Raw genomic sequence first — 57671 nt, 5'->3', positions numbered from 1 at the left:
GACGACCCAATCTGCATTATCGTTTTTACGGAGTCTTGGATAGACCTTCTTTTCGTAACTCTCTTTTAACCATCCATTTTTGTTTTGGTTAAAAGGTATCGAAGCATATTTCATTTATTAGTCCCTTTAAATATTCATTAAATAGCCCTCTATAGACCACGCCTAATCGGGCGTGATCTATAGAGGAAGATAACTGAATTTATCACAGTATCCTTTTAAAGGGCATTGTTGTTAAAAGTTAAAAAGGGTTCAATGTTCAATTAAGTATTAAAATGACTTTAATTTAATTACCGTAAAATAACTGATTTTATATTATAAGATCCCCTCCCTCCCCTACTTCCTCTGGTAAGAATGGTCTGCTCCTCAGCTAACGGAGCGAGGTTTAAGCATCCTCTACTGGAATACAAGATTTAACACCATATTAGGTAAGATAGACGTCTCGTAATTTTTGGCGAACAAGGGGGTTGTTTTATTACGTAAAAATGGAAATTAAATTATAATGCATTGTTTATATTGATTTAATTTTATTGGTTTTCTTGGCGAAATACGGTTGGTTTTGAGATATTATTTTTCAGTATATTGGTCCAATAATATGGGAAGCCTCGCCATTTACGGCGAGGAGTAGCTACATTAATTTGTTTATTCTTTACTTTTTTCTTGAACCATTTTAGACAATTTTAGCTTTATCAAGCGTTCGAGCTCTTCAATAACAGTTTGATTAAGTCTATTAAATTCAAAACGTACTTTTCTGCCGTTTCCGTTGTAGCTAATACGGGCATACTGATCCTTGTTATTGAATTCGACAATATCAGAGGTTTTCCATGCTGAAGCGGGCTTAGTTTTGTCTGTCATCAACTCTAAAATAGTTGATAAATCGTCTAATATACTTTTTTGTGTTTCTTGGATATTTTCAATTACTAAGCCTTTACGATTATCTCTGACCTCTTTACAGAGTACTGCTAAATCTATGCCCTCTTTGTTCGCATTACTTTGGAGTTTAGAAAGACGGGCATAGAATGTGTTAGGTATTCCTTCACAGTCAGGAAACAAATTGACTAGGCGCACATCAATTAATGCTGCTTGAATACGTTTACGAACTGACTCAGTGCTTATACCAATATGTTGGGCTAATTGTTCATTAGTTGTGAAATTATTATCTTCCATTAGTTTCTGATACTGTATGCCTACCTCGCGGTAAGATAGTTTTCGAGAACTTTGCGCAGCACTAATGATAGAGAAAATATCTTCATTGGATATGTCGTTTGGTAAAACCCATAATGGTAGGTCAGTAGATAATCTTATGCAGCAATAGCGACGTCGACTACCTTCAATTAAATGATAAATACCATCCATTCTGACAGCAATACCTTCAGTATCCACTCCCCGTTGTTTAATTTGTTCCAGAATATCGCCCATGGAGTTTTCATCCAATGCTTCCTGGTTACGTGGATTGAGAAAATGAACAACAGTTTGCTCAGAGACTTTATCCCCTGGGACTATGACGTGTTCAGCATCAACTTTGCGCCCGTCTTTCAGTGTAAAGACTCTTTTGGTGATATTTCCCCCTTTTAAAGAGGGGAGTCCATTTCTCTGCTCAAAACGTGTTTTCTTCGGATTTTCTAAATACATATCTTTGTTTGTGCCTCTTTCTACATCAGTCATGCGGATTACTCACTTTTTGCAGAGAAACTTTTGATTTCATTTATAAATTGTTGATATACCGAATTTACTGACATTTCAGCTATATCAAACTGTTTTGCAGGACATAAATCCTCTGATTTTTTGATATCCAAGACTGTCCTGCCCCTTTCTGCCGCCGCAACAAAAGCTTCTGAATGTTTTATATTAGTTGTCATGAATTTATCTTGTACGGTGCGTACAAGCTTGTTTAATGTTCGAACCTCATGTTGACTTTTGTCATCGACATTAACAGCGAGTACCTTCATCCATTGGATATTTTCACCCCTAGATGGCAGTTGCTGTAAACGCGTACCAATCGTTAACATATAATTTGTTGTGGAGGCAAAGTCATACTCGCGCGGAGTTATTGGCACGAGTAGTGCGTCAGCAGCTTCATTTGTTGACCATATGATTGGAGAGTCTTGTGGAGGGGTATCGATAAAAATAAGGTCATAATGCTCTTTTAGAACAGGGACGACAACATCTCTAAAACGAGTGAGAAGCTTATTTCGTTCATCCTTACTTAAGCGCCAGTACAGGTCAGTGAATCTATCATCTGTGGGAAAGGCTGTAATGACATCCATATTCGGAAGATGTGTACTGAATGGGATATTGGAGATAATATCCGCTTCAGAGTAACCTGCAGATATATACTGAGAATAATCTCCATCAGGTTCGTATTCAGCCAGCAAAACATCGGTAATTGTCAGATAAATATCATCATCATTAGTGGCTCGGATAAGATTATTTCCGATTGAGCCTTGAGGGTCTAAGTCTACGATGCAACAGCGAGCGTTTAGGTTTAGATCTAATGCAGCTGCTGTTGCAATTGTTGCTGTCGTTGTACTTTTTCCTGTTCCACCTTTGTGGTTTTCTATGACGATGACTCCTGGCTTATACATATCTGAATAACGATGAGCACCTAGTTCTTCCATGATCACTTGAACGTCGAACCGAGTATAAAGATGGTTTTTATTTTGAAAAATAGGCTCTCCAATGATTTTCTTAGCCTGCATTTCAGTTACAATCTTTGAGAATGTATTACGAGATTTTCCAAAAAAATCAGCCAGAGCTGTTTTGTTTAAACAGTGGTTATATATAAGCCTGTCCAGACCATCTACTTGTTCATCAGTTACTTTTATTGTATTTACTTCAGCGATAGATTCTTTTAGTGAAATTTGTTCAGCTTTCATTCGCTGACCAATTATTAGTATTTGATCTAAAATTGACATTGGCTACCCCTTATTTGTTTTTTTATATTATCAGTGTGAATTGAGCATATAACAAGTCAATATTGCACTTTAATGCACAAAAAAGAATTTCACGCTTGATTTTTGACAGGGATATCTTGGCGAACCAGGGGGTTGTTTTTTTATAAAGGATAGAATTTTTTTAAAAAAAAAGCCTGTAATAGCAAGGGATAGCGATATGTCTAGTTATAAAGAAACGATGGCGAATTACTTATATTTATCACTTTGATACCGCCTCCATTTTTTGACTTTATTTTTCAAAAAATTTAAATGTTGAATACAACGGGGGTATAACTGTGATACTTGAGGGTGATATACCCCACAAGATTTACTATCGAATCCGATACGCCATAACCGCTTACGCGGGTCTCGGCAACCCTAACTAAAAGCAAATATCTGTGTTTCCATTCATTACAACTTTTGGGACTCCGTCCTGTTTCACAAAGTGTGAAAGTAAGGGAGGATGTTGCTCTATATAGCAAAAACTAAGTTCATGGTTAGGATATTGGATGAATGGTTTAATGAGTCTATAACAATATATTTCGGTATCAGAGTCTGCTAAATGGTCTCTATGGTATTTAAATCTAACCATGATAACGTGTAATTGCGCCATTTTTAGTCAAAAAATGAGATAATAGGTATACTGCTCCTAGGCCGCGGTTTGCAACCATCGTTTTTTTGCCATTTTATTCCGCCTTTCTGATAGTAAAGTGACTGCGTGTAGCCCTTTTTCCGCACTCATAAAATCCAGTCGGTTTCCACATAAAATACATTGATACGGGGCAGTGTTTAAAAACCCTTTGATAAGGGCCGCAAACCCCGGTTTTTCAGGCACGATAGGATGTATCATATCTAACGCGTCATACACTTTGGGTAATAAGCTGCCTCGTTTGCGATTAGCTAAAAAACCGTAATAGCGGGTCATCTTAAAATGCCGCGCTGGGATATGACTGACATAACGTCGTATCATTTCTTCTTGGGTTAAGGTCTGTCGGCGGTATTGTTGGCTATGGTGAGCATAATAATGATGGATCACTGTGCCATCGCTGTAGTGTTTCAATTGAGAAGCGAGATAGGGGACGTTTTAGGTATCGGCTCAGGTATTTCACATTGTGCCACGCACCGCGTGTCTTTTTAGCAAAATGCACTTTCCAATACCGTTGAAACTGGGTATTAAGGTAACGGCACCAGGTCGGATAATCCCGAATATGTCCGAAGTCAGGCAATGTGCTGGGCTGAAGTTGAAAATAACTGTTTCGAAGGAGTCGAACGACGGCACTGCGCCAGACTTTTTCGACGTCTTTCTTTTTAAAGAAAACGGGTTTTCAGGTGTCATATTGCGTGAGCCCGACTCGGGTTACCGATAAATGGATGTGCGGATGTTGATTGAGTTGGCGACCATAAGTATGTAAGGCACAGAAAATGCCAATTTCGAGCCCAAGACGCTTGGCATGTTTGAGCATGGCATGCGTGGCGCAGCGAAAGAGTCGGTTGAGCAAGGGCCAGTTATTGTTGAAGAAAGGCCAAAGTTGGTGGGGCATCGTGAGGGTGATATGTTGCCATTCTCAGTCTGGCAAAATATGGCGCTGCTGTGCGACCCATTGTTCGGTGCCTTTGAGACCACATGCACTGTAGGCTTTGGATTTACAGGTTTGACAAAAGAAGCGTGAATGCGTGCATTCAGGTGAAGAGCAGCAATACCGACGAACGCCCATAGCACAAGACTGCATGCGAGCATCTTTTCGACACAGAGGAGTTGCCATTCATCGATGGTGTTGTTATCGATAAAGCGATTCCATCCGTCATCGTATTAGAATAGCAATTTAGCGGGTCTGGGAATATACATTGAGCAGAGTATAAAAGACGAGAAGGGAGTTGCCTAGAAATAGAGTAGCTCTGTCGTGATACTCACGCCATAGGCGTGCTTATGTTCAAAACTGAACCTGTGGAGTGCTTGCGCTCTATCACAATAGAATGGTCGGGATATGAGCAGCGCTTGATAACAACGGCATCGCATTTAGCGCTAGTGACGGAGTCAAAAACATAAACTTTCGTTCTCGGCTTCAGGGATGACAATGTACCCTGACTAAAAAGCCGCTGAAATCGGTCTTCTTCGCATTGTATTTCAGCGACATCACTTTCGCTAAGGAAAGTCATGGCGCTTACCTTTGCGCCGAGTTTTGGTACTGCGGGTGTTATACGCCAACCCGTATATGTGTTTTTTATACGCCTAAGCGTATATTTTATTTTTATACGCCATGGCGTATATATTGACATTATACGCCATGGCGTATATGTTAATTTTATTCGCTATGGCGTATATACTTGACAGGGCGATTATCACTGTGGGAGGGAGGAGTGAAGATTACAACACCAAAGATGCTTGCTGCTGCAATGCGTGAGCAACGCAAAAAAAACAAATTAACCCAAGCGCAAACCGCAGATCAAGTCGGTCTAAGGCAAGCAACAGTTTCTGAGTTTGAGAGCACACCTGAATCAACGAAACTCGAAACATTTTTCAAAATTCTTGCCTCCTTAGATCTGGAACTACATGTAGTAAAGCGGGGTTCTACACTAAATGAAGGTAAGGTTTGGAACAAGGAGTGGTAGTGATGAGGACTCGGGTACTTTCTGTCGCTATGAATGGTGATTTGGTTGGCAAACTCACCAAAAATACTGATGGTGGGATGTCATTTCAATACGCAGAAGAATGGTTGGCAGAACCAGGGGCGCGGGCAATCTCATTATCACTTCCTCTGCAACGTGGACGCATAATCGGTAGCGCGGTTTACAATTTCTTTAGCAACCTTTTGCCTGATTCTGAGGCGATTATTGATAGAATGCAGGTTCGTTTTAAGGTAAAAACAGACCATCCTTTTGATCTGCTCGCCGCTGTGGGTCGTGACTGTGTTGGCGCAATCCAGTTATATTCTCCTGATACTGAAATTCCATCGGTGATGGAAACTCATGCCGAACCTCTAAATGAAACCCAAATCGAAGAAATTTTAGACGGTTATCAAACCGCACCTCTTGGAATGGGCGAGGATGTGGACTTTCGGATCTCCCTCGCAGGGGCTCAAGAGAAAACAGCATTACTTTGGTATCAAGGCTGCTGGCAGCGGCCACAAGGTAGTACCCCGACAAGTCATATTTTCAAATTACCCATAGGCCTGATTGAACACCATAACATTGATCTACGCGAAAGCTGTGAAAACGAATGGCTATGCTTGTGTATAGCAAGAGAATTTGGATTTCCAGTCGCCAACGCTGAATTGGCAATGTTCGGCCAAAAAAAGGTACTGATCGTAGAGCGTTTTGACCGAAAATGGTCTTCATCTGGAGACTGGCTGTTGCGCCTTCCTCAGGAGGATTGCTGTCAGGCTTTGGGTATTGCACCTGCATTAAAATATGAATCTAATGGGGGGCCAGGTATTGAATCTATCATGACGATGCTTTTGGGGTCACAAAAAGCAATCGACGATAGAGAAATGTTCTTTAAATCACAAATCCTGTTCTGGATGCTGGCCGCGATAGATGGGCACGGGAAAAACTTTTCCATCTTCATTGAATCAGGAACATCTTTTCGTTTAACCCCTTTGTATGATGTACTGTCCGCTTTTCCTATCTTTCAGTCCAGAGGCATAGAGACCAAAAAGGCAAAAATAGCTATGGCATTACAAGGGAAAAACAAACAATACCATTTTTCTATGATCCAACCGCGTCATTTTATCAGTACCGCTACACAGGTCGGGTTTTCTCCGAAAATGGCAACGCAACTGATGCTTGATATGGCCGAAAAAACAGATGCTGTTATAACTGCCATATTACCTCAGCTGCCTGAAGATTTTCCTGAGCACATTAGCAAAGCCATATTTGCTGGGTTATCAAAACAAGCTGATAAGATTAAAAGATGGTCCTCCTCACAAACTAACTAAGACTGAATAAGAGCCCAGATCTGAAGTGACCCCCTGTAATTGGTTGTTCAACTATTTGGGGGGCACTTCACTAATCGTACTATGGATTCCCTCACAAGCATGCTGTTTCCCTGCAAACATCAAGCGTGGGCGAGCATTATTTACTTATGAATAATGTTAGCGTTTATTCGTGTCCATTATCTGTTCTAATCGTTTTAATTCTGTGCTATGCAAATCCCAATTTTTGAAAGTTTAATTGCCTGTGGGTTTCCCAGTCCCGCCCAAGACCACGTCGAGCGTCGTTTATCGCTCGATGATGAGCTTATTCGTTATCCTGAAAGTACCTATTTTTTTCGTGCTTCAGGGGATTCGATGAAAGACGTGGGGATTTTTGACAGCGACTTATTGGTCGTCGAAAGCCATCTTACCTCCCGTCATGGGGACATTTTGATCGCTGAATACGATGGCGAATTCACCTGTAAATACCTGCAAATTACACCGACTAAAGCCCTTATTCCCGCTAACAGTCAATTTCCTACTATCACTATTAATGACGATTCTGAAGTGCAAATTTTCGGTGTCTTTCGTTATGCTGTGCATACCTTTCGGTAAATAACATTTTTGCGCTCATCGATGTCAATTCCATGTATACCTCCTACGAATCCGTTTTCCGACCTGATTTAAAAGGAAAGCCAATTGTTTGTCTTTCGAATAATGACGGGTGTGTGATTGCGCGTTCTGCGGCGGCTAAACCCTATATCCGTATGGGAGCTCTTTATTTTGAAATTAAGTCGATAATTAAACAAAAAAAGTCACCTGACAGTCTGCTTTGAGCGAAGAGCGGACATCGAAGCTCTATACTGATGCTGGATTCGCATTACAGGTGCTTATGTGAATGCAGTCAGAATAGATAATATATATTTTTGCAGTAGGTTTCTTTGAGGACTAGCTCAAACATAAAGATTTAGATGAAATTACAGTGCTAAATTAATAAACTAGTGGTAATTAAGCTTTAAATGCGTTAATTGGGTTGTGTGATTATAGAAAATTAGAGCTTTTTGAATGCTTGGAGAGTGAAATGTTAGAACCACCAAAGAGTTATAATGAAATGTTGCCTATGCTCCACAAGGCAACTTTTATTACTACATTTATATTTTATCTATCATTAGTTATTTATGGCTACATTCCATTGGTTGGTATTAACGCCAAATATATTCCACCCATTAAAGACTACGATGAGTTTATTAAGTGGATATTAACATTCGGTATATTACCAATTGCATTTTCAATTTTTTGGTCCGTGATTAGTGGAGCTTTAGACCTGCATAATAACGTGGCAAAAATTTCTGGAATAAGAAAGGCATGGGATAATTACTTAATTATAAAACCATTAGCTAAAATCGCGGGCGTTACACGAAAATTAACAAATGATGAGTCTTACAAGGTGATGAATAAACTATATTACCCAGAAGTTAAAGAGTTAAAAGATAAACATTACGTTGAGCTTTTCTGGAACAAAGTTTATTACTTTTGGATTTTCTTTGAGCATACTGTGATTGCATTTATTACTGTTTTAGTTATAAGTTTAGCTAAATTAACTAATCTATTCTCTGTTACTGGTTCGTTAAATAATCTTTGGTTGTGGATTATTTTCCTTTTCGTCTTCAATTTCCTTATTTTTATAGCATCTGTTAAGCCAAGAACTGAAAGTCAAGTAAGACAGATACCTGATGATAAAATAAAGGAATTTTTTAATAATAACAGTATTTTTTAAATGGAGTTGGTTTTGAATTACAAGATAAATGGAATAACTATACGTTCAGAAAATGCAGCCAAACCGCATACTATGCCATCTAGCTATCTCTGCAACCATATTAAAAACTCTATTAAAAATGGTAAAGCTCTTGATTTTGGATGTGGAAAGCTTAGATATTCAGAACAATTAATAAACAAATTTGAAACAGTAACATTTTTAGATTCCAGAAAACAGCTAGAAAGAGTGCAAATTATCAGAGGTGTACAAACTACAATTCCAGAGTATGTAGCTAATAACTATAAAAATGCTAATGTTGTTCCTTTTGAAAGTATAGATGAAATCACGAGTCATTATGATTTCATACTTTGCGCAAACGTGCTTTCTGCAATCCCATGTAAATCCACGATCTACAAAATCATCAGTGCGATTAGAGAACTATTAAAGAGTGATGGTGAAGCAATGATCGTCAATCAATACAAAAGCTCTTATTTCAAGAAGTATGAGAGTGGGATTAAACATTTGCATGGGTATATATACCAAAACTCTCGCAATGCTTCCTATTATGGTTTGTTAGATGAAAATATTGTAAGTAAAATTTGCTTAGATAACAATTTAGCAATAATAAAGTCTTGGAACAGAGCAGGCAGTTCATATGTGGTTGTTGGTAAAAATAAACATATTTAGTATATTTAAAAAATCTTAGAAGGTGCTATTTACTTGTTGCTTATTAGCTCGCAGGGGGCAGGTCAACATGAACCACACCCTCAAGCTATTGCAGGTTTACAAAATTTTGGTCAAAGCATTGGTAGAGTTCAGTACTAAGTTTTTGTGCTCTTCCTAATCTACTAATAGCGATGCTCGCTTATGTGAGCAGCTTATTACTCATAGTAGCCCTCTCCAACAGGGCTACTATGGGTGAGGAGCGGACTTTTGTCTATGTATAAAGAGAGAAGGAGATAGCAAATCGTCTGAAAGAAGAGGAAATAAGTCCATAGCGTGGCGGAGAACTAACTCATAGAGTGGTCATGAACACGAAAAATCGCCTGAAGAAAAGAGATTACTTGGACTAATTGTCGAATATGGTTAAGCGATATCTCGGCTATCAACCGGGAATTGATTTATGCTTTCGCATCTACATGATCAACGTTCGTAGATTGTCCCGTTCGGGCGCATGTACATACCATCACTCAGATAAACGTCTTCGCCATCCTCAACACATAGATCAGAATAAATATCGGCCATGCCAGGTTCGACAATATTCGTCGAAATCCCATGAGCATCGAAGAGCTCAAAGAAGCGAGTGATCCATTCCTCGTTGACCTCATCTTGTATAGTTTTGCCGTGATCTATAGTAATGGAAAACATGGAAATACATTTATTTTGAAAGCGGTCTAATTTATTCTCTGGTTGAAAATGATTTTCTTGGGCTAACGTCTCTGCGACCCAAAAAAGGAGCTTCAGGTCTATTGGCAGCTTATATGCGGTCGTAAAATCACCCCCTATGCGAATTCTCTCTTCGGGCCTCGTTGGTGTCTGTACTTCGAAAGAATTACCATCATCATTTTGAGCTAAAAAGCGGATGAAAACCGTGTCTCCACGGACTAACATCCAATCCCTTCCATGTTTTGGTTTCATTGCTTTAACTATCCGCGGTTGTAATATTGACATGCTCATTGTGTTAGATACCTAAAAGAAAAACATGAAAGAGATTATATCCACTAGAGTATTTTTTTTATAGCTCCGCTACTCTTGGCGAGCATCACAGAAAATGACGCTTCAGTCAATCTCCGCTTATGGCACAGAGCCGCCTGTCAGATTAGGTTCAGATCTGTGTCGTAGTTGTGTCAGGTTAAATCTGAGCCGATACAATTAATTGGTTAACTATTAATCAATTCACTAATTTCTTCCTATATCATCCTCTTATTCCGACTATCCACAATTAGATTGGTTAGTTATCCACTGATTTTGTGGATACGCCCATTTTGAGTTTTGTGGCAACGGCTTTATTCTGGCGTTGAGCCAATATTAAGCCGAACGCTGGATTGACCCCATTTACACACAGTTGGCGCAGGTTTCCCGTACACTTTCGTTCACGCGCCTTTTTGGGGCGCGTTCACTGGTTCGCCAAATGTGGAAAATGGGGACAACTGGCTTGAAAGGTCAACCGCTGCGCCTTTGTACGTTTTCAACGTGGCGCAAAGGGCAGGGGGGCAGCTCCCTGCGGGACCGCCCCTGGTTCACTGCTTAGCTGCGCTAAGCGTTAATGGCGACTTGCCGTTCGCTTCTCTCGCTGCAAGTCGGGTGCTGCCATCTTCATCACCTGTGTGATTAATCTTTCATCGAGCACCACCGCTTGGCCTAAAACATAGCCTCACCTCGTCATACAGCAAGGGTTAAGTGAACTCCACCAAAATTCTTGCCGCTTCGCTTACCAACAATTTTGCCTCCGCCCTTGCTTCCTTCCTCGTCTCGGCTATGTACGGCCTTTGCAGCGGAGGAACTCGACGAAAGAAATCATTAACACGGTGGAGGATTCAAAAATGTCATCACATCAAAACCTTGCAGCTCCAGAATCTAACGAAAGAAAGGGTAAAACCCCACTGACTCATGACCAGAAAGAGGATTTATTGCATTACATCGCGCCATTAACTCGTCTGTTGGATTTGTTCGAGGGGGATATTTCACCTGAGTTATACGATGAAGAAATCACACTGCACAGTGATGCATTCGATTCTAAGAGTGTTTTTATGAAAGAGGGCTATCCGATTGGCTTTAGTGACAATTTAAACAACATGTTCTATCTGCGTCCTGAACTCATTCAGGCATCTTAGGTGCTAAGAGGGTTGTTGTGCCCCTCCTAGCGCAGACACGTCAATAACTATAGAGGTAATTAATATGTCTACATTAGAAATTATCATTAACCCAAAACAACGTAAAGCGAAAAAAGGCGCAAAATCCGCACAGGCCGACGCGATTTATCAGGCATTGGACAGTATGGAAGCACATGTATTGCCGTTATCGGCATTAGTACAAAGTGAACTCAATGTGCGTAAACGTCCGATGGATGAAAAAGCCTTGTCAGAACTGGCTGACAGTATTCAAGCGGTCGGGGTGTTACAAAACTTGGTGGTTTACCCGATGAACAATGACGTCTACGGGGTTGCTGCGGGTCAACGTCGATTAATAGCGTTACAACAATTGGTTGCAAAAGGACATTTAGCGTCGAGTTTTCCAGTGCCTGTCAAGATTGTGCCTGAATCCGATGCGCTGATTATTTCCCTGACGGAAAACAGCCAACGTGAAGCCATGCATCCAGCCGACCAACTTCATGCTTTTATCGAGCTACAAAAAACAGGCAAAAATGCGTCTGAAATCGGTGACTTATTAGGGTTTAGCACTCACCACGTTAAAAAATGTCTGCGTTTGGCAAACATGGCGCCCGAGCTATTAGCTGAGTTGGATGCGGACAATATCACCCTTGACCAACTGCAAGCGTTAGCCGGAACCCCTGACCATGACCGTCAAGTGATGGTATGGAACAATGCAATGGGTTGGAAAAAAGAGCCACGTTACTTACGTGAAGCGGTTGAAGAAACCAAAACCCCTGTCGAAAATAACCGATTGGTGAAGTTTGTTGGATTGGATACCTACGAGCAAGCAGGGGGAACCCTTGAAATTGACCTCTTTACCGAAGCAGGATTTATTGAAAACGCCCCACTATTAGAAAAATTGGCACTCGATAAACTCACTGTGTGTGCGGAATTGTTAGCGAATATTGAGGGTTGGCAGCACGGTATTGCCCGTTTAGAGCGTCCGAGTTTTTACGGTAATGACGGGGAAACCTTGTCTCTTAGTCATGCTCCCGAGGCGGTCATTCCCCCTGAATTTGCGGATTTACTGGCTGAATTGCGTGCTCGTGAAGCAGATTTACGGGAGCAAGCATTAAATGCAGAGGAATATCATGAGCAAATCGACCTTTGGCAAGCTGTGAATGATTGCGAAAATCAAATTGAGGGCATTAAAGATCGTACCAAAAATCAGGCGTGGGCAGCCGATGGAAAAGCAACAAAAGGCGTAGTGGTCTACCTTGACCGTGATGGTGAACCGTGTGTTATCCGTGGCGTGATTGACTTAACACAGCATGAGCCACAGTGCAGTGAAGAAGAAAGCGAAACTGAAAGTGTGATTGAGCAATCAACGACTCAAGTTGAGACGGTTTCTGCCTACAGCGCAGCCTTGTGCAAAAGTCTCTCTTCTGAGCGCACCTTAGCGGTTCAAGCGGCATTAACTCAGCACCCGAACGTGGCACTGGCGATTTTGGTTCATGATGCGTGCATTCAGGTGTTTGGTTCACCGTATGCCAAAACTGCATTTAACATTAAATTTTCTCTCTCTCAGGAGGAGTTACTCAAAAATGCCCCGACTGCCCAAGACAGTGAAGCATTGCAATTACTCAATACGCAATTTGAGTCATGGTCTGCCCGTCTCCCCGACGCGTGGCAAGCGGATTTCTCATGGTTGTTGTCATGGGAGCAAGCGGATTTAGTCGCATTACTGGCGTTTTGTTCCGCGCAAACTATAAATGAAGTGAACCATCATGCTCCGCACGATAACACGTTAGCTAAAGCCTTGCGTCCAATTGAACAGGCGATTGCCTTCGATTTTCGCCAGTGGTGGCAGCCAACCAAAGCAAACTTCTTTGGACGTATCAGTAAAGACCAAATCAGTGATTGTTTAGCAGAGGCAGGCGCATCAGATAAAACCCTTGAAGCCGTCAAAATGAAGAAAGGGGATGCCGCTGAGTTGGCTGAAAATACCCTTAAAGATACGCATTGGTTGCCGAGCTGTTTTCTCGATGTAAACACTGACACTCACTACACCGATAACGCTCAATAATAAGATGGGAGACACTGCCCGAAAGGGCAGTGTGAATAATCATGACAATCATTCCAAACCATTTAGCCCTTGTTCCCTTTAATGACCGTCAATATGCCGCTGCAAAAGCCATCCTTTTCGTCGAAGATAAAATGCAAAAAGGGCAATACCAAAAACGCTATCCGTATGCGTATGCGCTCATTCGCTTTTTTACGGGGAATAAAGGGGCAATAACCGCAAAAGATTTGCACTATACGTTGGTGTTATCTTTTGATGATAAACGTGAAATGCCGTCAAAAAATCGCTATCTTGCGGCTCTAGATATGTTTATTCAGTCCCGTGGAGTTATTTGCCCGTTGCCGTTATGCGATCATCATGTGCGCGATTTTTTTCCTGAGCTTGATTACCACGACCGCGAACGGCAGGGGCGAAAAATTCAGTCTCAAGTACAAGTTGTGAGCCGTGCCCGACAAAAAGCCCAAATTAAAGCGCAGCAACAGTATCAAAATCGATTAGCCCAAGCCGAAATTGAGTTAGCCTTTATTACCCCCAGTGAGTTTAAATCGTGGTACAACCGGTTTAATCATGATGGGATTGAAGAGTATGATTTGATTGAATTGCTTGTAAACTGGACGACGCGATTTAACAATTTAAACTTGAGAAAATACCTTGATTTTGCCCCGTTGTGGTCGGCGCTCTTGGATTTCAATGAGGATATCGATACCCGATCATACGGTGAACAATTACTGGATGGTTATGCCATACCGAATAAATTAACGGGTCAAAAGGGCGTTGATGATGAATGGAATGTGGTTTTGCTCGAAACTGAAGACAGTTTGGTGCTAATGATGCGAGGCGAGCAGGCCAAAGAAACCGTTATTAATTTTGCTATTGCGGCTAATGAAATCTCAGATAATGACCGAGCCACTTGGGAAGGGAAGCCTGTGAGGGCTATTATAAGGCTGTACCAAAAACCGAGTTTGCGACCTATTACTATCCGTCCAATCAGGAAATAAAAGGGACTTTTCTTGCAACCTGCTTTATCGTGTTTTGATTCTATACATTTTTTTATATTAAATTAATTCGATAATCGGTGAAATTACACTTTCATTAGAAAAAAAGGATATTTTATGCCATATAGGTCATTGAAAGATAAGGTTGCAATTATTACAGGCGCAACGAGTGGTATCGGTTTAGCAATAGCACAGCAGCTTCATGAACATGGAGTAAAAATGATACTCAATGGCAGGAATGAAGAAGTACTTACTCAAATTTCTCAAGAACTGAAAGCAATACCTGTAGCTGGAAATTTAATACACCCTAGCGTTCCTGAACGCTTAATTGATGAAGCACTAAGGCACTATCAGCGGTGTGACTTTGTCATTAGTAGTGCAGGTATGATAGAAGTTGGTGATATCCAAACTATTGATGTTGAAAAAATGGCTGATATGGTTGATATAAATGTGAATGCGGCCTATCGGTTATCGTATTTGGCAGTACGCCATTTTTTAAATCAAAATAGTGGGCACCTCATTAATATTTCAAGTGTTATGGGAACAAAAACAAGGGCTACCGCAGGGGCATATTCAGGGACTAAATTTGCTATCGAAGCGTTGTCTGAAGCATTGAGAATGGAGCTGGCAAAAACACCCATTGGCGTAACTTGTATTGAGCCAGGTTTGGTTATGACAAATCTGCATAAGAATTGGAAAACACACCCTTCTGAAAGTATGGGAATAGAGAGTCCATTAACACCGCGTGATGTAGCACAATGCGTTATTTTTGTATTAACTCAGCCAAGTCATGTGAGAATACCAAAATTAATGATTTTGCCTCAAGGTCATGAGATTTAGTATTTTATATTACTTAAACTCACTATATTTTTTTGTAATTTAAAAATTCTTAGCTGTGAATATTTTAATTAATGTAGACCTCATAATACCAGTTTAGTACTCCTTGTGTTGAATTGGTGGCGTTAAGCAATATGATGATTTTAATCAGGGGGTAAAAGAAGCAGTTCGAGGTAACCCCGAACTGCTTCTTTGTCAAACTTAGAATATGGGCAGCAAAAGAAAACCAGTTTTTCGGTGAAAGGCCAAAGATTTTTGTTAAAAAAGGGCTATATCAGTGCGTCAGAGCCAACATGCGGGGCGGGCGGCATGGTGATTGCCTGTGCTAATTCTGTTTTACAGCAAGGTTACAACCCATAAATGTAAATGATCGCGGTGTGTACCGATATTGATGAGGTTGCCGCCTGAATGTGCTACGTCCAACTGGCATTATTGGGGATTCCTGCCATTGTGAATATCGGAAACAGTTTAACGCTGGACGTTCTTCAAACGCTGTATACCTCGATGTTAATGTTAAATTCATTTCGCTTTAAATCCTTTTTAACAGCCTAATTCACGTTATTTCAAAGGGATTTATTCCCTTTTTTTGCGCATCGGCTTAACCCTGGCATCGAGTCAGGCTCAATCCGACAACGCCAACTCCTGCGCCTTTTTTACGCTGACGCGTGGCGCAAAGGACAGGGATGCAAGCTCCCTGTGGGAGCTGCACCTGATAAACCGCTTAACGTTGTTAAGCTCAAAGGACGTCTTGCGGTTCGTTTCTCTCGCCGCAAGTCGGGTTGTGTCATTTTCAGCCACTGTGTTGTTAATCTTTCGCCAAGCCCCTCCGCTCGGGCTTAAACATAGCCTCAACTCGTCATCCAGCAAGCGTAAAGTGCACTCCAGCAAAATTCTTGTCGCTGTGCTTTCCAACAATTTTGCTTCCGCCCTTGCTTCCTTCCTCGTTTCGTCTATGCACGCCCTTTGCAGCGCAGGAACTCGACGAAAGAAATCATTAACCCAAAGGAGGCACTAAAATGACTCAACAACAAAACCTTGCAGCGAGAGAATCTAACGAAAGAAATGGAAAAGACGAAACCGTCATCACGGCTATTGAGGTGAAGAATGCTCAAGCTCGTTTAACGTTTTTACCTTCAAAATTAGGGCTGTATTGCATTGCCTTTGAAAATGCAATCTATAACTGGATGACTCGGAACGCCGTAGCCTATAACGGCGGCTATTGGGATTTTTATCAATTGCCGAATGGCGGTTTTTATCTGCAACCGACAAAAGGCTATATGCTCACTTCACCGAATGGATTTATGGACGATGTAAGTGCTCAAGAAGCGGGAATTATTGTCACCTTAATGATGTTAAGTCATTTTTCATTTGAGACCTATGAAAAAGGGCAACAGGAAGATTGTGAGCGTATTTCTGCTTATTTTCACCAATTACGCGAGTTTATTTTCACATTACCCCCTGAATCACAAACCAAGATATTGAATGCGATTGATTAATTAAATCCTGCGCAAGTCCAAGACTTGCGCTTAATCAAACTTTATCAATAAAAGAGAGAAAAATTATGGAACAGCAAACATTATTATCAGTCGGGCAAGTCGTTTATACGAACTTATATAATCATGGCTTGGGTGTGATTACCCAAATTCATGGAGAACAAAAACCAGATACAGTGACGAATCTATGTAATGTCATGGTGAGTGGGGGCAATGCAGAATTTGATATTGTATTTTACAATGGTGATAAATCGAATCGCTTACCAGAATCTATTTTAAGAGGGGGAATTCAGTGGGAAGTTAAAAATGAATTTGTTGATAATGAAACAATTGAATCATTAATTAAACAGTCAGAAGAATTTGAACAAACGGAAAAAGCCGAGAAAGAAAAAAAGCAAACTGAATTAAATCAAAGTGTCGAATTTCAAAAAAACAATAGTCAATATTCATACTTAACTCAGATAACCGATAATTTAGACAATAAAGTAAAAATAGTCGGTAAAAATATCCGTGCTGAATTAAAAAAAATTTTCCAAAAACTAAATTTTCAGTTCGTAAACAATATTACAGTTCTTATTATGTATCATGGACAGATGGCCCGACAGTGGATGAAGTCGACTCGATTGTTAAAAAATATAAAACGTCACGGTTCGATTACTATACTGATTATTCTTACAATGAAAGTTCACCATTTAATGTAGTTTATGGTAGTGCCGATTATGTTTTTACGAATCGTCATTACAGTGATGAAATAATCGCACTAGCAATCAAATCATTGATTGATAAATATGGCGAGTCTTATGAGTTTGATACTGCATTAATGACCGTTGAAAATTATCATCAAGGTAAGCTATACCAAATTGGACGCGAAAAAATTATTGGAAATGATGGCATCGGCGGAGAAATTAATCGCGTTCTAAGGAAAACGAGTTATTAAAGAAAACGCGCCAAAAGGCGCGTTTCTCGTTTAATACTAAGCCACATGCATTACTTAATATTGAAATTGATTATAATGTTAAAAAGAGAAAATGAAAGGGTTAAATTTAGTTATTTTGTTTAATATTGAGATAAATGTGATAGACCTCAAGTGCGTATTGATTTCTTTTTTTCTCTTGAACCTCGGGTTTTTTTTAACCCTGCATTATATGCGCCAACCCCTTTCCAGATATCCCCTTGTATTCGAATAAACTTTGCCAAATAAAATGCCCCCGTATAAATATTCATGCATGGGTCTTGCCTTAAATGATTTTCGGTAATGCCATACTGCGCTAATTCATTAAAGTTTTGCGAATGAATTTGCATTAACCCGATAGCGTATCGCGTCGGTGAAGCTTGGTTAATAGCATTCGGTTTGAATGAAATTTCACGAAAGGCAACCGCCAGTAATAAATCAGGGTCAATTTGATAATCATTTCCTGCTTTATCATAGCAATCAATTGAAAATTAAATCGGAGAAAAAAATAACGCAATGAGAATACAGATAATTCGCATATAAATCCCCATTTAATAATAAATTCTCTTAACTCAGAATCACCCATTTTAATTAAAAAATAAAGCACTATTTAAATACAAGCCAAAAGAAAGGCGGAGCAATAAATACGCTCCTCTGAAAGATAGACATCACACCCCACGCAAAATTTCATTTTGCAAGAATTTATTTTTAAATCATGGTGTTAATTAAAATAAAATAGGTGATAATTATAAATATAATAACTCTAAGTGCTAAAAGAGTGTTGGAATAGTGCTAGATTAGTGCTGTTTTGTGGCTTTATTGTGGCTAATTATTATAAATCAATACGTTATATTTAAAAGTGATTGGCTGCTAGCACTATTACAGTGTTCAAAAAATTATATTTAGCACTTTGAAAGCACTGAGCTTATGGTACCATTAATTTTATTAAGGCACTCAATTAGCACTCGATATTTAGGATTAATAAATGGCAAGACAAAACGTATATATGTCACAAAAAGTTTATGATGCAATTAGAACTATTGTTGATGAACGGCGAGCAGATGGTGCAAACCACGCTGATGCAAATATGTCGAGCGTCTGTTCTGAAATGCTTGATATAGGAGTTCGCGTCACTATGAATTTAAAAAAGAAGTTAGATGAAACAGATGATAATGGAATGACATGGGAAGAGATTTATAAAAAGCAGATGCTTGAAGATTCAGCAAAAACTCGTCAGTGTATTCAAATGATTTTTCAAATGTTATTTAATCTAACTGAGATAAAAGAAGATACCCGTTATGATTTTAGGGAGGGAATAACTGAAATGAAAAAGGAAACAGAGAGACTGATTAATCAGTTTTTCCCTAAAAATTAGAAGAACCAATCCATATTTGGACTTTAGCTATCTGTACATTTTTACTTATTATTTGAGTTTTTAGTGGGTGCTAATATTTACATATAAAAACACATCACATTCTGTAAAATTAATGATTGATTTGACTTTAAATGATATGTATATTTATTTTAAGCCAAATATTTGGTCAGTTTAAAATTGAAGAATCGCCCAATAAAGGAGCTGGAACTCCCTTATTGAGCTAAACACATAACCCCAACTTAAGGAGATGGTTACATGCCTACTCATGATCCTATTGATCTCGATGCGATAAAACAAGCAGTTTTTCGAGAAAACCTACCTGATTTTTTAAATAATGTATACTTTTGGATGATTCTTGACCATGATAGTCAAGTTTTATCGTGTAGCGCTCCTGAAAAAGTTCATTCAATTCTTAACTCTTTAAAAGTAATTAAGAAAGATAAGTGTTTTAGTATTTCATCTATCGAGTTAGTTAAACATCAGTTATATCCGATTGCAATTGCAATGGAGGTTACTGAGTTTAAATTTTCTAACAATAAAAACATTGTAAAATTAAAAATATATAATGTTATGGAAAATACTAATATTAAGTTTAGAGTTTTTAATTCTGAATTATCTATAAGAAAAGACAGTTTTTATAACGAATTAGATTTAGCTTCCTCAATAAATAGATTAAAAGACATAAATCCATTAGAGATATTAACTAGTACTGAATGGACTGTTGCATGGCTTGTTATTCATGGATTAACTAATCCAGAAGTAGCTAAAATAATGGAAAGAAGCCATGATACTATAAAAGCACATGTTAGTAGGATACTCGGTGCGAGTAGATTGAGTATTTTTAATCGTTATTTATTATCAGATATTGCCTTCCAACTTAATTGGGACTGTTTTGTTCCATTGTCTATTTTAGAAAAATATCACTAGGATACCCCCCGAGTCGGGTAATTTACAGATGAATTTTTTTATATATGATAGTTTCATGATTACAAAGAATGAGGTTCCTATGAAAGAAAAAAAATATAAATCTGTCACAATAAGTGTACCGATAAGTGCTGAAACTAATCGTTTATTAACAGAGTCTGCTAAGCGTGCAAGACGTTCTAAAAAAATCGAAGCTGTATTACGATTGTCTGACCATTTAAGATTAATTGAAATTCTAGAAGGGAATTATCAAGAGCTATTAAATAAATACTGACTTACTCTTTTATTTAGTTTTTTTGTTTTTGTTGATTACACACAGCAACGGGTTCGCTTTGTCTAAAAATGGGCAATGTGCACTCGGTGCGGTAGCTTTGCTTAAAGGTTGAGAAATTATCACGCTTTATTACTTACTTATATTAAGTGTTATTGGCTCATTAATTAAGTCGGGAATAAAGCGAGCTAAAGGCTCAATTGTCATTAAATACTCTTTAAGGGTTTATTTTGAAAATAATGAAACATCTATTAATAAGGAAATAACTATGTCACAACTTACTATCGAAAATACGCCAGCCCGTAAGAAGGGATTATTTAAACGTGCTATTGATGCAGTGAACTTTAAACTTGGGAAAATCTTATTTCGTTTAATTGGTTTACCGATGATGGCATTTTTAGTCTCTAAAGGGGCGATGGCGGCAGATGACTTAATGGCTGCGGGTCGTGAAGATGCAGAAGCGAGCTTCGGGGAAGATTCAACCCTGATTTATTACTTCATGTTAGCGGAAGTGGTATTGGTCTTCTTAATGTACCTGCGTAATCACAACCCAGCGACATTCGTGTTAATCCCTGTGTTCTTTGTGATCACCGGTATTATCTTTGCCATTATCCGTGCCCGTGCACCTGGCATGACACCATAAGATACATTATTGGTATTGAAGGAACAGCGTAATGGAAGAAGAGCGCGCTAAGCGATTCATTTTTCCTCAGACGCTGACGGAGCAAAGCCGTCCAATCGGCTTACCACTCGATGAAACCTGTGCCATTGCCCTCCCGTTATGTTGGGGGGTTATGGACAAGCAATATATTGCAGGGGTTGTTGTTGGCGCTTTGCTCTGGTTTGCACTGAGGTATTTCAAAAAAGGGAGGGGAACAGATTGGCTGATTAATGCATGTTACTGGTATTTGCCTTCCTTCTGTTTTCAGGGAATGTACAAACGACTTCCCGACTCCGCGTTCAGGCTCTGGTTAAAATAACAGGAGGTCACGGTGAAACTGAGCGCAGCCAAATCTGCCCACAAATTCACATCACTCGTTTTCATCATATTAGTTTGCTTATTAGGAGGGAGTATTACGGGGAATATTCTGGCTTGGTCGAATATTGCCACTTTAATTGATAGCCGTGAAATGACCTATATCCCGCAGTTCTTTGAAACCCCGTTTACCCTTAGTCGTTCGCATGCGGATGCCAACTACCTCGAACAAACCGCACAGTCGTTGATTTTCTTACGTTACAACGTATCACCAGAATCGGTTAAAGCTAATCACAAAGCCTTATTACGATTTTTTGATAATGGCCAGCGCCCACAGATGCAAGAGATTTTGGCTGAAGAAGCGAAGCAAATTATTGAGAACAATGTTACCAGTGCTTTTTATTTGTCTGGAATGGATGTGTATCCCAATTCAGGCATTGTCGATATTCACGGTGATATTCAAACGTGGATTGGCAACCGTAAATCGCTACCTGAACGGGTGACATTACGATTAACCCTGAAGTATGCAAATGGGCTCACGACAATAGGGGGCTTTGAGGTACAAGTCGATGAAAAGAAGAAAAAGTAAATTAAGTCAACTGGCGTTATTGGCCCTGAGTTTGGGCCTCTTTTCTGCCTTGAGTTTAGCCGAGCCCACTGCATCTTTACCTGTGCAAATTCCTGTCTCGCCCGATTCACAAGTGCGTGTTGCCTTTAGTAACAGTGAACCGAATATGTTGGTGGTGCCAGGCGACCGAATTGTCGCGATTGATAGTGCGCAAGGCATGTTTATCAATGGAAACCAAAAAGGGGCAACGGGGCACCTCAGTGGTGGGGTGGTGTTGATGACCACACAAACCAAACCGTTTACCTTTTATGTCCGTACCGCAGGCGGTTTGACCGTCTCCGTGGTGGCGGTTCCGCAAAAACGGGATGGGCGCGTATTGCAGTTGGTGTCGTCAGTCCCTGCGAAGCGACCAGCCGCCAAGCAATGGGAGCGTTCTCTGCCTTATCCCCAAATGCTGATTGGACTGCATAAAGCATTATTGAACGGTGAGATACCGCAAGGTTTTGCTAAAGCACCTGTCACCGTTACGCCAACCTTGTCATTACCGTCGGGGTATGTGGTGTCTGCGGATGAAATGTGGAATGGCGGCGAAGTTCGGGTATACAAACTGGCGGTGCGTAATACCACGGCCAACGCTAAACCGATCACTGAGCGATTGTTTAATGCGCAGGGGGTAAGGGCAGTATTGATTTCGCCGTATAGTGAACAGGTGTTACCCGGTGCGACCGCAACCGTGTGGTTAACGGTGAGTAATGAGGTGACGCATGGCTAATTTAAATGTGAAAACGCGCCGTAAACAACTCGTGGTTTTTTTGATGGTGGCGTTAGGAGCCAGTGCCATTGGTGGGGGTGCATGGTGGTTCAGCAAACCATCAAAACCCAAAACCAAAAAAACGGTGCAAAAGCCTGTCCCGAACATGACGGGAGTTGTCTCTTCCACCTTTGACCGTAAAGTCGGGCAAGCGGCGATGGCGGATTTGCAATCCACCGCATCACAAGTGGACAAGCAGATGAAAAGTGTGAACGCCCGAATCGAACGTTTAGAGCAGGAAAACAAAGCCTACCGAGACAAAATTGAGCAACAAGATAAAGACTTAACGACGTTGCAAGACCAGCTGAATGAGGTGAGTAATGGGTTGATCCATGGCGACAATACCTTACCTCAACCTCAAACGCTGCCAGTTGGCACGATACCGACACCGAATGGTCAAGCCAGTCAGCCGATTATCCCGCCGCCAACGGCATTTTATCAAGGCGGGCAATATCCCGTTGGGCAACCTCAAATCAATGTAAATCCGGCATTAAAGCAAGGCTTACATTCGATGACTATCGAGTATGATGAGGATAAGGTGGATAACAGCTTACCCGCTTTACCTTATATCCCGTCAGGGAGTTTTGCCAAAGCGATGGTGATTGAGGGTGCGGATGCCAATGCCTCTGTCACGGGGAACAGTAATCCCTCACCGATGCAGTTTCGCTTAACGGGTAAACTGATTATGCCGAACAATGAGGAGTATGACTTAAGTGGGTGTGCGGTGACGGCGGGGGTGTATGGCGATATTTCCAGTGAACGCGGACTTGTGCGTACTGACCGTCTGTCTTGTAAGCTGTTTGGCCATACGATTGATATGCCGTTTAAGGGCCATGTTTCCTTCATGGGGAAAAATGGGATTAAGGGAGAACCGGTCATACGAAATGGTGAGTTAGTCGGTTATGCCTTTGGCGGTGGGTTTATCGAAGCGGTCGGGTCGGGCTTTTCCAAAGTGGGGAGCGAAACCGTCGGTATTGGCGCCAGCAGTACCACTTCAATGGCGGATGTGATGCGCGGTGGGGTCGGTGGCGGTGTTCAGCAATCGGGCAAAATGTTGTCGGAATACTTCATTAAACGTGCGGAACAATACCACCCAGTGATCCCAATTGGCGCTGGAATTGAGATTACTGTCGTTTTCCAAGAAGGTTTCCAATTGGAATTTATTGAACAGATGCGCAAAAAGAAAAGTAAGGATGCCGTTGCCGAGCCTGTGCAGCAAACTCTTAATCAAGGCATTACGGTGACGAAACAAGCGTTGCAAGAAATTTCACTCGGGGATGCGGTTCCATCCACAAATTACCTGCAATACCCAACACAACAATAACGTATTTTACACCTCCTTATCGCCAACACCAGGGCAATCCTAAGGAGCATTTATGTTAACTCTACCCACTAAAACTAATACAAAAACGCGATTAAAAGCGATCCTTCTTATGGGGCTCATCAGTTCACCTGCGGTGATATTGGTGTGTACCGACATCAGCTGGGATGGATTGCTTTTTCTCGCTATCTATACCAGTTTGAGTGCATGGGTGACTCAAATCTTAAATAACGACTCTCAACAAAAGTGAATAAACAGATGGAAAAATGGTATTTATTGTATTGCAAAACAGGGCAAGATTTACGGGCGATTGAACATCTTGAACGCCAAGGTGCGAACTGTTTTTCCCCGCGTTATGAGGCGGAGAAAATGGTGCGAAATCGTAAACGTAAAGTGATGGAGTCATTATTTCCCAATTATTTATTTGTGAAGTTCGATTATGAAGTTATTCACTTCTCGACCATTAAATCAACACGGGGTGTGAGCTACTTTGTGCGCTTTGGCAAACTGCCTGTGGTGGTGCCCGATGAAATTATTGCGTCATTGATGGTGCCGAACTTTATGAAAGAGGTGAGTGAACAACTGCCGCAAAAAGGGGATGAAGTGGTCATTTATGACGGTATCTTCCAAGGTGTGCGGGCGATTTACAGTGAACCTAACGGGGAGGCTCGTTCGGTGTTACTCCTTAACATCCTCAACAAAGAAGTGCCTCGGGTTGTCGATAATCGTAACTTTGAAGCCATAAAATAACGGGATAAGGAAGCTAATGATGTTAAGTACAATATTCATTGTCTTCGTGGTTGTCATTTTATGTTTAGGGTTAATCATTGTTGCGACAAGTAAAGCGAGTGAAGCGACATTTGTATTTACGTTGATGATTTTACTTATCGCTGCAGTGATTTTCGGGGTTGCAATATTAAATGAAGAAGATAAGTCAGAAGTTGTGAGTAAAGGGGAATATTACTCAACAAAATGCCAACTCATTGAAACCAATAACGATAACGGATTATTTCAGTCGAACACCAATAAGCTCAAGTGCGGTGATGTGATTGAAAATGTCACGGTTAGTGATTACAAAGAAGCCGTTGAAGCCTACCTGCTCAGCAATGATAAGGAAAATACTCGTACTCCAGATAAGGACTCACCATTAAACACAGTTAAATAACGTGGTTTTATTCAACATTCTTCGTCGTGCCCTCTCTTTTTACCAACTCTGTATCCAAAAAGGCTAAATCATGAAAAAACTCCTAATTCTAGGCGCATTAACCCTGCTCGCCGGCTGTACAGCGGGTATGAAAGATTCCTTTGATTGTAATGCGACTGCGCAAGACAGCTGCATGACCATGGAAGAAGCCAATCAAAAGGCAGCACAGCAAAATGTGTCGTGGGCGCATCCATCTAATGGGGAGGGCTCATCCCAAAAGCGAGCAGAGCTGCCGCGGTTAGCACCGTTGGCAACCCCGACGGTTCCCGTCGTCACAACTGCCTCCACATTGCGCTCAGTGCGTACCGTGGAACCGAGTCATGGCGCGACCTCACAGACAGTGGCGGCATTAGGGGCATTTGAGTCGTCACCGACCCCCATAAAAAAGTCGATCCCCGCCAATTCACTGCCACCAATTTCACAGCCAACCCAAACGTGGTCGGGTTGGGCCGATATTGGGATGGTGCCACCGGTGCGATTACCCGCAAGTACCGCGCGGTTGTGGATAGCCCCGTGGATTGATGAAGAGCAAAACTTTTATCAACCGGCTGTCGTCTCCTTTGTCGTGAAAGAGGGCCAGTGGAAGGAGCAGTTACAATGACCCAAAAACGTGGCTTCTTGCAAAAATTGAAGCAACTTGGCAATCCCCATGCAAAAGATGCGGGTGAATCCCCGTTTATGGAGAGCCTATTCAAAGGACTACTCTCTAACTGGAAACAACCTGACGGGGCACGAAAAGCCCATGAAGCACTGGAAGAGATGGATTATCCGTCTTTTAGCAGTGTCTTACCATACCGCTATTATGACGCCGACTCGGGGCTTTTTATTAACAAGGAGACGGCAGGTTTTGTGTTGGAATGCGCCCCCTTGATTGGTGCGAACGATAAAATTGTCGATGCACTGGATTATTTTTTGCGAAATAAATTGCCGCGTAAAACCCCACTCACCTTTTTGTTGCTTGGCAGTAAATGCATCAGCGGCATGTTAGATTATGGCCTTAGGGACTTTAGCTGGGATGGTGAGTTGGCGTCAAAATTCAATGCCATTACCCGTGCTTACTATGAAAACGGGGCGATGAATGGCTTAGCCAATAAACAAGGCTTGCCATTAACACTGCGGAACTATCGCCTGTTTATCATCTATGCCGAACCCGTTAAACGGGCGGATGCGTTGACGCTGCAAAATTTGAATCAAACCTTGAGTGTGGTGCAGCAATCCCTCCTCGGCGCCAGTATCGGCTCGGAGCGATTGGATGATAAAGGCTTAATCAAGTTGGTGCGGGAAATGGTGAATTTTCGTCATCACAATATTGCGGAGCCGTCCGACGAAATCGAGCCTTATGAAGAACTTAACGCGCAGTGTGTTGACCGTTCGTTCGTCATGGAGCTGAAACCCGAAGCCATGCACCAGAGTTTAATGGATGAAAAAGGGAAAAAATCGCGTACACGGATACTCAATTATAGCCTTGCCAAAAACCCGCAGCGGTTTGCGCTATGGCAAGGAGGCGATAATCTCAGCAATTTGCTTGATCCTGCGGCTTCCGTGTCATGTCCGTTTGCCATTACCTTGACGCTGGAAGTCGAAGATTTAGTGCGAACCCAAAACGAATCGATGACCAAATCAGCCACGTTTAATAAGCGGGCAGAATCCAAGTTCTCCAGTTGGGTGCCAGGTGTGAAGCAACAGGCCAAAGAGTGGACGGATTTACGCGAACGGTTGAGTAAAGGGCAATCGGCACTGACGCGTTACAGTTATGGCATTACGTTATTTTGTGAAGATGATGACGATAAAGCCCTGAATGCTGAAATGGCACTGATGAACACGTTCAATAGCAACGGATTGACGCTTATGCCTCCCAGTTTTATGCAGCTGCGCAACTACATGGCATTGTTCCCATTTGTGATGCAAGAGGGCTTATGGGGAGACATGAAACGCTCAAGTGGCACACTGCGGGCAGAGTCTTTCAATGTGGCCAACTTGTTGCCCGTGGTCGCTGATAACCGTATTTGTCGCAGTGGGTTACCGATTCCCTCATATCGTAACCAGTTGTCTTATCTCGATATCTTTGATGATGATTCGGGGCTGGGGAACGATAACTACAACATGGGGGTGTGTGGCACCTCGGGAGGTGGTAAGTCCTTCTTAGTGCAAGCCATTATTCGCCAAATTCTTGACAGCGGTGGTTGGTCCTATGTCTTGGATATGGGGGAATCCTACAAAGGGTTATGTGAGAGTGTTGGGGGCGTCTACGTTGATGCACGCGACCTTAAATTTAACCCGTTCGCGGGGGTGGCCAATATTAAAGAAGCGGCCGAAAGTATTCGCGACTTGCTATTGGTGCTGGCCAATCCGTCAGGGGATATGGATGACACCTCTAAGTCAATCTTATTAAATGCGGTTCAAGACGTGTGGGAGGGGGCGGCACCGAGTAAACGTCAGGGTAATGCGGTTCTGATCGATGACATTTCAGAGTACTTAACTTGGCAATTAGAGCAGGGTGTTTTTGAAGATGCTGACTCTGTGCGCAATAAGATGCACGAGATTGTTGTTTCCTTACAGAAATACACCACCAAAGGATTGTATGGGGAGTATTTCAATAGCCCTAATCCTGCCCTTAATGACAATGTGCGGTTTACCGTACTGGAAATGGGGGGGCTGCAAAATAAACCTGACTTGTTAGCTGCCGTCATGTTTTCCATGATGATCTTTATTGAACAGCGCATGTATCTATCGCCACGGGACATAAAAAAGGCGGCTATCATCGATGAAGGGTGGAAGCTGCTCGACAGTGAAAACAGCTTTGTCGGTAACTTTATTGAAGGGGGCTATCGTACTGCCCGTAAGTACCGTGGTGCCTACATTACCATTTCTCAGGGAATTGAGGATTTCGATGGGGATAATGCGAGTGTGGCTGCGAAAGCTGCATGGAGTAACTCGTCGTACAAAATTATCTTGCGGCAAAATTTGGAGTCGTTCCGTAAATATAACCAGAAAAATCCCGACCAGTTCAACGTGTTGGAACGTACCGTTGTGGAAGGATTCCCGTCAGCAAAAGAGGCGCACTTCAGTGCCTTTATGTTACGGGTGGCGGGACAAGTGTCTTATCACCGCTTGTTGATTGACCCCATCAGTCGCACCTTGTTTTCCACCGATGGGAAAGACTACCAGTTCCGTGAAAATGCCGCGGCACAGGGACTTTCCCAGCAAGCCACGTTATTGGCGTTAGCCCAACAAAAATTCCCAAGAGAAATGGAGGCCTTATCCCAATGGCAGACCCAAACACGACATTAGTCGACAAAGTGCAAAAAACGCCCGCACGGGGCATGAGCCGTCGTCGCAAAGAATGCTTAAAAGCCATGAGCTTTTTTATGGTCATTGCCGTGGTGCTAAGTTTTAGCATTTCGGTGTTTGTGGTGCGTTGGCTTGCCCCCGTAACCGTCACTTTCGACATGACGGGCACGGTCAACCAATATCAGCAACAAATGGCCATGCAGTTTAATGCGGAAACTCCGCTCAGTGAGCAACAAATCGCCGATGCCACTCACCGTTTTCAAGTGGCGCTCAGTGATAGCTTATCGGAGTACCAACATGAACATCAGGCCCTGATTTTAGTCACCCCTGCGGTGGTGATGGGGGCGGAAGATATCACGGTCGATATTCAAGCCGCAATCGCCGACAAAATGGCGCAATAAAGGAGGGCAGATGAAGCGAATGCGACAGTCTACATTGGCAATGTTGTTTTGTTTACCTTGTCTTGTTACCGCCAAAGATCTCGGGGTCTGGGGGGATGTCTACCCCGTTCAAGAGCAAAGCATGTTGGACTTTATCCAGGGGCGGTTAAAGCAGATGGAGGGCACGGGGGAAATCGCGCAGATGCAGCAGGATTTTAAAGACCGCGTGATTGAAAATACCCTGCGTCCACCGCCTGTGGATTGGCTCAGTACCGATACGGAAGCACACACGCTGTGGTACGACCCGACGTTTACGGTTCAAGGCGATTATGCCGATCACAATGGCGTGGTGTTTGCTCGTCAAGGCGACAAAATTAACCCACTCAGTCATGTGGCGCTTGGGCAAACCCTGTATTTTTTAGATGCGGATGATCCGCGCCAAATCGCGTGGATGAATGCCCAGCAACCCGCCACCTTGCGCTACAAAGTCATATTAACCAACGGCAATATCAAGGAGGCCTCGCAGGCGCTGAATACCCGTGTGTTCTTTGACCAAGGAGGCAGTTTGAGTCGTCAACTCGGGCTTCAGTATATCCCCGCGGTGGTGACACAAGAGGGCGAAAAACTCAAAATCGCGTCGGCGGCAATGCAGGAGGGGCGTTAATGAAAAAATGGCTGGTCAGTGTGTGTTTACTCGGCAGTGTTTTTCTGTCAACCCCCACGAAAGCCGATGCGCTGTGTGAGGGCAATTTCGTTAACCCGATCACCGATATTTGCTGGGATTGTTTGTTCCCGATGACCATTGGTAATGTGCCTGTATTTCCAGGTGTGGCACCGGATACGGAAAACCCGTCCAGTCCTATTCAGATTTGCCCGATGGGGATTTTATACCGTATTGGCCTTGCCATTGGCTATTGGGAGCCATTTGCCCTGACGGATGTGACCCGTTCACCGTATTGCATGGTGAATTTAGGGGGCTTTAACATCAATGTGGGTAAAATGGGCGCGGGCAAAGGCACGCAAAATGACCCCGAAACCCAAGGGGCGTTCTACCATGTGCATTGGTACAAATACCCACTGACCTATTGGCTCAATATCATCACGTCGGCAGGTTGTTTAGAACGGGGGGATATGGATATTGCTTATTTGTCCGAGCTAGACCCTTTATGGAACGACAGTTCGTTGTCGTCGATTATTGCCCCTGAAGCGTTTGTATTTGCCAATCCCATCGCGCAAGGGGCATGTGCCGCCGATGCGATTGCCAGTATTGGCAGTAAGCCCTTAAATGCGCTCTTTTGGTGTGCGGGTTCTCAAGGCAGTATGTATCCGTTTACGGGGTATACCAGCAATGAATTCAGCCCCCAAGCGTCTTCGGTTCTGCTTTCTGAGCGCATGGCGTTTAAGTTACATCGGCAAGGTTTGGTGATGAACAGCGTCGGAAAAAATCAGGAAGTGTGTTACACCTATCCGTCCCCGATTATCCCGAAAGACCGCTATCGATATCAGATGGTGAACATGTACCCCGATACAGGGCAGTGTCATCCCTTTGGTCGTTCCGTGATGCGCTGGCAAACGGGGCATGCTTCACCCAACAGCCGTAAAAACTTCGGTTATCTCATCTGGCGTAAACGTAACTGCGTTTTCCTCTAACACGAGGTACTTTCATGAAATTCCTTTTATTTTTGTTCGCAAGTCTGGTGCTTGTGCCGACGGGTTATGCCTTAACGGATGACCAACAGTTTTTAGAGCAGCTGCGTGACCAAAGCGCGGCCTTGCTCGAACAGTCCTTGCCGCCAGAGGGATTTAAACCGCCTGAAATTTCCGCTAAGGATAAAGCCTGGATAGATAATTTATTGGCCAAACAGCAGCAAGCGCAGCAACAAGCCGCTGATGCGGCTAAAGCACAAACTGAGCAGGAAAGCCCCTTTGTCTACTTTGTGTCGTTTTCTATTCCCGAAGCGGGGCTCAAACAGATGGTGCCTGAAGCCACGCAGCTTGGTATCCCCACCTTGATTAACGGCTTGATTGACAATGATTTTCGCAAAACCGCCACGGCGGTATTTGAATTGACCAAAGACAGTGGTGAAGGGGGCGTACAAATCGACCCGAAAACCTTTGCCCAATACGGTATTACACAAGTGCCTGCACTGGTCGTTCGCTGTGAACAAGGCTTTGATGTGATGTACGGCAATATCCGTTTGATATCGGCCATTGAACGGATTGCCAGCAGTGGCGATTGTCATGAGGTCGCTCGGAATTGGCTGGTATCGAGGGAGCGATAATGAAACGGTTATTGATTGCATTATGTGGCGTGGGGGCTCTGTCTCTGGGGTTTGCGGCCAATGATTACAAAGCGGGGTCGGAATTTGCTAACGGTCTCAAAAACACGGGCACAAACACGATAAAAAACACCAACCCCGCCAATATCATCCCGAACTATACTGCCAATCCATCCGAAAGTGGCTATTACGGCGGTGTGACGTCGGGGGCGGCCTCGGGGCTGGAAAATGCAGGTATCAAGGCGATGAATGAGACGGATGCAGGGCAAGCTACGATGGAGGTCATGAAAAATCGCCCGCCAGATAAGCTGGATTTGGACGCCCCGTTCTTAAAAGCGGGCATTGACATGCGGGAAAAGGCGGAGTCGGAAAGCGGGCAAATTACGGTGCCTTGTCAGGATGTGACGCTCGATAAAACCGAAATCACGTCACACCAATGTGAGAGAACCCCAGCCGCCAGTTTAGCCTGTACTCGGACGGCAAAAATCACCTGGGAGGAAACGGATGGGTGGGAGATGCAAGATATCACTATCCCTAGCTCACAAATTAAATTCCGAAAAATCAAAAAGGGTGAAATCGCAGGGGACTTTAACTTAGACAAAAAAGGGAAAATTTACACCGCGACGTTTTACGGTTGGTCACGTAAGTGCGCCGATTATAATGAACCGTTGTTTCCTTATGACAATAAAACCACGTACTTAGGGGTAACGGGGACTATCGTACACCGTCGGAGCTGTAATTTTAGTGATATCGGTAACCCCAATGTGTTTACCTATGCAACCCCTGTTGACATCAAAGAAGGCAAGCAGACGTTTACCATGGGCTTAGCTGGCTTATGGGCGGTAGTGGAATCAGGGGCAGATGCATTAGTCCAAACATTCAATACAAAACCGAATGAACTGAAAATTACGCTAAAACTGCAAATGCTGACGTCGGTAAAAACAGTGAAGCCCAAAATCGAATGGGTTGAGCATTGCCCATTTGATAAATCCGAAGAAGTGAAAGTGGAAACGCAATGTACGGAAAAAGGGGGAACTAAAACGGTTTCGGTGGGCGGTAAAAAGTACGATGTTTATAGCGAGTGTTGGCAGTACACCGATTATTACGCCAAGCAGTCGGCGGATAATGGTAGTTGTGGTGACTACATGAAAAATCCCGCGTGTACTATTGTGAAAACCACCTGCATTGAATCCGTTGGCAGTACCTGTTTGCGTGAGCAAGCGGTGTTTTCCTGTGAAAAAGGGCTGACGGGAGGCGGGAAAATGTGCGGTGTTGAACTGATTTGTGCCAGTGGTGAGTGTGACCAAATCAAGAATGACAAGGCGAACAGTTTCCAAAAAGCCGTATCCGCGTTAGCAGCGGTGGCCGCCGCAGGGGAAGATGTGGCAGAGCTCAATGACGTGAATGTCAGGGCTTTTACCGGTCAGCGTTATACCTGCCGTAAAGCTGCCGCAGGGTTCAGTAATTGTTGCAAAAGTGGCGGTTGGGGAAGTGATGTGGGGTTGGCACACTGCGACAGTGAAGAAAAGGCCTTGGGCAAAGCCAAAAGTCGCAATCTCACGATTTATGTTGGCTCCTATTGTTCCAAAAAAGTGCTAGGGGTGTGCCTTCAAAAGAAAGAAGCCTACTGCCTATTTGACAGTAAGCTCGCCAAAATTGTGCAAGAGCAAGGGCGTGGCGGGCAGTTACGTATTGGGTTTGGCAGTGCCAAAAACAGTGATTGTCGCGGTATTACCGTCGATGAGTTGCAGGCCATTAACTTTGACCGACTGAACTTTGCGGATTTCTATTCCGATTTGGAGTCGGGCTCCGATATTCCAGCTGACCAAGAACTGATTGACCGCGTAAAAAATCAAATCGCCAATGGCCTACAAGGTCAGGGAGGGCAAGGATGAAACGGATTGTATTAATATCGCTTGTCAGTTTGGTGATATCAGGAAGCGTATTGGCCAACCATAGCGAACAAACTGAAACGCGAACCTATGTGGATGAACCTATCGTCGGTTGGCACTGGTATAACGAACCGCAACCGGAAGACGAGGAAGAGCCGACAGAGCCAGAGCAAATCCCACTTTCGACGTTATCACCGACCTTACAAAAAAAGGTCATGCAAAAGCTAACCGCAGAAGCGTTAGACACTGCGATTATGCAGCCAACCCCCGAGAATGCCGCGAAATTCGTGGCACTTCAGCGGTATTGGCTCAATCAATCTGGCAAGTTTGAACGCTCTGTGCAAAAAGCTCTGCTGCTACACCCTGCACTTGATTACAACTTGGAGCATTCCTTTTATAACAGTACGGTGCCTCAGCAGTTTTCTACATTACGCAATAAAGAAAAACAGGCTATTTCGCAGCTAGCGTCGCAGTATGGATTGTTTTTCTTTTATCGCGGTGGTGAGCCGCTGGATAACCAGTTAGCCAGTGTGGTGGCACAGTTTGCCGAGCAACATGGGGTCGTGCTGATCCCGATATCGGTGGATGGGCAGCGCAGTCAGCAATTGCCAAATACTAAGCCAGACAACGGGCAAGTGGCAAAAATGCAAATCACCCATTTTCCTGCCCTGTTTTTGGTTGACCCAAAAAACGAATCTTACCAGCCATTGGCCTATGGGTTTATGACGCAAGATGCGCTCGAACGTCGCTTTTTAGATATTGCGACCGATTTTACCCCGAACTATTGAGAATAAAATGATGGAAAGAACCTTAAAAGCCCGATTAATAGAGAATGCGTTATTGTATGTCGGCATTGCGCTCATGATAGCGGCCGCGGTGTTTTGGGGCTTGATTGAAGTGCTACTGAAGGTGCGTAAAGCCAGTATCACTGACGATTTACTGTTAACCCTTCAGTGGGTACAAGATATGGGCACGGTCTTTATCTTTGCCGTGGGGGCTGCGGTGGGTGTGGCTGGATTTTTGTATGCAGCTGTTCGTGCCTGGCAAGCCTTTCAGGGCGGTGGAAATAAGGAGAAACACCCATGAGAGCGTTACTCTTTTTCGTTTTGCTGCTCGGTTTCAGTGTCGCTCAGGCAAGTGTGATGGATGAAATTGCCGCGCTAGAGTCCCATAAAACGGCGGCGAACTCTCAGTCCAACATGAGCACTGAAACTTTCAAGCCTGAAACGATTGTTCCTGCAAAACCGCCAGTGAAACCGTATTCGTTACCCAATGGCAAAGTGGTGAATTTGAATGATTATACGTTAGTCCTCTTTATGCAGTCGAGTTGCCCGTATTGTCATCAATTTGACCCGCAACTTGCGTTGTTATCTGCGCAAACGGGATTAAGTGTATTCCCGTATACGCTCGATGGGAAAGGGGATATGGCTTTTCCGAATGCCATTCCCGCCCCGCCTGACGTCGTGCAGTCTTTTTTTGGTGCAGGGTTACAAGTCATCACGCCCACGGTTTTCTTGGTGGAAGTGAATACGCTACGCACTTATCCGCTCCTACAAGGGTTGACTGATATGCAAGATTTGATGAACCGCGTTAACAGTAACTTGATGTTAGCTAAATGAAAAAACGTGATTATCACATCATAGACCCGCTGATTGAGTCGTTGGTTAATACATTCAATCAATGCGGCTTTAGTACCTTGCCTCCTGTCAAGGGCATGGTTGTCCTGTTGACTATATGAAGCCCTATATCGCGTTTATGTCTACAACGGAAGAGGCTGTGCGACTTGAGCAATTATTGCGGGAGGATATGGAATCACCGTTACCCAAACTAAACTGGGGATGGATGATTGAGGGAAGATTTAATGATGCCTATCAATTGTGTTTTTCACTGAGACTTTGTGGACATCATCGATGGGTTTATCGCTATTGGCGGCCTTCTATCAATCATGACTTTGCAGTTATCGAGAAGATGCTCATCACCGAGTTTGGTTTTATTTATCCAATCCAATAAAGCGGTTTAGTTCGTTATCACTTTTTAATCTCACTTTACTCTTTAATGCCGACACGCAATGACCTTGCGGGTGATGGCGCTCAATAAGGTTTACATAAAATGAATGATTTAATTACCCTTACTCTGTCTTGGAATAAGGCGATAAACCCTGCCTGTGTGTTGTGTCGGCATGTTGATATTCAATGCGGAGGCTACAATGCGTAAAGGACTCATTGCTGTCATGTGCTCGGCGTTATTCAGTCACACAGCGGCAGTTGCCAATGTGAATGGCGACATGAATAACTTTTTCAATAAACTTGGTTTTGAAGGGAATGCGACCGAAGCCCGAGCATGGGAAGGGCAAGCCGCAGGCTATGCCACGGGCGGCAACTTGTTTATTCGCAATCAAGTCAAACAGTTACAAATTGCCTCATTTACACCCCCGAATATCAATGCAGGGTGTGGGGGGATTGATGCGTATTTGGGATCGTTCTCTTACATCAATGGTGAGCAGCTTCAGCAGTTTGTGAAACAATTAATGCAAAACTCCACGGGTTATTTCTTTGACTTGGCGTTGCAAACCACGGTGCCTGAATTGAAATCTGCCAAAGATTTCTTACAAGGTATGATTTCCGGTATTAACAGTATGAATATTTCTTCCTGCCAAGCGGCACAAGGGATTGTGGGCGGCTTATGGCCAACGAATACCGTACAGTCGCTAAAAATCTGCCAAGATATTGCAGGGCAAACCAATATGTTCGCAGACTGGGCGGCATCTCGCCAGGGTTGTACTGTCGGGGGGAAAATGAATGATGCGTTTAATCGCGCCCCTAAAAACATGAAAGACCAAATCATCCAAAATAAAAATCTCATGTGGGAAGTGCTTAACAGCAACAAAATGTTGGATGGCGATGACGAGCTCAAAGAGCTGATTATGAATCTGACGGGCACGTTAATTTTTGGCAAAGACAATGGCGACGTGACCACGACCGTTCCCAAAGTAAACCGTCAGGAGTTAATTAAAGCATTGATGTACGGTGGCACTATCAGTATCGAAGGGTGCGTTTCGGTTAATGGCTGTCTCCAGTTGAAGAAGAAAACCATCACCATCAGTAAAGACAATGGCTTGAATTCTTTGGTTAAAAAAATCATTCAGCAAATTCAAGGTAAGTTGAAAGAGGATATTGCCTTAACCCTGGGTGAGAAAGGATTTATTCAAAGTACGTCGGTGCCTATTTTGAAATATTTGGTTGACCCGATGCAGCTCAATATCAATGTGTCCATCTTGCCCGCGCTGTCCGATTACATTGCGTATGACATTTTACTTCAATACCTACTCGAGCTGATTGACCAAGCCAAAATTGCTTTAGGAAACCGTAACTTTCCTGAACAACCGTTGGATGTTTTGCGTAAAAACGTTGCCGAGGCCAGCCGTCAATTGGAAGACTTACAACGTCAGGTTGAAGTGAAAGCCAATGTGTTGATGGAAATGGAGCGGCAGATGAGTTATTTGCGTCAGCAGACGTCCAGTCAATTACAAGAGCGTTACCAGCGTAATTATCATTTCAATATGTTTACCCCAGAACAAAAATCAAATCAGGGAGGGTGATGAAGATGGCGTCTATCGATACGGTGTATGTTTTAGGCGGTGGTGAATACCTAATGCAGGTCTTCAATGGCGTAGCAGCTATTGTGGGCTCTTCATCGTGGGAATCCATGTTCCGCATTGCGTTGCTGATTTCCGCTGCCTCCTTTTTTGTGGTGTACCTGCGAGGGCATGACCCGAAGGAGGTTATTAAGTTTGCCGCTTACATTATTTTGGTTTCCAGTGTGCTCCTTGGGCCTAAGCGTTCTGTGCAAATCATTGACCGAACTGACCCTCTCGGTGTCTATTTAGTCGATAATGTCCCCCTTGGGTTAGCTGCCCCTGCGCATATGATTAGTTCGATTGGTACGAGTTTAACGGAGCTGTATGAGTCGATTTTCCATATGCCAGACTCATTGAGTTACAGTAAAACGGGCATGTTATTTGGGGCAAATTTGGTGGGGAATCTCAGTGATATCATGTCGACGGATGGCGATATTGCTGAATTAATGAGTTTGTACACCAAAAACTGTGTCATCGGGGATATTCTGATTAATCACAAATATTCCTTTCAAGAACTGATGAATAACCGAGACCCCTACCTCCTGGTTTTCCAGAAACCGAGTCCTTTACGCGGAGTCATGGTTCCCGAGGGAAATAAAAAAGCTAAACCCGCGGGGTTTTGGACATGTGAAGACTTAGCTAAACGCGTACTAATGCCCGCGATTGGTGTCGATACGGAAACAGGTGGGGAAACGTGGGTATATACCGTCAAGCGTATCTTTGGTGGTCGTCCTGATGCGAATGTGTTGTTTACCGCCATGCTTGGGGACAGTTACAGTTATTACTACTCAGGCAGTGAAACTGCCAGTCAGTTAATGCGAAGTTCCGTGGTAATGAATGCCCTTAAACAAGGGATTGCTGGATACAGTGCACAAAGTGGTGATACGGCCAGTTTAGTGAATTTAGCCTCCACATCATCGTATAACAAAATGCGGCTTTCATGGGCCACATCAACAACGGTGGCGACCAATTTTACGCCGTTGTTGTATACCATTCTGTTTTCGTTAATTGTGGCGTTATTTCCCATTTTTATCTTGCTGATGACCGTTCATGCGCTGACGACGCGCATGTTATTTAACTACATCATGTCCATTATTTATCTGCAATCCTGGGCACCGATGTTCGCCATACTCAATCATGCAACGAGTTTTTATTTGCGTGGGCAAACCAATGGATTGGATTTCAACCTAGCGAACCAGGCGCATATTCAGCAAATTCACAGTGATATTGGGCTAATTGCGGGTTGGCTAACGTTGTCTATTCCCTTTATTGCCATGGCGATAGTGAAAGGGTTAGGGCCCGCTGTTGCACAAGCGGGGAACTATCTTGGTACGGCCATTAACAGTTCGGCTTCGGCAAGTTCATCACAAGCTGCAGATGGAACGTGGGCGTTTAATAATATGCAAACGGATAATGTAGCGGGCAATAAGTGGGATACCAACTCGAGTTTCCGTGATGGACAAATGTCTCGCCAGCTCGCTAGCGGTGCAACGAACACGGTGACCAGTGGTGGCCAAGAAATCATGGATACCAGTGGTGCAATGTCACGCTTACCTGTTTCCATTAAAGGCAGTGAGGCGATGGTGAGCTCGCTACAGCAAAGTGCGCGGAATGCACAAACAACAGCTGCGCAAGCCATGAGTGCATTCCAAAGTTCGGTCAATGTGGCAACCAATCAAATGGCACAATTTAGTAAAAACTTTGGTAACAGTGCGACGGTGTCCTCTATGACAGATTCTGGGGTAAGTAGCAATCAGAGTGAAGGTTACAGGAAAATCAAGAATGCAGTGGACTCTCAGCGAAAAGCGGATAACAGTACAACGGAAGAGGCACTGACAAAACTATTTAATAATAGTATTGATCAAACAACAACACTAGGAGTTGAAGGAAAAGCAGGGCTTTCAATTGGTGGTTTTGGTGGCGGAGGCTACGCTGATAAAAACACTAGAAACACAGAAGGACGGCAAGATAGTAGCCAAGAGCGGGGGGCGCGGAACCAAGATGCAGGCAGTGAAGAAAATGCTCAACGGACACGGGAATTTAATGAAGGGCTTGAGTTACTTAATAGCAGTAAAATATCAGACGGAACTAATCGACACGATAATGAAGCCAGCTCGGAAATCAGTCAACTCAGTGCAACACTCAATACGGCCAAAAATCAATATGAACAGTACTCTCGCAGTACGACGGAGAGCCAAGAGTACAGTGATATGGCCAGCTATGTGACGAATAACAGTGCACAAATTGACAGTAATTTAGACCAAGAGTTTGCAAACTATGTACGACAAGCCGCACCAAGTCGTGCCGATACGATGTTAAGTAATACGAGTGATTTGTCGATTGCAAGAGAACGTGAAGCATTAGCAAAAGATTTTATTAATGACCGATTGCTTCCAAATGTAAAAAATGATTATGCTCAAAATCGGGCCGGTGTGGTTGCAATGGATAAAACGGCATCAGCAGGAAATATACCATCAGGAGAGAGTTTAATTGCGGAATATGATAGCCATGTGCAGGATGTTAATACGCTTAGTCAGAATGCGGGAATAAAACATGACACTGCTCATAAAGTCACCGAAAAAGAAAAGGAATATCAAGATAAAATTGGTACAGTAAAAGGAATAATAGACCAAGGATCATCGGAAATTCAACAACGTCATGATGAACTCAAATTAAATCATCAAGAAAAAATACAAGAGCATGAAGTTAAAATGGAAAAAGAAAGAGAAAAACAAATGGATGCAGGGCTAATTACGGATACTCGCCGGGTGGAAAAGACTCCTGATTCTAATGGGTTTATGACTCAAGATGATTATTATAAAAATAATAGTGATTAAAAGAGAATGTAAATGGAACAATATAAAAAAAAGATAGTATATATAAACTTATCGCTAATGATTCTTAGTTTGTATCTTTGTATAACTACAGAGTCAAAAATGTTTAGTTTATATAAAGAAGCTTATTTGTTAAATATGTTCCTGTTTGGAGTGGTGTTTTTTTGGATGTTTGTTTCATTCAAAATTGTTCCAACTTCAGAATTTTCAATGAAAATATATGCAAGATTTATATTATCATTTTTGATTTTTGTGGCTCCTATTTTAGACTTGATTTTTGATCGTGTGTTTAAGATAGGAAGTGTGATCTTATTAGTGTTAGCTATATCACAAGGGTTTTATTTCGTTTTTTCTATATTGCTTTACTTAAAGAAAAGGTTAGATACTCCAAAAGTAAAAGAACTTTTGAGTGAAATTTTTAGTAATCAAAAATCTAATTAAACCCTAACGCACTTAGTTTGTTAACAGGTTGTTCCCTGAATAATGTGAATTTTTAGGGAAATGAGTCTGTTTCATTTCAAGATGTTTTCATAAGCAATGAAATTTATCCCTAAAAAATATGTGTTGGAGTGAAATTACAAATTAAATGGGTTTTTATCTTATTTAGTAAGGTTAGGTTTAAAGTTAAATTTTTAATTGATTCACAAAATCAAATAAAAAATCGTTATCTAGGTGATGTAATTTAGGTCGATTGGGTATACTACAATAAACCTACTCTGAAACACATTAAATGAATAAGGCTTACTATATGATAAAAAAAATAAGTGCATTTTTAGTTCTGTTTGTTTCATTTTTCTCTTTTGCTGAGGTGAGCGTTATTGGGATAACGATTAATAAAGCGATGAAGGAGGATGTTGAACGTAATTATCATATTGAGAGTAAGAATGGTGATCTTTGGGAGTTATCCCGTAACGAAATACAAATTGAAGGAGTTAAAAAGGTTGAGGTTATATTTGAATCTGATTATGTTAAGGCTGTTTGGTTAACTGTCGATAAAGGTAGATTTGACTATTTCTTCGAGGCATTAAAGGGGAAATATAGCTTGATTAAAAAAGACATACCATTTGTTGGTAATAAATATGCTACTTTTGAGAAGAATGGAATTGCTATGTGGATAAATGCTCCTCATATGTCATTTGAAATGGATGTCGTTTATATGGATAAGAAATATAAGAACAAACGTGAGGAAATAATTAAGGAATCTAAAGAGAATAAGAAGAATAAGGAGTTGGAACAGTTATAGACTCTAAATTAGTTTATTTATTAATAGTCTGTTCCCAGTAGTTAACATCCAAGAGGAACAGATTTTTTCAACTAGTGATACTAATATTTCTGTATATCTCTATTTAATATCTGATTTTTTAATTCTGATTGAACGTACTGATTTTGAGTATGGAATAATCATTTGATTATATTTAATTTTAAATTCATGATGTTTTTTAACTGAAACCATCATATTTCACACCGAATCTGAATTCTAGGTTTTTATTAAAAAATCTGAATTTACTTCTTTTTTTAATTTTACTATAGAGTAAATTTATTATGAGTTCAACCAAGCATATTACGCAGGGTGGACAAGTCTTTAGCTATATGCTCGGCATGTTCATGCAGGTAAATAAACGGATTTCTTTTTGGCTCGTGAATTTTTATTTAATTTTATTACCCTTAATTTTTTATTTAAAAGTCCCTCTACAAGAAATTAAAAATGGCGGTCTGTATTGGTGGCTGTATTTCACGTCTGCGGGCGAGAAAGCCTTATATCGAGTTCCGCCGCTTTATGATGTGCATTTTGATGGCCAACTCTTTCGATTTACGTCGGCCAATATTTTAAAAGATCCCTACATGATGTATGCAGGTGACATCTTTCTGCAAGAACTCTGGCTCTCATTTGTGTGGGCCTCCGTGTTTGTCGGTATTCTCGCCTTTGTTATTTACCGTTTTTTGCACCGTTTAGGTCAGCGTCAAGCCAAAGACGATGTCATTGGTGGCCGTACACTCACGGAAGATATTAAGCTCGTCCGTAATATGCTCCATTCACGCCGTGAAGCCTCTCCGATCACGTTTGATGGGCTCCCGTTGAAACTCAACAGTGAAGTTCAAAATATGTTGTTCCATGGCACACCTGGGTCAGGGAAATCGAATGCAATCAATAAGCTGCTTATTCAATTACGTCAGCGGGGCGATATGGTGATTGTGTTCGATAAGGGGTGTTCTCTGGTCAAAAAGCACTACAACGAAAACATCGATAAATTGCTCAATCCATTAGACGAACGTTGTGAAAATTGGGATTTGTGGCGGGAATGTCTCACGACACCCGATTTTGACAGCATGGCGAATACGCTTATTCCCCAAAGTACGTCGGAAGATCCCTTTTGGACAGGATCGGCGCGCACCATCTTTACGGCTGTAGCCAATAAACTCAGTTCTGACCCGAAACGCAGTTATAACAAGTTGTTGCGGACGCTTTTAGCGATTGATTTAAAAACATTGCGAACTTATGTCGCAGGTACTGAAGCCAGTAACTTGATGGAAGAGAAAGTGGAAAAAACGGCCATTTCAATCCGAGGGGTTCTGACTAACTATGTTAAATCTTTGCGATATCTTCAAGGTATAGAACGTAATGGTAAGGAACCTTTTTCCATACGTGAGTGGATGAAAACCGTTAATGAGCCTAAACAGCGACATGGTTGGCTCTGGGTAACAAGTAATGCTCGCCAGCATGAATCCTTAAAACCGTTAATTTCCATGTGGTTAGCCCAAGCCGCTAACTGTTTATTAGAGATGGGGGAAAATCCTGAGCGACGTATTTGGTTTGTTTACGATGAAATGGCTCAGTTACATCAACTGCCCGAGTTACCGTTAGTGGTATCAGAAGGCCGAAAATTTGGTGGGTGTTTTGCGCTTGGTTTTCAAAATAAACCTCAATTAGATGTCATTTATGGTCGTGATAAAGCTGATGGTTTGATGGATTTGCTTAATACGCGCTTATTCTTTCGGTCACCCGATGAAAGTGTCGCTAAGTGGGTACGTGACCAACTCGGGCAAGAGCGGATCAAACGCTTCAGTGAGCAATACAGTTACGGTAAAGAGACGGTACGTGATGGGGTTTCGTTTAATAAACAGCAAGAAGACAGCGACTTAGTTAACTACTCCGATGTGCAATCGCTACCGGATTTGACGTGTTATATCACGTTACCTGGCCAATATCCTGTTGTGAAACATGCGATGCGCTATGAAAAAATCAAACCTGTTGCGGCCGAATTCACGGCTCGTGCGATTAATGACAGCTTAGACCAAGAGATTGAAGCTGAAATTAACGAGCGATTAAAAATAGGCGCTATCCCTGATGGCGTCAATCAGGTCATTGATAGCTTGATAAGTGGTCAGCCGATTGAATTGCCTGTTGAGAGCACACCAAACAACACCATTACAGACGTTGCTCAACCTCAGCCTATCGTTCAACTATCACCGAATTCAATGACGCAAAAAAATAGTCAGATAGCAACAGGAACCGCATCATCGGAAAACCTAACTGAGAGCCAAGGGGGACAGGAAGTAGTAGTTGATAGCCACAAGGTGAATACGGAAACAGGTGAAGTTTTAGGGCCAGCCGTTGAGTCAGAGGAAAACCCTCAAGACCTGTATGACAGCTATACGCGCATGCGTCAGGAAGAAAAGGAAATTTTGGGTGATCCCCATGCAAATCATTCAAATTCTTCACCAGATTTAGATCGTGAACATGATAATGGTTGGGGGAAATGGTAATGCTAACTGTTGCACCGATTGCCAATAATGCGGCAAATTATTATACCCATGAAGATAATTATTATTTTCTCGGCAACCTTGAAGCTCGCTGGATGGGTGAAGGTGCTAAATCACTCGGGTTAGAAGGGGAAGTTACTAAAGAGCAACTGGGTGAAATATTGGAGGGACGTCTACCCAATGGCCAAAGTCTTGAGCGCATGGAAAACGGTAAAAACGTCCACCGCGAAGGACAAGACTTAACCTTTTCGGCACCGAAAAGTGTTTCTGTATTAGGACTAGTGCTGGGTGATAAGCGCATGATTGACGCGCACAATCATGCCGTCGAGGTCGCCCTGAAAGAGGTGGAGAGCCTCGCGTCAACGCGGGTGATGGTTGACGGCAAAACCTCGCTGGAAATGACCCAAAATTTGGTTATTGCCGCATTTAACCATGATACGTCTCGCGAGCACGACCCCTTAGTTCATACGCATGCCCTTGTGATGAACATGACCGAACACAATGGCGAGTGGCGTACCTTATCCAGTGATACACAACAAAAAAGTGGCTTCAGCGAAGCCGTTTATGCATTACAAGTATCACTTGGCCAAATCTACCGCCATGCTCTACGTGAGCGAGTCGAAAGCTTTGGCATGCAAACCCATGAAACGGGCAAAAATGGGTTATGGGAAATCGTGGGTGTGCCCGTTGTCCCTTTTTCTCAGCGGCATTACCAAATCATGGATGCGGTAGGGCATGAAGCCTCACTCAAATCTCGTGATGTGGCGGCGCTTGATACGCGTCAGGCGAAAACAACCCCTGAAAAGAGCGAGTTATTGACCGACTGGTTTGACCGCTTAGACAAAAATGGCTTTGGCCCTGAAGAACGCAAAGCGTTTTACGCTGAAGCCGAGCAGCGTCTTGCCAAAGGGGAGGTGGGGCAGGCTTCACGGGAGATTCAACCCGATATTACACGCGCCGTCACCGATGCCATCGCGTTACTCAGTGATAAACAACTCAGTATGACCTACAGCCAAGTGCTCGCCAAATCGTTAGGTGGTTTAGAAGCCCGTGCGGGCATGATAGCGCAGGTGCGTGAAGCGATTGATGTGGCGATTGAACAGCGTCAACTTATCCCACTCGATGAGAAAAAAGGGTTGTTTACCTCGTCCATTCATTTGATGGACGAGCTGAAGTTACAACAAATCGCCACCGACATGAAGCAACATAACCGCACGGTCAGTTTTCAAGCGCGGACAGAAACCCTTACTCCCATGATGGAAAAAGTGGCGGATACGTTACCCAATATTGCGATTGTTGCCAGTCAAGGACTGGGTAAAGCGCAACGAGACGGGGTATTAGACAGTGTCACGATGGGGCAATCACAAGGGCGTGACGTGGCGGTGATGACCCTTGATACAACCAGTCGTCAAGCCTTTGCCAATGATAAGCGTTTTGCATATGTGCCGAAAATGACCCTGGGTGATGGTCAATCGCTTAAACCCAACAGTACTTTGGTGGTTGCCAATGCCGAAAAACTGTCATTGAAATCGGCCTTATCTCTACTGGAAAGCGCCCAATCTGCCAATGTGCAGGTGCTCATGATGGACAGTGGCGGCCGTAAAGGCACGGGGAACGTGTTGGCCACCTTACAAGATGCGGGGGTGCCTCGTTTTCAAGGCGAGGCTTCAGCTGTCTTAACGGTGAAAACGGCACACATTCCCGATAAAAATCATCGTTATGCGGCACTGGCGGCGGATTATGCACAGCTGCACAGCGACATGAAACCCGTGGTTGCGCAGGTCAGCGGGGTTCGGGAGCAAAAAATTGTCACCGACACCATTCGCCAAACGCTCACCGAGCGCGGCATGCTCAGTGAAAAAACGGTGACGGTGACACAGCTCAAACCCGTGTGGCTCGATAGCCATTCACGCAAGCAAATCGACAGTTACCGTGAAGGCATGGTGATGGAGCGCTGGAATGCAGATAAAAAGGAGGTTGAGCGTTTTACTATTGACCGCGTCACCCCTGAAACCCGTTCGGTCACGTTGCTTGACAGTCAAGGGCAAAAACAGGTGATGAAACCGCAGCAATTTGATGGCCAGTGGAGTGCGTATCAGCGCCAAACGATGGACATCAAGCAAGGTGAGCAATTAACGATATTGGCGAAGCAAAATAAGCTCTCTGCACGTGACAGGGTCACGGTAACTGGGTTTATGCCAAATGCGATTATGGTCAATTTCAACGGCAAAACGCATCGCATTGATGTGCGGGACGGCGTCAAAGCTGATTACAGCTATGTTACCGCGCCAGGGCAACAGGCTAACGATACAGGCACAGTGTTATTGGCCGCCTCTGCGCGTGATACACAGCCGACCTTACTCAATACGGCTGCACGCAGTGGTGAACATATTACGGTGTATACGCCACTGGATAAGATGGAAACCGAGCGTCGTTTATCGCGTTCGCCAGTCTATCAGCAAGCGCGACAGTTAACGGGGGTTGAGGGATTGGACGCCAAAGCCATTGAACAAGCGGCCGATAAAGCCACGGAAGCGTTATTGTCTAAGCCCGAAAAAGCCCTGCAACAAGGCATGACATTAGCGCAAGAGAGTCAGGTTTTTTTCTCGCGCATCGATGCGATTGCCAAAGCGTTGCCGTTACACGCCTCGCTCGACAGTCAATCGCTGGGGAAAGCCTTTGACCGCTTAGTCGCTCAAAAAGCCATCATCCCTGTAACCAGTGGTAAAGGTGCCGCCCAGCAACATTACGTGACGGCCAGTACTTGGGAGATGGAAAAGCAAATCCTGACCACCATTTTAGCAGGCAAAGGAACACAAACCCCACTGATGGGATCTGTCCCTGATGCCGTACTGGAAGGGCTAACGGAGGGGCAAAAGGCAGCGACCACATTGATTTTAACCACGCGTGACCAATTTGTCGGCATACAAGGCTATGCAGGGGTGGGGAAAACTACCCAGCTGAAGGCCGTTATCAAGGCACTGGACACGCTCCCTGCTGCGCAGCAACCGGAAGTGATAGGTCTTGCCCCCACACACCGAGCCGTCGGCGAAATGGCGGCTGTGGGGGTTAAATCGCAAACCTTGCATGCCTTTTTAATGGATGCCAATCAACGCCAACAGCAAGGGGAAGTGCTGGATTTTAAAAACACCCTCTTTTTAGTGGATGAAGGGTCGATGGTCGGTAACAAAATTATGACTGAGGTGTTAGACGTGATTGGGCGCGGTGGCGGGCGAGCGCCCATTTCAGGGGATAGGGCGCAGTTATTGTCGGTGGACAGTGGTACACCTTTTTCCCTCGCGCAAGACCGTTCAGCACTGACGACTGCGGTTGTGAACGAAATTGTACGGCAAAGACCCGAGCTTCGTCCTGCCATTGAAGCCATCATAGCCGGTAATATTCAAACTGCTATGGCCACGATGAATCGCGTGACACCGGATGTGGTTCCCCGTCGCGCGGGAGCGGAACACCCCGAACAGTCGGTGATAAATTCAGGCGACAAGGTCATCACACATATTCTCGATGACTATCGCGGGCGAACGGCTGAAGCCCAAAAAGAGACACTGATTGTGGTGCAAACCAACCGTGATAAAGATGAACTTAATCGCGGTATTCATCAAATTTTAGTCGAGCAAGGACAATTACAAGGGGGAAAAGACGTCCCGATATTGGTGCGTGAGAGTACGCGAACTGAATCCTTGCTATCAACAGCGGGAATGGCGGCACATGTGGGTAAAATTGCCCTCATCCAAGAGCAGTACTATCGGATTGAAGTGACCCGAGAGGGCGTCAGTGATGGAGTTGTGACCCTGGTTGATGAACAAGGCAAAGGGCATTTACTTTCGGCCTTTGAAAGTAGCTTGCGAGATATTGGTATTTACCGCCAAGAATCCCGTCATATCGCCGCAGGGGAAAAAATTAACTTTACCCGAACAGACAAAGAGCGGGGGCGCGTGATGAACAGTGACTGGACGGTCAGTGAAGTCAGTGGCAACGGGCAAATCACTCTTACTAAGGGCGATGAATCTCGCGTGCTTGACCCGAATAGTGAATTGACAGACCAACATCTGGATTACGGCTATGCGGGCACGGCACACAAAGCCCAAGGGGCAAGTAGCCTATATGTGATTGTCCTTGGGGGTGTCGAGTCAGGACGACGTATGCTGGCCACCTTGCGGGATGCGTATGTGGCTTTATCTCGGACTAAAGCCCATGTCCAAACCTACAGTGATGACTTGGATAAATGGACAAAAGCCATTGAGAACCCAGGGAACCGGCAGACGGCGCACGACGTGTTGCTAGCTGAACAAGACCGTGCCGCCAAAGTGGGTAATCAATTGTTTGACCATGCGAAACCGCTTAATGATACGGCGATTGGTCGCGCGTTAAGCCGCCAAATGGGGTTGGGGGAGTCACACGAAGGAAAGTTTGTTTACCCGTCCACCAAGCACCCCGAAGCGCATGTGGCGTGGCCCGCTTTTGATGAACATGGCAAGTCCCAAGGCACGATGCTACAAGCGATTGAACTTGAGGGCGATAAATTGCAGGGGCTTCGCGCTGAAGGGCGTTTACTGGGGAGTGAACAGGCACAATTTATTGTTGTGAAACCCAGTCAAAACGGACAAACCGTGATTGTGAACAGTCTAGCGTCCGCCTTTGAGACGATCGCACAGCAACCTGAACAAGGTGTGGTGGTGCAACTCAATCCCGATGAACGTTTACACACGGCCATGATTGAAAAAATTACGCAAGGGGAAGTGGATAACGCCTATGCGAACCCAAATGCCACGCAAACCGATAAAGCGGGCAGTGACCCGAAATCCCTGCAAACCCCAGAGGAGCAGGCGATTGATAAAGCCTTAAAAGAGGCTGAAGCTGCCCTGCGTCAGCAAGCGAGCAGCGAGTCTAAAGTGCCAGAACTGAACGAAGACGAACTGCGGCAGGTGATGGCGCAAGAGCGTGACAGTTTGCTGAAAGGGGAACATGACTTAGTGGAGGCGAAAGCCAGTGTCATTGAAAAGGCTGTTCAACTTGAGCGGCAACATCAGCAGCAACAACGGGAGGCTTTACGCCAACAGGAGCGTGAAATCGTGATGGAAAAATCCCGTGACCGCGAATTTGGCGACTAAGCCACTTTTATTTCTGTTTTAACTCTCATTGTCGGCGATTTCCGCCAGTTTATTTTAGTATTCTCTATCGTCGAACCTCAGTTTTATCACAAATTATTGTGAATAAATCGCGTCTTTATCGTGAAGACGTTGTTTGAATGCGCATTGAGTGCTAAATTAGCCGACAATTGATGTGAATTTTGTGGTCGCCACGCCGAAAGGTGGCAAGAAATGGGATGTAATACACTAAAAGTGTTGTGAACCCTAAATAGAAAACCCCTGTAATCTTCTTCAATCTTGGCGGGTCGAAAAGATTATCAGGGGCCATCAGAGTAATTCCGCTAGGGGTATGTTGTACTCCTAACGGGGAGTATAGAATTATGCGCAAAAAAATTCAACTCCTTCCGTACAACATAAGTGCGGAGAAGCATGAATAATGCTACCTCAAATTCTGCAGTTCCTTGTTCCGTTGGTAAAATTCATCGGCATTACGCCCCAAAATTTTTAGGGCAATTACCGAAATTAGTACCTGTACGTCGCTTTGCGGCCGCGTTAAAGCGTCACGATTGGAACCGAAACCCCCATATTTACCAATTGCGTTATAGCCGAAAGCAACGGATATCCGTGCGTTCAGAGCGTCGAGAAACGTTTGATGCACTCGCAATGGCCATGATTGCTTACGCGGATTATAACCCTGAAAGTGACGCGCTGTTTGAAGTGATGTGCTCGGTGGAGAAGTTGGCGGAGCTGTGTGGTCAACTGTATCGCTATGACTGTGGTCGCAAAAGTTACGACCCGATACTGCATGCCTTGCGTGATTGGGAACAAGCCAACCTGATTGTCATTGATCGTGATTTTGATATTGAGGCCAAACAATACAAAGCCATGCGTATTTGGATACGCCCTGAATTTTTCCATGGACTCGGATTTTCCGCGTTAGAGCTGCGCGAAGTGGTCTCTAGTTTTAGCCGTTGGATGGAAAAAAAGGGATTAAAAGAGAGCTATCAAAAACGCTACGCCCAACATGTCTTGCGACTTGCACGCGCGAATGTGGCGTCACTCGACACTAAGCACAAACTTCGCAACCTACTCAACAAACTCAAAACCCTCGTGGTTGGGAAAGATGAAGCGCTCAAACAAGAAAAGAAACATCTTGCTAAGGCATTGAAGGAAAAGAAAGCGTTAGCCAAAAGTTTGGAAGCGCCAGAAAGCGCCGAACATGCCGCATGGCGTCGCTTTGAAGCTTGGAAGGTGACGCAGCCTATTGCAGCAGTCATGGCCTTTGAGCGTCAAATGAAAGCCTTGTACCCGAGTGTTCAAGGGCAGACTCTTTATCTGCATTACCTCGCGCACCTACCCGACTCCTAATTCACCCCCCTAAATTTACCGCCTTGACTGGCGGTGGTTTCGTTCGCCCTAAATCTGGACAGCCTGTTTTTTGAACAGGAAATTCGTTGTTCTAATCTCTCCATTCATTTCGACGATGACATCGCGACTATTTTCGTTTGATATTTATGCGATTAACTTCGAATGGTGTTATCCACATCAATTAACTTCGAATTCATTTAGGGTTTTATGATTAAATTCGTTTTTAGGTTCTGAACTAAACGTCCTTTTTAATAAAAGGAGTTGCGGCTCTGCTTTTTCAAGCCGCACACTCTAAAGAGATAAACCCAATAAAGCCTTCGCTTACAAGCCATAAATGGCTGTCGCTTAGAACACGGTGTCAGCATAGTGCGATTGCCCCCGTAAAGCTGGCCTATGGCCACCTTAACGCGCAGCTACAGCCGTTCATCGAGGCTACGCCTCTTGTCCGTCTCACTGCGTTTTTCAAAGGGTCAAATAAGCAAAATGACGGTTTTAATATTAGTCGGCTCAACCAGAGCAGGGGATAGATTGGGGTATTAAACAGCACGTAACCGCTCACGCGGGTCTCGACGGCCCTAACCTTCATTATCCCTCTGTCACTTTTTTTGCCGTCTTCCTCCCTACGGGCGGGTGATTTCGATAAAATATCGTGCTGATCTGCCATTAATGTGTTGAGTATAAAAAGCATTTTGGTATGAGAGCAATAAGGGTTAGATGGGACTCAAAAAATTAACACTAAAACAATCAACCTAAAAAGGTCATAGAAATTCGCTGTAGTATCAAGGATGTTTACTGATTTCACAGAAAATATTCAATCATGTTATAAAATGGTAAATTCAAGGGGGATTGACATAGGTAAAACTGCATTATATTTAATAGCAGTTAATCAGGTTAAACAAGAATGAAAATGCTAGCCTTTCTTTGAACATAAACAAATCCTATAATATTTATTTTTAGACCTATAATGCACTTTAAACGGAAGAACTAAATATCGCGGCTATTACCTATAATAGTACAGTTCGTTTTTTACTTAATAAAATCAATAAGTTGAAGATATTAAGAACTATAGGCATAGTTTTAGAAGCTATGCCTATAACTTTTTGAATACACAATAAATGTCTATGAAGGAAAAATAGGGCTTGAAATTACTCGATAAACTCAATTAAATTAGCTTTGATTAGGCGTTGTAATTGTTGTCGTTTGTTCATATAAAATTGTTATTGATTTATTTCCGTTTTCTTTATTTGAAATTTTACATCATTGCATTATGTTTTTAATGTGGTTAAAACTATTTTTAATGAACAGATATGTACATTTTTGAACATTAGAGATGCGTTCAGTTTAGTGTTAAGATATAAACTACATCTACGTTTAGTGGTTGGTATAGGATAGCTATTTTGGATATTTATACTATATATCTTATAGGTATGGTTAAGTTAGGTTGTGGATAAAATGAACTATTTAATCAATAATTATGTTATATATGATAGTGTTAAGGGGGAGTTGTATACTCGTAACGATGGCGAGGTAGTTAAATTATCTAAAACATTAAACCGTTTAATGTTAGTTTTTGTACAAAATAACAATCAAATTTTGGATAAGGAACGTTTGTTGCTAGATGTATGGCAAGGGCATAATCAAGTTGTTTCTGATAATAATTTAAACAGTAATATCTCTGTTTTACGGCGCTACTTATCATCATTTTTTGATGATAATATCATTATATCTATTCCTAAAATTGGATTTAAACTTTCTGCTGATGTTATTTTGGAAGATGTAAAATCAGAACTTAAAAACTCTATTAACATAGAGAATAAGTTAATTAAAAATAAATTATTTTGGTTATTTTTAATTCTATTTTTCATTTCTTTAATAATTATTCTTTTTGTTGAGAAAAATAATAACTATGCAAACTATCCTATAATAGGTAAAATAGATAAATGTACTATTCATTATATTAATGATGATTATAAAATAGATATAAAAAAAGTTTCAATGAAAGAATTACAAAATAAAATTACTGATTTAGATATAAATTGTAACTCTTCAGCGAATATTTATTACTATGTATCTTCCATTTCGATAAGAGATAATGATAAAGGAATTTTGTTTTTATCATATTGTCCTGAGGTATTGAAAGATAAACCTGCAATGAGTTGTGAGACATTCTATGAAAAGTAAAAGATTAAAAAAAATATCATATACTGTGTTTTTTTTTATATTATTTATTGGTTCAAGTTTTTATTTTATAATGAAAAAGGAGCCTCTTTTAATATCAACGTGCTATTCCATTTTTAAAATAAAATTACATGATGAAACGTTTGCTAGTGAAGGAGGGTATTTATTGAATTTTATTTTTGATAAGAATAATGATAAAAAATTTTCTCTCGTTATGAATGGTAATCTCCGCCTTAATGAAAAAAATTATAATATAGCACGTAAATATATATTTAATTATGAGATACAAGGTGGTTATTTTTTTTCGAAAGTAGAGAGCGTTTTTATTGATCCTGCTGATCAAGTAGGTGAAAAAAATAATATGTATAAAATACCAAAGTTAAATCAGACATACGTATTTAAAATTGTTAGGCTAGATAATAATAGATATCTATTTATGGAAAATTTAGCTCCTATTTTTATTTGTACTAGTAAATAAGCTAGATAAATAAATGTGACTACATCTTCTACTGCCATAATGGTATGAATGAAGTGATATAAATATTTCATATACTGTCGTTTTCTTTATCATGTTTTCATGTGTTAATTCGAGATGTGAATGCTAGGTGTATAGTTACTCATCTAATTAGATTAGTGATTATAAGATTTAAGTTAACAGTAATTTCATTTGGTTTTATTGTTTATAGAGTATTAGCTCTAATGAATTTCATCTCTAATATTCTATAAAAATGATAACTAATCTTTAATTATCCCCCCCCCCGCCTAATAAAAGATATTTAATTTACGTTAAGTATTGATAATCTATTGATATAACCATTCATTTTTTATTTCTAAAAATAGACTTCATTATATTGTCTACTCCCCTTTAATTGCGACACACCAATTTAGAGTTTTCTAACTGTTGACGATAGGTCTCTGGTGAGAGGTGATTTAAACTTTCATGCGTTCGATTTTTGTTATAATCTAGCAGCCAAAACCACGCTAATTCTCGCACTTGGCTTAATGATTCAAATAAATACGCATTTAAAAACTCTCGACGGAACGAACCATTAAAACGTTCGATAAACCCATTTTGCTGCGGTTTTCCCAGTTGAAGATGGCACAGTAAAATTTGGTTATCTTCACAATAATTCAATAAGTTAACTGAAATGAGTTTAGGACCATTATCGACTCGGATCTGTTTCGGCAACCCTCTTTTGGCTTTTAAACGATCAAGCACTCTGATGACGCGTTCAGCCGGTAATGACGTATCCACTTCGATCGCTAGGCATTCACGCGTTCCTTCATCAATAATATTGAGGGTTCTGAAGCGTTTGCCACAATATAAACTATCGTGCATAAAATCCAATACCCATTGAATATTCAGGACTTTCTCTATGACTAATGGTCTTTTTTCACGCTTCAGAAGCACTTTTTTAACCCGTCGTTTCAGATTTAATCCTAATCGACAATAAACGCGATAAACTCGTTTATGACTAAAAGGATAACCTTGAAATCTCAGTCGAAAATAGCATTTCCAGAATCCCGACTGTGGAGGTTTCGCTAAAACGAAGCGCGAGGTAGAGATGTGAGTTTACACGCTTTAATGACTGATAAACCAGCAGCCTTTAACGACTGAGTACAGGATTTCTTTTCAGCCACTATCAACCCTTTTTTGCGAAAAGCTCCTTCATTGCATGGTTTTCAAGGCTAACTTCCACAAAGAGCTTTTTCAGTTTCGCATTTTCATCTTCAAGCTCTTTTAATCGTTTAACATCATTAGCTTCCATGCCACCATACTTTGATTTCTAATTATAATAAGTGGCGTTGCTGATCCTATTTTGGCGGCAAATATCTTCCACTTTCATACCAGAATCAGCGAGTTTTAAAATATTAACGATTTGAGTATCAGTAAAACGAGCTTTTTTCATCATGACCTCTGCAAATTTTAGGGCAGAAAATCTAATTATAGCTGTCTTATTTTAGGGGAAGTGGACAGTATACCTATTTCAATGAGTTACTCCTCTAATTAAACACTGTATAGCTTGATATTTTTATAGATTTTAATTTTATAACAACATTATCATGAAATATGCAGCCTATTCGACTGGCTAACATTTCTAAATTTTTTATATTACTTTAAATTTTAGTACTGGATAAAGAAGAGTATGAGTAAGTTCTCATTACAATAAATTAATCTAATAGCAATAGTGGCCGATTATTTTATGATGGCATTTCTGTTTTTTTGAAGTGCAAAAAAATGTGAAATTAAAATTACGCGTTAAAAGGATATGTGATTCATTATTTTTGGTTTGATATTTTATTAATTGTCTTAATTTGATATAAATACAGTGTTATATTTTTATATTTTTATTATTTAAAGTATTTAGTTCCGAGGTTGGTTTTTTTTGGTAAACTGTGTTCCGTCATTAACTTGCTATGTTTAAAAAATGAAGGACTAAAATGATATTGAAGCTATTCATCCATATGTACTTCTATAGAGTGATCAGGTGATAAAATGTTAAAGAAGATACTTTACTACGAATCAATATAACGTCATTGAGTAATATATTGTTACAAAAATAGCAAAAGTTAATAATGTTAATTTTTTGTTAATTCTTATTCGTTGTATATTACTGTTTAATTTGTTTTTAAATATAAATAACGCCACTAGGTTGTTTTATTTTACGCCTTAAGGTTAATTTTCTATAAAGTCCGTTTATATTCAATTTTATTGAGTATTGAAATTACAATAATTAGTTGTACCATAAGAGTGGTTGGAAGCAGGATGATAGCTATATTTTTAGGGTATTATAGAATCATCAAGGTATTAAAATGATGAGTGAAATTACACTTGTATTACACGATAAAATTGCTATAAAGAAAATAATTGCTAAAAATGTTGGGGTGAAAATAAAAAAAATAAGAAAAAATTCTAAAGTAAGTGGTTTAAATTTAGCTAAGTTTATAGGGATATCACAGCAACAACTTTCAAAATATGAGAATGGTCATAGCGATATTCCTATATCTAAAATAATGCTTATAGCTCTTTATTTTAGTGTGGATGTTAATTATTTTTTTACTAAGTAATTTTGGTGAGTGTTTTATGAAAATAGAAAATACATTACGTGAAGATATAGGATTCTTCATTCGTAGCTCTCGACAAGAAAAATCATTGTCCGCTAGTCAGCTAGGTGATTTGATTAAGATAAGCCAACAACAAATTTCTCGTTATGAACGTGGTATTAATACAATTAATATTGAGATGTTGAATAAGATTTTAATTGCTTTAGACAAAAGTTGGTCTGATTTTTTCTTTAATGTAATGGCTTATCATTCGAAAGAAATTGAAAGATTAAAAACAAAGATGTATTAATAAATTGAATTAATATAAACAGGATATTAACTTTTCTGTTTGTTAATCGCCTCATCATTTTGATTAGGTTAGAGGGTGTATTCCCTAATTAATGAGTGACAGTCTGTTACTCTTGTTCTGTAGTTAAAATGTTAGAAATAAACTCTTTATTTCTGTTATTGCTATTTTTAAGGATTTTAGCATGAAATTAAATAAATTATCTGTTGCTGTTTTATTTGCTGCGTCAACACTGTCTACTACTGTATTAGCAAGTGGCAACTCAGGCGAATTACATTTCAGCGGTCAAGTTGTTAATTCACCTTGTAATATTGAATCTGATAGTCTCAAACAAGAAGTTCCTTTTGGACAACTTTCTCGTGCCTCTTTAGAAGCAGGTAATGCTGCTGAAAAAGATATCGCGATTAAACTAAAAGAGTGTAATTTTGATGAATTCACTAAAGGTGAGGATGGTAAATGGGTTGCCGTTAAAGACATCAAAATGACTTTTGGCGGTAAAAACTATGTGGGTACAAATAATGCATTCTTAGGTACTAAGGGGACCGCATCAAACATCGGTATTCAGATCAAAGATTTCACATTTGATGAAGCTAAATCTGTGATGAACCAAATTCGTAATAAACAAGGTGAAAACGTTTTAGAATTTACTGCATTAGCTAAACGTGTTGATGGTGCAATGCCAGTCACTGAAGGTGAATTTAGCGCTATTGCTGATTTTAAAATCACATACGAGTAATTTTTTAAGGGAGGATTTTATTCCTCCCTATAAAAAGGTTCATTATGAAAAAATACATTTATCTATGGACTACCTTGTTATTGAGTTCAATCAATTCTTATGCAATAGATTCTAAATTAGGACATGTACAGGACGGACTTCGTGGTGAGGCGGTAATGCAAGGCTATATTGTTGCCACCCCTTGTTCTATTGAAACTGACAGCCAGTATCAATATATCAATTACGACTATATATCTAACTTTAGTATTAATGAAATAGAAGATAAAAAAATAACGCGAAAGCCATTTTATATAAAATTGAATAACTGTATTAGCGAATATGACAATAATAACCACAAAGGCATTAAAATTCGCTTCTTTGCCCCGCAAGATATATATAGCAATGCAATAAAACTTTCGGGTCCTAAATCTGGCGTTGTTCTATATATTTACGACAGCAATGACAAGCTATTAATGCCAAACAAACTCTATCCTATATTGGATAACACTATTTACTTTGATCATAAAAGCAAAGAAAGCTATTTAAAATATGAAACAGAAATAGGTGCAAGTAATAATGAAATTACACCTGGTGATTACTTCACTACGATTAAATTCAACGTTACTTACGAATAATAAATACACTTATAATTAATTTAATGAAAAATCATGGTTAGACTTAATATTTATTCCTACATTATTGTGATGTCTTTTTTATCTTCTATTTCCTCAACAGCCTATGCTGTCGAATTTAATACGGATATGTTAGATACCGAAGACACACAGAATATTGATTTTAGCCAGTTTTCTCAGGCTGGATTTATTATGCCTGGCACTTACCATCTAACACTCAAAGTCAATAATGAGAGTATGGGAGGTGCGCAAGATATCACCGTGATCGCACCGCAATCTCAAGAAAATAATTTATTCGAGACGGTTTGTATTCCTTTCAATATTTTGGATCGCTTAGGATTAACGCCTGATGCAATCAAATTAGTTCAATATCGTGATAATGGAAAATGCTTGAATTTATCCGCGCTTGAAGGTGCAACGTTGAATGTTGATTTATCTACGTTAACACTCTCCATTTTAATTCCACAAAGCTATTTAGAATACACAGATTCAAGTTGGGTTCCCCCTTCCCGCTGGGAGGAAGGTGTTAATGGCTTTCTATTGGATTACAACCTCACAGGTTCTTTAACGCGCAGAAACTCAGGCTCTCGAGAGTCCTATATTTCAGCCAATGGGACAGCAGGCCTTAATCTTGGTGCATGGCGCTTACGGGGTGATTACCAAGCCAATTACCGCAAATCCACGGGGAGCTTTGAGAACGAATATAGCGATGCTTCGTTTAGCCGTTTATTCGCCTATCGTTCAATTAAATCAATAGCATCTATTTTAACGCTAGGTGAAAACTACTTTTACTCTGCTATTTTTGACTCTTGGCAGTACACCGGGATTTCTCTTGAAACCGATGAAAACATGATGCCGCCAAAGTTAACAGGTTATGCCCCTGAAATTATTGGTATTGCCCAGACCAATGCCACCGTTATTGTCAAAAGCCATAACCGCATTGTGTTAGAAACTACCGTACCTGCGGGACCGTTTCGTATTCAAACACTTGATAGTTCCATTCGCGGAACCCTCGATGTCACT

55 protein-coding genes and 5 pseudogenes (1 of these 60 running past the window's edge) are annotated in these 57671 nt (G+C 41.9%); 52 read left to right on the top strand and 8 right to left on the bottom strand.

The genetic code is table 11. From position 1 onward, the window contains the following. The 5 genes and pseudogenes from PSF27_RS18905 to PSF27_RS21125 all read right to left on the bottom strand — a co-directional run. Positions 1-114 carry the beginning of an NAD(P)/FAD-dependent oxidoreductase gene (locus tag PSF27_RS18905; RefSeq protein ID WP_272682061.1) on the bottom strand. Its footprint begins 1200 nt before the window's first position, so only the first 114 of its 1314 coding nucleotides appear in the window; it begins with the start codon at positions 112-114; its stop codon lies beyond the left edge, outside the window. Between the two features lie 525 nt (positions 115-639). Further along, positions 640-1662: a ParB family protein gene (locus PSF27_RS18900; RefSeq protein ID WP_272682060.1), complete on the bottom strand. Its 1023-nt coding sequence runs from the start codon at positions 1660-1662 to the stop codon at positions 640-642. A 5-nt stretch (positions 1663-1667) separates the two neighbouring features. Beyond that, positions 1668-2912: a ParA family protein gene (locus tag PSF27_RS18895; RefSeq protein ID WP_272682059.1), complete on the bottom strand. Its 1245-nt coding sequence runs from the start codon at positions 2910-2912 to the stop codon at positions 1668-1670. Between the two features lie 667 nt (positions 2913-3579). Further along, positions 3580-4716 (bottom strand): annotated as a pseudogene (locus PSF27_RS21240) (IS91 family transposase). Positions 4717-4838: 122 nt separating this feature from the next. Then, positions 4839-5087 (bottom strand): hypothetical protein, encoded by a 249-nt coding sequence (locus PSF27_RS21125; RefSeq protein ID WP_272682057.1) that lies wholly within the window; start codon positions 5085-5087, stop codon positions 4839-4841. A gap of 201 nt (positions 5088-5288) precedes the next feature. On the opposite strand from PSF27_RS21125, the gene PSF27_RS18870 reads away from it, so the two are divergent. The 6 genes and pseudogenes from PSF27_RS18870 (at position 5289) to PSF27_RS18845 (ending at position 9284) form a co-directional block, all read left to right on the top strand. Further along, on the top strand, positions 5289-5540 hold the full coding sequence (locus tag PSF27_RS18870; protein WP_272682056.1) for a helix-turn-helix domain-containing protein: 252 nt from the start codon (positions 5289-5291) through the stop codon (positions 5538-5540). Positions 5541-5542: 2 nt separating this feature from the next. Next, positions 5543-6865 (top strand): type II toxin-antitoxin system HipA family toxin, encoded by a 1323-nt coding sequence (locus tag PSF27_RS18865; protein WP_272682055.1) that lies wholly within the window; start codon positions 5543-5545, stop codon positions 6863-6865. Between the two features lie 207 nt (positions 6866-7072). Then, on the top strand, positions 7073-7456 hold the full coding sequence (gene umuD / locus PSF27_RS18860) for a translesion error-prone DNA polymerase V autoproteolytic subunit (RefSeq protein ID WP_272682054.1): 384 nt from the start codon (positions 7073-7075) through the stop codon (positions 7454-7456). Between the two features lie 5 nt (positions 7457-7461). Next, positions 7462-7638, top strand: a pseudogene (locus tag PSF27_RS18855) (Y-family DNA polymerase); the annotation flags it as partial. A gap of 284 nt (positions 7639-7922) precedes the next feature. Further along, positions 7923-8618, top strand: coding sequence for a hypothetical protein (locus PSF27_RS18850; RefSeq protein ID WP_272682053.1), 696 nt, complete (start codon positions 7923-7925; stop codon positions 8616-8618). Further along, the gene (locus PSF27_RS18845) at positions 8619-9284 is read left to right on the top strand and encodes a class I SAM-dependent methyltransferase (RefSeq protein WP_196723358.1); all 666 of its coding nucleotides are present in this window, start codon (positions 8619-8621) and stop codon (positions 9282-9284) included. A 456-nt stretch (positions 9285-9740) separates the two neighbouring features. On the opposite strand, the gene PSF27_RS18840 is transcribed toward PSF27_RS18845, so the two are convergent. Next, a complete protein-coding gene (locus tag PSF27_RS18840; protein WP_196723425.1) occupies positions 9741-10208 on the bottom strand; it encodes a hypothetical protein in 468 nt (155 codons plus the stop codon). Positions 10209-10730: 522 nt separating this feature from the next. Here PSF27_RS18840 and PSF27_RS21120 point away from each other — a divergent pair. From PSF27_RS21120 to PSF27_RS18795, 10 genes and pseudogenes are all read left to right on the top strand, one after another. Further along, on the top strand, positions 10731-10928 hold the full coding sequence (locus PSF27_RS21120) for a hypothetical protein (protein WP_272682052.1): 198 nt from the start codon (positions 10731-10733) through the stop codon (positions 10926-10928). A 212-nt stretch (positions 10929-11140) separates the two neighbouring features. Then, complete coding sequence (locus tag PSF27_RS18830) at positions 11141-11431, top strand: hypothetical protein (protein ID WP_272682051.1); 291 nt, start codon at positions 11141-11143, stop codon at positions 11429-11431. A 64-nt stretch (positions 11432-11495) separates the two neighbouring features. Next, complete coding sequence (locus PSF27_RS18825; protein ID WP_272682050.1) at positions 11496-13496, top strand: ParB/RepB/Spo0J family partition protein; 2001 nt, start codon at positions 11496-11498, stop codon at positions 13494-13496. Positions 13497-13537: 41 nt separating this feature from the next. Then, positions 13538-14491, top strand: a complete 954-nt coding sequence (locus PSF27_RS18820; RefSeq protein ID WP_272682049.1) for a plasmid SOS inhibition protein A — start codon at positions 13538-13540, stop codon at positions 14489-14491. A 114-nt stretch (positions 14492-14605) separates the two neighbouring features. Further along, positions 14606-15328, top strand: a complete 723-nt coding sequence (locus PSF27_RS18815) for an SDR family oxidoreductase (protein WP_272682048.1) — start codon at positions 14606-14608, stop codon at positions 15326-15328. 189 nt (positions 15329-15517) lie between these two features. Continuing rightward, positions 15518-15685 carry a hypothetical protein gene (locus PSF27_RS18810; protein WP_272682047.1) on the top strand — a complete coding sequence of 56 codons (168 nt, stop codon included), beginning with the start codon at positions 15518-15520 and terminating at the stop codon, positions 15683-15685. 656 nt (positions 15686-16341) lie between these two features. Then, a complete protein-coding gene (locus PSF27_RS18805; RefSeq protein WP_272682046.1) occupies positions 16342-16821 on the top strand; it encodes an antirestriction protein in 480 nt (159 codons plus the stop codon). A gap of 65 nt (positions 16822-16886) precedes the next feature. Further along, a pseudogene (locus PSF27_RS21235) lies at positions 16887-17186 on the top strand (LPD29 domain-containing protein); the annotation flags it as partial. Between the two features lie 149 nt (positions 17187-17335). Next, positions 17336-17503 (top strand): annotated as a pseudogene (locus PSF27_RS21230) (LPD29 domain-containing protein); the annotation flags it as partial. 90 nt (positions 17504-17593) lie between these two features. Then, positions 17594-17755: a hypothetical protein gene (locus PSF27_RS18795; RefSeq protein WP_272682044.1), complete on the top strand. Its 162-nt coding sequence runs from the start codon at positions 17594-17596 to the stop codon at positions 17753-17755. A 146-nt stretch (positions 17756-17901) separates the two neighbouring features. Here the strand turns inward: PSF27_RS18795 and PSF27_RS18790 are convergent, their stop codons facing one another. Beyond that, on the bottom strand, positions 17902-18201 hold the full coding sequence (locus PSF27_RS18790) for a lytic transglycosylase domain-containing protein (RefSeq protein ID WP_272682068.1): 300 nt from the start codon (positions 18199-18201) through the stop codon (positions 17902-17904). Between the two features lie 554 nt (positions 18202-18755). On the opposite strand from PSF27_RS18790, the gene PSF27_RS18785 reads away from it, so the two are divergent. The 31 genes from PSF27_RS18785 (at position 18756) to PSF27_RS18635 (ending at position 52427) form a co-directional block, all read left to right on the top strand. Continuing rightward, positions 18756-19145 carry a relaxosome protein TraM gene (locus PSF27_RS18785; RefSeq protein ID WP_272682043.1) on the top strand — a complete coding sequence of 130 codons (390 nt, stop codon included), beginning with the start codon at positions 18756-18758 and terminating at the stop codon, positions 19143-19145. Positions 19146-19400: 255 nt separating this feature from the next. Continuing rightward, positions 19401-20072 carry a response regulator transcription factor gene (locus PSF27_RS18780; RefSeq protein ID WP_272682042.1) on the top strand — a complete coding sequence of 224 codons (672 nt, stop codon included), beginning with the start codon at positions 19401-19403 and terminating at the stop codon, positions 20070-20072. 79 nt (positions 20073-20151) lie between these two features. Continuing rightward, positions 20152-20343: a TraY domain-containing protein gene (locus PSF27_RS18775; protein WP_272682041.1), complete on the top strand. Its 192-nt coding sequence runs from the start codon at positions 20152-20154 to the stop codon at positions 20341-20343. Positions 20344-20608: 265 nt separating this feature from the next. Next, positions 20609-20983, top strand: coding sequence for a type IV conjugative transfer system pilin TraA (locus tag PSF27_RS18770; protein WP_272682040.1), 375 nt, complete (start codon positions 20609-20611; stop codon positions 20981-20983). 31 nt (positions 20984-21014) lie between these two features. Next, the gene (gene traL, locus PSF27_RS18765) at positions 21015-21320 is read left to right on the top strand and encodes a type IV conjugative transfer system protein TraL (protein ID WP_094962781.1); all 306 of its coding nucleotides are present in this window, start codon (positions 21015-21017) and stop codon (positions 21318-21320) included. Positions 21321-21332: 12 nt separating this feature from the next. Continuing rightward, complete coding sequence (gene traE, locus PSF27_RS18760) at positions 21333-21905, top strand: type IV conjugative transfer system protein TraE (RefSeq protein ID WP_272682039.1); 573 nt, start codon at positions 21333-21335, stop codon at positions 21903-21905. Further along, positions 21886-22656, top strand: coding sequence for a type-F conjugative transfer system secretin TraK (traK, locus tag PSF27_RS18755; RefSeq protein WP_272539701.1), 771 nt, complete (start codon positions 21886-21888; stop codon positions 22654-22656). The genes traE and traK overlap by 20 nt, the downstream gene beginning before the upstream one ends. Further along, positions 22649-24019: an F-type conjugal transfer pilus assembly protein TraB gene (traB, locus tag PSF27_RS18750; RefSeq protein ID WP_272682038.1), complete on the top strand. Its 1371-nt coding sequence runs from the start codon at positions 22649-22651 to the stop codon at positions 24017-24019. Before traK ends, traB begins: the two co-directional genes overlap by 8 nt. Before the next feature lie 52 nt (positions 24020-24071). Beyond that, positions 24072-24266 (top strand): hypothetical protein, encoded by a 195-nt coding sequence (locus PSF27_RS21115; protein WP_272682037.1) that lies wholly within the window; start codon positions 24072-24074, stop codon positions 24264-24266. 8 nt (positions 24267-24274) lie between these two features. Continuing rightward, on the top strand, positions 24275-24766 hold the full coding sequence (gene rfaH, locus PSF27_RS18740) for a transcription/translation regulatory transformer protein RfaH (RefSeq protein WP_272682036.1): 492 nt from the start codon (positions 24275-24277) through the stop codon (positions 24764-24766). 16 nt (positions 24767-24782) lie between these two features. Then, the gene (locus tag PSF27_RS18735; protein WP_272682035.1) at positions 24783-25181 is read left to right on the top strand and encodes a hypothetical protein; all 399 of its coding nucleotides are present in this window, start codon (positions 24783-24785) and stop codon (positions 25179-25181) included. Between the two features lie 70 nt (positions 25182-25251). Further along, entirely contained in the window at positions 25252-25821 is a 570-nt protein-coding gene (traV, locus tag PSF27_RS18730; protein ID WP_272682034.1) for a type IV conjugative transfer system lipoprotein TraV, read from the top strand. A gap of 77 nt (positions 25822-25898) precedes the next feature. Further along, positions 25899-28511: a type IV secretion system protein TraC gene (gene traC / locus PSF27_RS18725; RefSeq protein ID WP_272682067.1), complete on the top strand. Its 2613-nt coding sequence runs from the start codon at positions 25899-25901 to the stop codon at positions 28509-28511. Then, positions 28487-28912, top strand: coding sequence for a type-F conjugative transfer system protein TrbI (trbI, locus tag PSF27_RS18720; RefSeq protein WP_272539716.1), 426 nt, complete (start codon positions 28487-28489; stop codon positions 28910-28912). Before traC ends, trbI begins: the two co-directional genes overlap by 25 nt. 19 nt (positions 28913-28931) lie before the next feature. After that, on the top strand, positions 28932-29555 hold the full coding sequence (gene traW, locus PSF27_RS18715; protein WP_272682066.1) for a type-F conjugative transfer system protein TraW: 624 nt from the start codon (positions 28932-28934) through the stop codon (positions 29553-29555). Beyond that, the gene (gene traU / locus PSF27_RS18710; RefSeq protein WP_272539717.1) at positions 29555-30541 is read left to right on the top strand and encodes a conjugal transfer pilus assembly protein TraU; all 987 of its coding nucleotides are present in this window, start codon (positions 29555-29557) and stop codon (positions 30539-30541) included. The genes traW and traU overlap by 1 nt, the downstream gene beginning before the upstream one ends. Positions 30542-30555: 14 nt before the next feature. Continuing rightward, complete coding sequence (gene trbC / locus PSF27_RS18705) at positions 30556-31173, top strand: type-F conjugative transfer system pilin assembly protein TrbC (RefSeq protein WP_272682033.1); 618 nt, start codon at positions 30556-30558, stop codon at positions 31171-31173. After that, positions 31173-33065, top strand: coding sequence for a conjugal transfer protein TraN (locus PSF27_RS18700; RefSeq protein WP_272682032.1), 1893 nt, complete (start codon positions 31173-31175; stop codon positions 33063-33065). The genes trbC and PSF27_RS18700 overlap by 1 nt, the downstream gene beginning before the upstream one ends. Beyond that, a complete protein-coding gene (gene traF / locus PSF27_RS18695) occupies positions 33062-33850 on the top strand; it encodes a type-F conjugative transfer system pilin assembly protein TraF (RefSeq protein WP_272682031.1) in 789 nt (262 codons plus the stop codon). Before PSF27_RS18700 ends, traF begins: the two co-directional genes overlap by 4 nt. Positions 33851-33857: 7 nt before the next feature. Next, positions 33858-34148, top strand: coding sequence for a hypothetical protein (locus tag PSF27_RS18690; RefSeq protein WP_272682030.1), 291 nt, complete (start codon positions 33858-33860; stop codon positions 34146-34148). Next, on the top strand, positions 34145-34681 hold the full coding sequence (gene trbB / locus PSF27_RS18685; protein ID WP_272539722.1) for a type-F conjugative transfer system pilin assembly thiol-disulfide isomerase TrbB: 537 nt from the start codon (positions 34145-34147) through the stop codon (positions 34679-34681). Before PSF27_RS18690 ends, trbB begins: the two co-directional genes overlap by 4 nt. A gap of 115 nt (positions 34682-34796) precedes the next feature. After that, positions 34797-35072, top strand: coding sequence for a hypothetical protein (locus PSF27_RS18680; protein ID WP_272682029.1), 276 nt, complete (start codon positions 34797-34799; stop codon positions 35070-35072). 196 nt (positions 35073-35268) lie between these two features. Beyond that, positions 35269-36660: a conjugal transfer pilus assembly protein TraH gene (traH, locus tag PSF27_RS18675; RefSeq protein ID WP_272539724.1), complete on the top strand. Its 1392-nt coding sequence runs from the start codon at positions 35269-35271 to the stop codon at positions 36658-36660. Continuing rightward, on the top strand, positions 36660-39536 hold the full coding sequence (traG, locus tag PSF27_RS18670) for a conjugal transfer mating-pair stabilization protein TraG (protein ID WP_272682028.1): 2877 nt from the start codon (positions 36660-36662) through the stop codon (positions 39534-39536). Before traH ends, traG begins: the two co-directional genes overlap by 1 nt. A gap of 12 nt (positions 39537-39548) precedes the next feature. Beyond that, positions 39549-39974, top strand: coding sequence for a hypothetical protein (locus PSF27_RS18665; RefSeq protein ID WP_272682027.1), 426 nt, complete (start codon positions 39549-39551; stop codon positions 39972-39974). Positions 39975-40281: 307 nt separating this feature from the next. Then, on the top strand, positions 40282-40776 hold the full coding sequence (locus PSF27_RS18660) for a hypothetical protein (RefSeq protein ID WP_272682026.1): 495 nt from the start codon (positions 40282-40284) through the stop codon (positions 40774-40776). Between the two features lie 299 nt (positions 40777-41075). After that, positions 41076-43298, top strand: a complete 2223-nt coding sequence (gene traD, locus PSF27_RS18655; RefSeq protein WP_272682025.1) for a type IV conjugative transfer system coupling protein TraD — start codon at positions 41076-41078, stop codon at positions 43296-43298. Next, complete coding sequence (gene traI / locus PSF27_RS18650; protein WP_272682024.1) at positions 43298-48424, top strand: conjugative transfer relaxase/helicase TraI; 5127 nt, start codon at positions 43298-43300, stop codon at positions 48422-48424. Before traD ends, traI begins: the two co-directional genes overlap by 1 nt. 408 nt (positions 48425-48832) lie before the next feature. After that, a complete protein-coding gene (locus PSF27_RS18645) occupies positions 48833-49771 on the top strand; it encodes a RepA family replication protein (RefSeq protein ID WP_272682023.1) in 939 nt (312 codons plus the stop codon). Between the two features lie 1452 nt (positions 49772-51223). After that, complete coding sequence (locus PSF27_RS18640) at positions 51224-51952, top strand: winged helix-turn-helix domain-containing protein (RefSeq protein ID WP_272682022.1); 729 nt, start codon at positions 51224-51226, stop codon at positions 51950-51952. Then, positions 51942-52427 carry a hypothetical protein gene (locus tag PSF27_RS18635; RefSeq protein WP_272682021.1) on the top strand — a complete coding sequence of 162 codons (486 nt, stop codon included), beginning with the start codon at positions 51942-51944 and terminating at the stop codon, positions 52425-52427. Before PSF27_RS18640 ends, PSF27_RS18635 begins: the two co-directional genes overlap by 11 nt. Before the next feature lie 390 nt (positions 52428-52817). Here PSF27_RS18635 and PSF27_RS18630 read toward each other — a convergent pair. Next, positions 52818-53859: pseudogene (locus PSF27_RS18630) on the bottom strand (transposase); the annotation flags it as partial. A 904-nt stretch (positions 53860-54763) separates the two neighbouring features. Between PSF27_RS18630 and PSF27_RS18625 the strand changes: the two are divergent. The 5 genes from PSF27_RS18625 to PSF27_RS18605 form a co-directional block, all read left to right on the top strand. Further along, the gene (locus tag PSF27_RS18625; RefSeq protein ID WP_272682020.1) at positions 54764-55018 is read left to right on the top strand and encodes a helix-turn-helix domain-containing protein; all 255 of its coding nucleotides are present in this window, start codon (positions 54764-54766) and stop codon (positions 55016-55018) included. A 16-nt stretch (positions 55019-55034) separates the two neighbouring features. Then, the gene (locus PSF27_RS18620; RefSeq protein ID WP_272682019.1) at positions 55035-55304 is read left to right on the top strand and encodes a helix-turn-helix domain-containing protein; all 270 of its coding nucleotides are present in this window, start codon (positions 55035-55037) and stop codon (positions 55302-55304) included. A 181-nt stretch (positions 55305-55485) separates the two neighbouring features. Continuing rightward, entirely contained in the window at positions 55486-56037 is a 552-nt protein-coding gene (locus tag PSF27_RS18615) for a fimbrial protein (protein ID WP_272682018.1), read from the top strand. Positions 56038-56081: 44 nt separating this feature from the next. Further along, positions 56082-56651 (top strand): fimbrial protein, encoded by a 570-nt coding sequence (locus PSF27_RS18610; protein ID WP_272682017.1) that lies wholly within the window; start codon positions 56082-56084, stop codon positions 56649-56651. 33 nt (positions 56652-56684) lie between these two features. Further along, positions 56685-57671 (top strand): fimbria/pilus outer membrane usher protein (locus tag PSF27_RS18605; RefSeq protein WP_272682016.1); only part of this gene is annotated, 987 nt, incomplete at its 3' end.

The organism is Providencia sp. PROV129, from assembly GCF_028482245.1.
GTDB lineage: Bacteria > Pseudomonadota > Gammaproteobacteria > Enterobacterales > Enterobacteriaceae > Providencia > Providencia vermicola.
Note: the sequence above shows the minus strand (reverse complement) of the source record. Positions and strands in the feature narration are given on the sequence as shown.

Bases quoted from the DNA above. Each gene is read 5' to 3' on its own strand.
- PSF27_RS18900 (WP_272682060.1), bottom strand. From the start codon at position 1,662: ATGACTGATGTAGAAAGAGGCACAAACAAAGATATGTATTTAGAAAAT.
- PSF27_RS18895 (WP_272682059.1), bottom strand. From the start codon at position 2,912: ATGTCAATTTTAGATCAAATACTAATAATTGGTCAGCGAATGAAAGCT.
- PSF27_RS21125 (WP_272682057.1), bottom strand. From the start codon at position 5,087: ATGACTTTCCTTAGCGAAAGTGATGTCGCTGAAATACAATGCGAAGAA.
- PSF27_RS18865 (WP_272682055.1), top strand. From the start codon at position 5,543: ATGAGGACTCGGGTACTTTCTGTCGCTATGAATGGTGATTTGGTTGGC.
- umuD (WP_272682054.1), top strand. From the start codon at position 7,073: ATGCAAATCCCAATTTTTGAAAGTTTAATTGCCTGTGGGTTTCCCAGT.
- PSF27_RS18850 (WP_272682053.1), top strand. From the start codon at position 7,923: ATGTTAGAACCACCAAAGAGTTATAATGAAATGTTGCCTATGCTCCAC.
- PSF27_RS18845 (WP_196723358.1), top strand. From the start codon at position 8,619: ATGGAGTTGGTTTTGAATTACAAGATAAATGGAATAACTATACGTTCA.
- PSF27_RS18840 (WP_196723425.1), bottom strand. From the start codon at position 10,208: ATGTTAGTCCGTGGAGACACGGTTTTCATCCGCTTTTTAGCTCAAAAT.
- PSF27_RS18830 (WP_272682051.1), top strand. From the start codon at position 11,141: ATGTCATCACATCAAAACCTTGCAGCTCCAGAATCTAACGAAAGAAAG.
- PSF27_RS18825 (WP_272682050.1), top strand. From the start codon at position 11,496: ATGTCTACATTAGAAATTATCATTAACCCAAAACAACGTAAAGCGAAA.
- PSF27_RS18820 (WP_272682049.1), top strand. From the start codon at position 13,538: ATGACAATCATTCCAAACCATTTAGCCCTTGTTCCCTTTAATGACCGT.
- PSF27_RS18815 (WP_272682048.1), top strand. From the start codon at position 14,606: ATGCCATATAGGTCATTGAAAGATAAGGTTGCAATTATTACAGGCGCA.
- PSF27_RS18805 (WP_272682046.1), top strand. From the start codon at position 16,342: ATGACTCAACAACAAAACCTTGCAGCGAGAGAATCTAACGAAAGAAAT.
- PSF27_RS18785 (WP_272682043.1), top strand. From the start codon at position 18,756: ATGGCAAGACAAAACGTATATATGTCACAAAAAGTTTATGATGCAATT.
- PSF27_RS18780 (WP_272682042.1), top strand. From the start codon at position 19,401: ATGCCTACTCATGATCCTATTGATCTCGATGCGATAAAACAAGCAGTT.
- PSF27_RS18775 (WP_272682041.1), top strand. From the start codon at position 20,152: ATGAAAGAAAAAAAATATAAATCTGTCACAATAAGTGTACCGATAAGT.
- PSF27_RS18770 (WP_272682040.1), top strand. From the start codon at position 20,609: ATGTCACAACTTACTATCGAAAATACGCCAGCCCGTAAGAAGGGATTA.
- traL (WP_094962781.1), top strand. From the start codon at position 21,015: ATGGAAGAAGAGCGCGCTAAGCGATTCATTTTTCCTCAGACGCTGACG.
- traK (WP_272539701.1), top strand. From the start codon at position 21,886: ATGAAAAGAAGAAAAAGTAAATTAAGTCAACTGGCGTTATTGGCCCTG.
- traB (WP_272682038.1), top strand. From the start codon at position 22,649: ATGGCTAATTTAAATGTGAAAACGCGCCGTAAACAACTCGTGGTTTTT.
- PSF27_RS21115 (WP_272682037.1), top strand. From the start codon at position 24,072: ATGTTAACTCTACCCACTAAAACTAATACAAAAACGCGATTAAAAGCG.
- rfaH (WP_272682036.1), top strand. From the start codon at position 24,275: ATGGAAAAATGGTATTTATTGTATTGCAAAACAGGGCAAGATTTACGG.
- PSF27_RS18735 (WP_272682035.1), top strand. From the start codon at position 24,783: ATGATGTTAAGTACAATATTCATTGTCTTCGTGGTTGTCATTTTATGT.
- traV (WP_272682034.1), top strand. From the start codon at position 25,252: ATGAAAAAACTCCTAATTCTAGGCGCATTAACCCTGCTCGCCGGCTGT.
- traC (WP_272682067.1), top strand. From the start codon at position 25,899: ATGGAGAGCCTATTCAAAGGACTACTCTCTAACTGGAAACAACCTGAC.
- trbI (WP_272539716.1), top strand. From the start codon at position 28,487: ATGGCAGACCCAAACACGACATTAGTCGACAAAGTGCAAAAAACGCCC.
- traW (WP_272682066.1), top strand. From the start codon at position 28,932: ATGCGACAGTCTACATTGGCAATGTTGTTTTGTTTACCTTGTCTTGTT.
- traU (WP_272539717.1), top strand. From the start codon at position 29,555: ATGAAAAAATGGCTGGTCAGTGTGTGTTTACTCGGCAGTGTTTTTCTG.
- trbC (WP_272682033.1), top strand. From the start codon at position 30,556: ATGAAATTCCTTTTATTTTTGTTCGCAAGTCTGGTGCTTGTGCCGACG.
- PSF27_RS18700 (WP_272682032.1), top strand. From the start codon at position 31,173: ATGAAACGGTTATTGATTGCATTATGTGGCGTGGGGGCTCTGTCTCTG.
- traF (WP_272682031.1), top strand. From the start codon at position 33,062: ATGAAACGGATTGTATTAATATCGCTTGTCAGTTTGGTGATATCAGGA.
- PSF27_RS18690 (WP_272682030.1), top strand. From the start codon at position 33,858: ATGATGGAAAGAACCTTAAAAGCCCGATTAATAGAGAATGCGTTATTG.
- trbB (WP_272539722.1), top strand. From the start codon at position 34,145: ATGAGAGCGTTACTCTTTTTCGTTTTGCTGCTCGGTTTCAGTGTCGCT.
- PSF27_RS18680 (WP_272682029.1), top strand. From the start codon at position 34,797: ATGAAGCCCTATATCGCGTTTATGTCTACAACGGAAGAGGCTGTGCGA.
- traH (WP_272539724.1), top strand. From the start codon at position 35,269: ATGCGTAAAGGACTCATTGCTGTCATGTGCTCGGCGTTATTCAGTCAC.
- traG (WP_272682028.1), top strand. From the start codon at position 36,660: ATGAAGATGGCGTCTATCGATACGGTGTATGTTTTAGGCGGTGGTGAA.
- PSF27_RS18665 (WP_272682027.1), top strand. From the start codon at position 39,549: ATGGAACAATATAAAAAAAAGATAGTATATATAAACTTATCGCTAATG.
- PSF27_RS18660 (WP_272682026.1), top strand. From the start codon at position 40,282: ATGATAAAAAAAATAAGTGCATTTTTAGTTCTGTTTGTTTCATTTTTC.
- traD (WP_272682025.1), top strand. From the start codon at position 41,076: ATGAGTTCAACCAAGCATATTACGCAGGGTGGACAAGTCTTTAGCTAT.
- traI (WP_272682024.1), top strand. From the start codon at position 43,298: ATGCTAACTGTTGCACCGATTGCCAATAATGCGGCAAATTATTATACC.
- PSF27_RS18645 (WP_272682023.1), top strand. From the start codon at position 48,833: ATGAATAATGCTACCTCAAATTCTGCAGTTCCTTGTTCCGTTGGTAAA.
- PSF27_RS18640 (WP_272682022.1), top strand. From the start codon at position 51,224: ATGAACTATTTAATCAATAATTATGTTATATATGATAGTGTTAAGGGG.
- PSF27_RS18635 (WP_272682021.1), top strand. From the start codon at position 51,942: ATGAAAAGTAAAAGATTAAAAAAAATATCATATACTGTGTTTTTTTTT.
- PSF27_RS18625 (WP_272682020.1), top strand. From the start codon at position 54,764: ATGATGAGTGAAATTACACTTGTATTACACGATAAAATTGCTATAAAG.
- PSF27_RS18620 (WP_272682019.1), top strand. From the start codon at position 55,035: ATGAAAATAGAAAATACATTACGTGAAGATATAGGATTCTTCATTCGT.
- PSF27_RS18615 (WP_272682018.1), top strand. From the start codon at position 55,486: ATGAAATTAAATAAATTATCTGTTGCTGTTTTATTTGCTGCGTCAACA.
- PSF27_RS18610 (WP_272682017.1), top strand. From the start codon at position 56,082: ATGAAAAAATACATTTATCTATGGACTACCTTGTTATTGAGTTCAATC.